The organism is Siccirubricoccus phaeus (assembly GCF_008360935.1).
Classification (GTDB): domain Bacteria; phylum Pseudomonadota; class Alphaproteobacteria; order Acetobacterales; family Acetobacteraceae; genus Siccirubricoccus; species Siccirubricoccus phaeus.
Window position 1 is genome coordinate 56753 of the sequence record NZ_SRXO01000023.1, and the last position, 46352, is coordinate 103104.

44 protein-coding genes are annotated in these 46352 nt (G+C 72.2%); 18 read left to right on the top strand and 26 right to left on the bottom strand.

Going from position 1 to position 46352, the window contains the following annotated elements:
• Positions 1-389: 389 nt before the first annotated feature.
• From E5N76_RS24205 to E5N76_RS24215, 3 genes are read right to left on the bottom strand one after another with little or no spacing between them, the layout of a single operon-like run.
• Positions 390-1142: a DUF4142 domain-containing protein gene (locus E5N76_RS24205; protein WP_149539980.1), complete on the bottom strand. Its 753-nt coding sequence runs from the start codon at positions 1140-1142 to the stop codon at positions 390-392.
• Between the two features lie 52 nt (positions 1143-1194).
• Positions 1195-1461, bottom strand: a complete 267-nt coding sequence (locus tag E5N76_RS24210; protein WP_149539982.1) for a PGPGW domain-containing protein — start codon at positions 1459-1461, stop codon at positions 1195-1197.
• Complete coding sequence (locus tag E5N76_RS24215) at positions 1461-2507, bottom strand: DNA adenine methylase (protein WP_149539984.1); 1047 nt, start codon at positions 2505-2507, stop codon at positions 1461-1463. The genes E5N76_RS24210 and E5N76_RS24215 overlap by 1 nt, the downstream gene beginning before the upstream one ends.
• A 241-nt stretch (positions 2508-2748) precedes the next feature.
• Between E5N76_RS24215 and E5N76_RS24220 the strand changes: the two genes are divergently transcribed.
• Complete coding sequence (locus E5N76_RS24220) at positions 2749-3006, top strand: DUF2798 domain-containing protein (RefSeq protein WP_149539986.1); 258 nt, start codon at positions 2749-2751, stop codon at positions 3004-3006.
• Positions 3007-3129: 123 nt separating this feature from the next.
• Here E5N76_RS24220 and lpdA read toward each other — a convergent pair whose 3' ends face one another.
• A complete protein-coding gene (gene lpdA, locus E5N76_RS24225; RefSeq protein ID WP_149539988.1) occupies positions 3130-4521 on the bottom strand; it encodes a dihydrolipoyl dehydrogenase in 1392 nt (463 codons plus the stop codon).
• A gap of 232 nt (positions 4522-4753) precedes the next feature.
• Here lpdA and E5N76_RS24230 point away from each other — a divergent pair, with 232 nt between their 5' ends.
• From E5N76_RS24230 to E5N76_RS24255, 6 genes are all read left to right on the top strand, one after another.
• Complete coding sequence (locus E5N76_RS24230) at positions 4754-5299, top strand: GNAT family N-acetyltransferase (RefSeq protein WP_149539990.1); 546 nt, start codon at positions 4754-4756, stop codon at positions 5297-5299.
• Between the two features lie 233 nt (positions 5300-5532).
• Positions 5533-8166, top strand: a complete 2634-nt coding sequence (locus tag E5N76_RS24235; RefSeq protein ID WP_149539992.1) for a hybrid sensor histidine kinase/response regulator — start codon at positions 5533-5535, stop codon at positions 8164-8166.
• A gap of 81 nt (positions 8167-8247) precedes the next feature.
• Positions 8248-8748, top strand: a complete 501-nt coding sequence (locus E5N76_RS24240; RefSeq protein ID WP_235907857.1) for a chemotaxis protein CheW — start codon at positions 8248-8250, stop codon at positions 8746-8748.
• A 10-nt stretch (positions 8749-8758) separates the two neighbouring features.
• Complete coding sequence (locus tag E5N76_RS24245; protein ID WP_149539994.1) at positions 8759-9160, top strand: response regulator; 402 nt, start codon at positions 8759-8761, stop codon at positions 9158-9160.
• Entirely contained in the window at positions 9157-10260 is a 1104-nt protein-coding gene (gene cheB / locus E5N76_RS24250; RefSeq protein ID WP_408021727.1) for a chemotaxis-specific protein-glutamate methyltransferase CheB, read from the top strand. Before E5N76_RS24245 ends, cheB begins: the two co-directional genes overlap by 4 nt.
• Positions 10257-11084 (top strand): CheR family methyltransferase, encoded by an 828-nt coding sequence (locus E5N76_RS24255; protein WP_149539996.1) that lies wholly within the window; start codon positions 10257-10259, stop codon positions 11082-11084. The genes cheB and E5N76_RS24255 overlap by 4 nt, the downstream gene beginning before the upstream one ends.
• A 276-nt stretch (positions 11085-11360) precedes the next feature.
• On the opposite strand, the gene ctrA is transcribed toward E5N76_RS24255, so the two are convergent.
• Positions 11361-12110, bottom strand: a complete 750-nt coding sequence (ctrA, locus tag E5N76_RS24260; RefSeq protein ID WP_149539998.1) for a response regulator transcription factor CtrA — start codon at positions 12108-12110, stop codon at positions 11361-11363.
• 221 nt (positions 12111-12331) lie between these two features.
• On the opposite strand from ctrA, the gene E5N76_RS24265 reads away from it, so the two are divergent.
• Positions 12332-13606 carry a FliI/YscN family ATPase gene (locus E5N76_RS24265; protein ID WP_149540000.1) on the top strand — a complete coding sequence of 425 codons (1275 nt, stop codon included), beginning with the start codon at positions 12332-12334 and terminating at the stop codon, positions 13604-13606.
• Positions 13596-13988: a hypothetical protein gene (locus E5N76_RS24270; RefSeq protein ID WP_149540002.1), complete on the top strand. Its 393-nt coding sequence runs from the start codon at positions 13596-13598 to the stop codon at positions 13986-13988. Before E5N76_RS24265 ends, E5N76_RS24270 begins: the two co-directional genes overlap by 11 nt.
• Before the next feature lie 231 nt (positions 13989-14219).
• Here E5N76_RS24270 and hppD read toward each other — a convergent pair whose 3' ends face one another.
• Positions 14220-15317 carry a 4-hydroxyphenylpyruvate dioxygenase gene (gene hppD, locus E5N76_RS24275; RefSeq protein ID WP_207792097.1) on the bottom strand — a complete coding sequence of 366 codons (1098 nt, stop codon included), beginning with the start codon at positions 15315-15317 and terminating at the stop codon, positions 14220-14222.
• Between the two features lie 11 nt (positions 15318-15328).
• The gene (gene phhA / locus E5N76_RS24280; protein ID WP_149540004.1) at positions 15329-16165 is read right to left on the bottom strand and encodes a phenylalanine 4-monooxygenase; all 837 of its coding nucleotides are present in this window, start codon (positions 16163-16165) and stop codon (positions 15329-15331) included.
• A 117-nt stretch (positions 16166-16282) separates the two neighbouring features.
• Between phhA and E5N76_RS24285 the strand changes: the two genes are divergently transcribed.
• The gene (locus E5N76_RS24285) at positions 16283-16756 is read left to right on the top strand and encodes an Lrp/AsnC family transcriptional regulator (protein ID WP_207792098.1); all 474 of its coding nucleotides are present in this window, start codon (positions 16283-16285) and stop codon (positions 16754-16756) included.
• Positions 16757-17041: 285 nt separating this feature from the next.
• On the opposite strand, the gene E5N76_RS24290 is transcribed toward E5N76_RS24285, so the two are convergent.
• A complete protein-coding gene (locus E5N76_RS24290) occupies positions 17042-18505 on the bottom strand; it encodes a catalase (protein WP_149540006.1) in 1464 nt (487 codons plus the stop codon).
• A 119-nt stretch (positions 18506-18624) separates the two neighbouring features.
• Here E5N76_RS24290 and E5N76_RS24295 point away from each other — a divergent pair, with 119 nt between their 5' ends.
• From E5N76_RS24295 to E5N76_RS24310, 4 genes are all read left to right on the top strand, one after another.
• Positions 18625-19524 carry a LysR substrate-binding domain-containing protein gene (locus E5N76_RS24295; protein WP_149540008.1) on the top strand — a complete coding sequence of 300 codons (900 nt, stop codon included), beginning with the start codon at positions 18625-18627 and terminating at the stop codon, positions 19522-19524.
• 203 nt (positions 19525-19727) lie between these two features.
• Positions 19728-20621 carry a 3-hydroxyisobutyrate dehydrogenase gene (mmsB, locus tag E5N76_RS24300; RefSeq protein WP_149540010.1) on the top strand — a complete coding sequence of 298 codons (894 nt, stop codon included), beginning with the start codon at positions 19728-19730 and terminating at the stop codon, positions 20619-20621.
• Positions 20622-20952: 331 nt separating this feature from the next.
• Positions 20953-22773 carry a sensor histidine kinase gene (locus E5N76_RS24305; RefSeq protein ID WP_149540012.1) on the top strand — a complete coding sequence of 607 codons (1821 nt, stop codon included), beginning with the start codon at positions 20953-20955 and terminating at the stop codon, positions 22771-22773.
• A gap of 189 nt (positions 22774-22962) precedes the next feature.
• Positions 22963-24792 carry a hypothetical protein gene (locus E5N76_RS24310; RefSeq protein WP_149540014.1) on the top strand — a complete coding sequence of 610 codons (1830 nt, stop codon included), beginning with the start codon at positions 22963-22965 and terminating at the stop codon, positions 24790-24792.
• A 24-nt stretch (positions 24793-24816) separates the two neighbouring features.
• Here E5N76_RS24310 and E5N76_RS24315 read toward each other — a convergent pair whose 3' ends face one another.
• The 10 genes from E5N76_RS24315 to E5N76_RS24360 all read right to left on the bottom strand — a co-directional run bounded on the left by E5N76_RS24315 (position 24817) and on the right by E5N76_RS24360 (position 34575).
• Entirely contained in the window at positions 24817-25770 is a 954-nt protein-coding gene (locus E5N76_RS24315) for a ketopantoate reductase family protein (protein WP_149540016.1), read from the bottom strand.
• A gap of 27 nt (positions 25771-25797) precedes the next feature.
• On the bottom strand, positions 25798-26685 hold the full coding sequence (locus E5N76_RS24320; RefSeq protein ID WP_149540018.1) for a lipid A biosynthesis lauroyl acyltransferase: 888 nt from the start codon (positions 26683-26685) through the stop codon (positions 25798-25800).
• 551 nt (positions 26686-27236) lie between these two features.
• Complete coding sequence (locus E5N76_RS24325) at positions 27237-28259, bottom strand: zinc-binding dehydrogenase (protein ID WP_149540020.1); 1023 nt, start codon at positions 28257-28259, stop codon at positions 27237-27239.
• A 157-nt stretch (positions 28260-28416) separates the two neighbouring features.
• Positions 28417-29694: a beta-ketoacyl-ACP synthase gene (locus E5N76_RS24330; RefSeq protein ID WP_149540022.1), complete on the bottom strand. Its 1278-nt coding sequence runs from the start codon at positions 29692-29694 to the stop codon at positions 28417-28419.
• On the bottom strand, positions 29694-30812 hold the full coding sequence (locus tag E5N76_RS24335) for a beta-ketoacyl-ACP synthase (RefSeq protein WP_149540024.1): 1119 nt from the start codon (positions 30810-30812) through the stop codon (positions 29694-29696). The genes E5N76_RS24330 and E5N76_RS24335 overlap by 1 nt, the downstream gene beginning before the upstream one ends.
• The gene (locus E5N76_RS24340; protein ID WP_149540026.1) at positions 30809-31273 is read right to left on the bottom strand and encodes a 3-hydroxyacyl-ACP dehydratase FabZ family protein; all 465 of its coding nucleotides are present in this window, start codon (positions 31271-31273) and stop codon (positions 30809-30811) included. Before E5N76_RS24340 ends, E5N76_RS24335 begins: the two co-directional genes overlap by 4 nt.
• A gap of 29 nt (positions 31274-31302) precedes the next feature.
• On the bottom strand, positions 31303-31584 hold the full coding sequence (locus tag E5N76_RS24345) for an acyl carrier protein (RefSeq protein ID WP_149540028.1): 282 nt from the start codon (positions 31582-31584) through the stop codon (positions 31303-31305).
• Positions 31585-31820: 236 nt separating this feature from the next.
• Positions 31821-33116: an MFS transporter gene (locus E5N76_RS24350; protein WP_207792099.1), complete on the bottom strand. Its 1296-nt coding sequence runs from the start codon at positions 33114-33116 to the stop codon at positions 31821-31823.
• 53 nt (positions 33117-33169) lie between these two features.
• The gene (locus E5N76_RS24355; RefSeq protein WP_207792100.1) at positions 33170-33592 is read right to left on the bottom strand and encodes a MarR family winged helix-turn-helix transcriptional regulator; all 423 of its coding nucleotides are present in this window, start codon (positions 33590-33592) and stop codon (positions 33170-33172) included.
• Between the two features lie 188 nt (positions 33593-33780).
• Entirely contained in the window at positions 33781-34575 is a 795-nt protein-coding gene (locus tag E5N76_RS24360) for an SDR family NAD(P)-dependent oxidoreductase (protein WP_149540030.1), read from the bottom strand.
• A 99-nt stretch (positions 34576-34674) separates the two neighbouring features.
• Between E5N76_RS24360 and E5N76_RS24365 the strand changes: the two genes are divergently transcribed.
• Positions 34675-35214, top strand: a complete 540-nt coding sequence (locus tag E5N76_RS24365; RefSeq protein ID WP_149540032.1) for a MarR family winged helix-turn-helix transcriptional regulator — start codon at positions 34675-34677, stop codon at positions 35212-35214.
• Positions 35215-35328: 114 nt separating this feature from the next.
• On the opposite strand, the gene E5N76_RS24370 is transcribed toward E5N76_RS24365, so the two are convergent.
• Positions 35329-36294: a LysR family transcriptional regulator gene (locus E5N76_RS24370; protein WP_149540034.1), complete on the bottom strand. Its 966-nt coding sequence runs from the start codon at positions 36292-36294 to the stop codon at positions 35329-35331.
• A 128-nt stretch (positions 36295-36422) separates the two neighbouring features.
• Here E5N76_RS24370 and E5N76_RS24375 point away from each other — a divergent pair, with 128 nt between their 5' ends.
• Together E5N76_RS24375 and E5N76_RS24380 are read left to right on the top strand one after the other, a co-directional pair.
• Positions 36423-37166: an SDR family oxidoreductase gene (locus E5N76_RS24375; RefSeq protein ID WP_149540036.1), complete on the top strand. Its 744-nt coding sequence runs from the start codon at positions 36423-36425 to the stop codon at positions 37164-37166.
• A gap of 27 nt (positions 37167-37193) precedes the next feature.
• Positions 37194-38087 carry an SDR family NAD(P)-dependent oxidoreductase gene (locus E5N76_RS24380; protein WP_149540038.1) on the top strand — a complete coding sequence of 298 codons (894 nt, stop codon included), beginning with the start codon at positions 37194-37196 and terminating at the stop codon, positions 38085-38087.
• Between the two features lie 208 nt (positions 38088-38295).
• On the opposite strand, the gene E5N76_RS24385 is transcribed toward E5N76_RS24380, so the two are convergent.
• From E5N76_RS24385 to E5N76_RS29800, 7 genes are all read right to left on the bottom strand, one after another.
• Positions 38296-39228, bottom strand: coding sequence for a helix-turn-helix domain-containing protein (locus E5N76_RS24385; RefSeq protein ID WP_187830365.1), 933 nt, complete (start codon positions 39226-39228; stop codon positions 38296-38298).
• Positions 39229-39292: 64 nt separating this feature from the next.
• A complete protein-coding gene (locus E5N76_RS24390) occupies positions 39293-39592 on the bottom strand; it encodes a hypothetical protein (protein WP_149540042.1) in 300 nt (99 codons plus the stop codon).
• 57 nt (positions 39593-39649) lie between these two features.
• Positions 39650-41374, bottom strand: a complete 1725-nt coding sequence (locus E5N76_RS24395) for a GMC family oxidoreductase (protein WP_207792101.1) — start codon at positions 41372-41374, stop codon at positions 39650-39652.
• A gap of 428 nt (positions 41375-41802) precedes the next feature.
• Entirely contained in the window at positions 41803-42339 is a 537-nt protein-coding gene (locus E5N76_RS24400; protein ID WP_149540044.1) for a hypothetical protein, read from the bottom strand.
• Positions 42340-42465: 126 nt separating this feature from the next.
• Positions 42466-43188, bottom strand: a complete 723-nt coding sequence (locus E5N76_RS24405) for a hypothetical protein (protein ID WP_149540046.1) — start codon at positions 43186-43188, stop codon at positions 42466-42468.
• A gap of 31 nt (positions 43189-43219) precedes the next feature.
• Positions 43220-43663 carry an OmpA family protein gene (locus E5N76_RS24410; RefSeq protein WP_149540048.1) on the bottom strand — a complete coding sequence of 148 codons (444 nt, stop codon included), beginning with the start codon at positions 43661-43663 and terminating at the stop codon, positions 43220-43222.
• Between the two features lie 80 nt (positions 43664-43743).
• Entirely contained in the window at positions 43744-44202 is a 459-nt protein-coding gene (locus E5N76_RS29800) for a hypothetical protein (protein WP_187830366.1), read from the bottom strand.
• A gap of 383 nt (positions 44203-44585) precedes the next feature.
• On the opposite strand from E5N76_RS29800, the gene E5N76_RS24420 reads away from it, so the two are divergent.
• The coding region (locus E5N76_RS24420; RefSeq protein WP_149540052.1) for a S1 family peptidase at positions 44586-46352 on the top strand (1767 nt) is incomplete at its 3' end.

A 46352-nucleotide genomic window follows, 5' to 3' on the forward strand; every position in this document is an offset into this window, starting at 1 on the left:
CCAGGACCTGGCCCCCAACCCCGGTCTGGGTTCCGGACCGGGGTCCGATCTGCTGGGGTGTTGGCCCGAGGCGTGACCGGTTGAGGTCGAATCGACCGAGCCGTGATTCACGCCGGCCGAACAATGACCTGGAGCATTTTCAAGTCCGGCGGAATCGCCGGACGACTCGGGAAATTTGACAGAACAAGGAGCTAAAGCGGGCTCGCCGAGCGCAGGCGTGGTGAAACCGCTCTGGAGGGCGACGGGTGAACGAAGCTCAACCGATTATGCTCCAGTGTCCCGATTCCGCAGTCCTGCGGATTTCGTTCTCGGGCCACTAGCTTTTGTTTTCAGTGGCCTGCTTGTCCGCTGCGTTCACTGGAAATCCAGCAAACTTCGCGGGCAGGACACTAGGTGCCGCGCTGCAATTGCTGGGCCATCCGCAGATGCTCCTCCAGGGCCGGCAGGGTCGCTGCGGCCCATTGCCGCAGATTGGCGTCCTCCCCGGCGGCGGCGTAGTTGCGGAACAGATCCACCGCCTGCTGATGCGCCATCACCTGCTGGCGGAGATAAAGCTGCTCGAACCGTGCCGCCGGCGCGCCCTGGAGCTGCTGCAGCAGCGCCTGGTGCTGCTGGTCCAGACCGGCGCCCTGGCCGCCCTGCCCGGCGCCCGGGCTCGGCGCCATGCCGGTGCTGGTGCCGGCGGCGCTGCTGCCTGCCGCCCCTGGCCCGGCGCCGCGCGGCGGGGCGACCGTCGCCGCCAGCTCCGGCCGCAGGCGCTGCAACTCCGCCGTCGTCTTCTCATGGTCGCGGACCATGCGTTGCGCGAAGTCGCGGATGCGCGGGTTCTGCGTCCGCTCCAGCGCCAGCCGGCTGCTGGCGATCTCATAGCGGTCGCCCATCGCGACGAGGCGGAGGAATTCCTCCGTCGTCGTCACCTCGGCGCGGCTGCCGGTGGCGCTGGGCGAGCCGCCGGGCGCCGTGGTGTCGTGGGCGCCGGGGACGCCGGATTGGGCATTCTGCTCCTGCGCGGCCTGGGCGCGCTGCTGCTGGGTCTGGGCGGCGGCGGGCAGGGCGGCCAGTGCCGCGGCGGCGGCGAGCAGGGCGAGGCGGGTCATGGCGGCCAGTGCCGCGGCGGCGGCGAGCAGGGCGAGGCGGGTCATGGCGGCCTTCCTTTCTCCATATCGCCCAGGAACGGCCCCCGCCGCGCCGGGTTCACGGCCGCAGGCGGCGCAGCCTTTCCCGCAGCCCTTCCCCTTGGCGCCGCCCCCAGGCGATCAGCCGCCCCTCCATCGCCTCCACCCGATGGACGGCGTTTGGCCAGCGCCGTTCCAGCGCCGCCATGGCCCGGCGCGCCCAGGCGAAGCGGTGGCGCAGGATGAAGAGGCCGAGGGCGATGAACAGCCCGCCCTGCAGCACCGGCAGCACCAGCCCCAGCACCCCCAGCACGAGCAGGCCGAGGCCCGACAGGGTGCGCAGCATCAGGCGGCTTGCGGGGCGGGCAGGGCGATGCGGCTCTCGCTGACCAGGAAGAGGTATTCGGTATTGGTCAGCTTCCCCACCGTGCCGACCTTCTCGCCCTGCGGGTTGTGGATGCCGATCTTGGCGCCGACATAGCGGCCATAGGGGATCTCGATCACCTGCAGATGCCCGCGGGGCGCCAGCATCGCCTCCAGCGCGGCGCGGGAGAGGTAGCCTTCATCGCTGAAGGAGATGACGAGACGCGGGCAGCGCAGCGCCGCAAGGGTGCGGGCCAGGGCCGGGCCGATGCCCGGCCGGCTGTTGAAGGCGGAGCGCCGGGTGCGGACATCCGTGCGCTTCATGGCTATGCCGTACACCTCCGGCCGGTCCCAGCGCACCAGCGTTTCCCAGACATGGTAGTTCCCCAGATAGCTGTGCTGGTTGTAGGGCGGGTCGAGATAGGCGAGTTCGCCCTCGAACGCCGCCGCGGCTGCCTCCGCCTCGGCGCAGCCCGCGGCGCAGGGGCCGGCGGCGGGGCGGGGCAGCAGCTTGGGCAGGCGGAGCTGGATGGGGTTCAGCGCCCGGGCGGCCCAGCGCTTCATATAGGCCATCTGCAGCCCGGCGGTGGAATCGACGCGGTCGGCGGCTTCCAGCAGCGCGGTCAGCAGCACCGCTTCCAGCTCCGGCTCGGCGCCGAGCGCGGCGATGCCGTCCCGCATCGCCTCGATCCGGGCGCCGTTCTCCGGATGGAAGTAGCGGGCGGCGACGCAATAGGTCTCGGTGAACCAGCCGTGGCGGGGCGGCAGGCGTTCGAGATCGGCCAGGATCAGCCGGGCCTTCTCCGCCCAGCGCTCGGCATCCGCCTGGACGTAGCAGCGGGCGAGGGTGTGGGCGAAGGCGTTGTGGTCATTGGCCAGCACCTGGTAGCCGGCGCGCTTCAGCGCATGGCCGACCCGGGCGGTGCCGGAGAACAGATCCGCCACCCGCGCCCCCGGCGGGGCGGCGGCCCCGATGGCCGAGAGGATGTGGGGGAGCAGGGCGCGCTTGCTGCCCAGGTATTTGATCATCTGGAATGGTGCAGGATAGGGCATTCCCCCTCGCGGCGGGAAGGCCGCGCTGGGGCTTGGCAGGTTCGGCCGGGCCGGGTTAGGAGAGATGCATCGGGCACAGGCCCCGGTGGTAAGCGTCTCACCTCAGGCAACGCATCCATGCCGGCCTTCGGGCCGTGGCGAGGGGATGCGCTTGCGGCATGGCCGTTGCTCCTTTGCTGTGGACCGGCGGCAAGGCCGGGCCTTACGGACCATGCCCATGACCTTTTTCCGCTTCCGCAAGCTGCCGGCGCGATATGCCACGGTGCTGCTGCCCTTCCTCCTCTCCATCATGATGACCTGCATCATCTCCGGCATTTCCACCCTGCTGGCGCTGGGGCCGGGGCTGGATTTCCTGCGCGCCTGGCCGGTTTCCTGGGCGATGTCCTGGCTGATCGGCTTCCCCACCCTGCTGGTGGTGCTGCCCCTGGTGCGCCGGCTGGTGGGCAAGCTGGTGGCGGCGCCGGAGGGGCGGTAGCGCGCCGGGCCCCGAGCGCCGCCCGTTGCCCTGCCGCGGCTTTGCCGCGGCAGGCCGTGCGAGGCGCTGATTGCCCGGCGACGCTGGCGCCCCCGCGGCGTCGCGCAGCGACGTCGTGGGGATCTAGATATGCAGCGCCCGGCCACCCACGGCCAGCGCGGCTTCCTTCACCGCCTCGTTGAGGCTGGGATGCGCATGGCTGGTGCGCGCCACATCCTCCGCGCTGGCGCCGAATTCGATGGCGATGGCCAGCTCCGCGATCAGCGTGCCGGCATCCGGCCCGACGATATGCGCGCCCAGCAGCCGGTCCGTCTTCGCCTCCGCGATCAGCTTCACGAAGCCGTCCGTGTCGCCCATCGCCCGGGCGCGGCCATTGGCGGTGAAGGGGAATTTGCCGGCCTTGTAGGCCACCCCCGCCGCCTTGAGCTGCTCCTCCGTCGCGCCGACGCTCGCCACCTCCGGCCAGGTGTAGACCACCGCCGGAATCGCTTCGTAATTCACATGCCCCGCCTGGCCGGCGATGATCTCGGCGACGGCGACGCCCTCCTCCTCCGCCTTGTGGGCCAGCATCGGCCCGGCGATGACATCGCCGATGGCGTAGATGCCGGGGACGTTGGTGGCGAAATGCGCATCCACCTTGATGCGCCCGCGCTCATCCAGCGCCACGCCGGCGGCCTCCAGGCCGAGGCCCTCGGTATAGGCGCGGCGGCCGATCGCCAGCAGGACGATATCCGCCTTCAGCTCCTCCGCCGCGCCGCCCGCGGCGGGCTCCACCGTCACCGTCACGCCGTCGGCGCCCGGCACCGCCGCCGTCACCTTGGACTTCAGCCTGAACTTGAAGCCCTGCTTCACCAGCACGCGCTCGAAGGCCTTGCAGGTCTCGGCATCCATGCCCGGCAGGATGCGGTCGAGGAATTCCACCACCGTCACCTCGGCACCCAGCCGGCGCCACACGCTGCCCAGCTCCAGCCCGATGACGCCGGCGCCGATGACGACCAGATGCTTCGGCACCGCCGCCAGCTCCAGCGCGCCGGTCGAGGTGACGATCTGCTTTTCGTCCACCTTCACGCCCTGCAGCGGCACGCTCTCGCTGCCGGAGGCGAGGATGACGTGCTTCGCCTCATACACCTCCTCGCCCACCGCGACCTTGCCGGGGGCGGCGAGGCGGCCGGCGCCCTTCAGCCAGGTGATCTTGTTCTTGCGGAAGAGGAACTCCACGCCCTTCACATTGGCCGACACCACCTCGCCCTTGCGGGCCTGCATGCGGGCGAGGTCGAGCTTCACCCCCTCCACCACCACGCCGTGATCGGCGAATTTATGGGCGGCCTCCTCGAAATTCTCGCTGGATTGCAGCAGCGCCTTGGAGGGGATGCAGCCGATATTGAGGCAGGTGCCGCCCAGCGTCTCCCGCTTCTCCACGCAGGCGGTCTTCAGCCCGAGCTGGGCGGCCCGGATGGCGGCGACATAGCCGCCGGGGCCAGCACCGATGACGATGACGTCGAAGCTCTCGGGCATGCGCAGTGATCCCTCAGGAAAGTCCGGAAAAAGCCGCGGGAAACTGACTTGGTTGGGGGCGGGAGGCAAGCCCGGCGGGCCTGCTTCCTCCCCCCCGGAGCTGGGCCGCGGCGGCCGGGCGCGCAACCGCGACGGATCCGGGCGCGGCCATGCGTCCGGCACAAGGCTTGCGGATATCCGCGCCCACGCCTCCGGCTGGACAGGCCCCGCGCCCCGCCGCACCATTCCGGCCATGTCCACGCCCGACCTCATCCTCCGCGACAGCACGGAGGCAGACCTTCCCGCCATCACCCGCATCTACGGCCATTGGGTGCGCCACGGCCTGGCAAGCTTCGAGCTCGACCCGCCGGGCCAGGCGGAGATGGCGAAGCGACGGGCGGCGGTGCTGGAGGGGGGCTACCCCTACATCGTCGCCACGGACCGGAGCGGGACGCTGCTGGGCTATGCCTATGCCAGCGCCTACCGCACCCGCCCGGCCTATCGCTTCACCTGCGAGGATTCCATCTATGTGGCGCCGGAGGCCGGACGGCGCGGCATCGGCCAGGCGCTGCTGCCGCTGCTGGTGGAGCGCTGCACGGCGGCGGGATTCCGGCTGATGGTCGCGGTCATCGGCGACAGCGGCAATGCCGGCTCCATCGGCCTGCATGCGCGCTGCGGCTTCGCCCGGGTGGGGACGCTGCCGGCCATCGGCTGGAAGCATGGGCAATGGGTGGACAGCGTGCTGATGGCCCGGCCGCTGGGGGCCGGGGCTGCGACGCCGCCACCGCCCGGGGCCTGAGCCGGGCAAGAACGGGGGCTCTGCCCCCGTACCCCCGCCGGGGACTGGACCAGTCCCCGGACCCCGGCGGGAGCTTTGGCCCCGACAGCTCAACCTGCCGACTCACGGCGGGGGTGCAGGGGGCAGCGCCCCCAGCACCGGTCCCCCGGCCCCCCCCGGCTCTATCGCCGCTTTACCGAATCTTCGGCGCTTTCCCGCGAGGATGGCCGGTGCAGCCATTGCGGGACCGGATTATGGACGATCTCCTCGCCGACTTCCTCACCGAGACTCATGAGGGTCTGGTCGCCCTGGATGCCGCGCTGGTGCGGCTGGAACGGTCGCCGGAGGATGCGGCCACCCTCTCCGAGGTCTTCCGCATCGTCCACACCATCAAGGGCACCTGCGGCTTCCTCGGCCTCTCCCGCATGGAAGCCGTGGCGCATGCCGGGGAGAATGTGCTGGGCCGCTACCGGGACGGCACCCTGCCGGTGACGGCGGGGGGCATTTCCCTCATCCTCAAGGCCTGCGACAGTATCCGCGCCATCGTCGCCGGGCTGGAGACCGGCGGGGCGGAGCCGGAGGGCGATGACGCCCCGCTGATCGCCGCGCTGAACGCGGTGGCGAATGGCGAGGCCGGCGCTGCGCCCGCCCCCGCCGCTCCTCCCTCGCCGCCGGAGCCGGCCGCGCCCGTCGCCGCCGCGCCCGTGGCCGCGCCGGCCGCCGCGCCGCCGGAGCCGCCCCGGGCCGAGCCCGCCGCCGCCAAACCCGCGCCCGCGAAAGCCGCCCCGCCGGCCGAGGCCGATCCCGCCCCCGGTGGCGGCGTCGCCGCCCAGACCATCCGCGTCTCCGTCGATGTGCTGGAGGGCCTGATGATGCTGGTGAGCGAGCTGGTGCTGACCCGCAACCAGCTCCTCCAGCTCGCCCGCACCCAGTCGGACAGCGCCTTCTCCGTGCCGCTGCAGCGCCTCTCCCACATCACCTCCGATTTGCAGGAGGGGGTGATGAAGACCCGCATGCAGCCCATCGGCAATGCCTGGGCCAAGCTGCCGCGCCTGGTGCGCGACCTCTCGGTCGAACTCGGCAAGAAGATCGGGCTGGAGATGCGCGGCGCCGAGACCGAGCTGGACCGCCAGGTGCTCGAACTCATCAAGGACCCGCTCACCCATATGGTCCGCAACAGCGGCGACCACGGGCTGGAAGGGCCGGAGGAGCGCCGCCGTGCCGGCAAGCCGGACACCGGCACCATCAAGCTGAACGCCTACCATGAAGGCGGCCATATCATCATCGAGATCGCCGATGACGGCCGCGGGCTGAACATCGAGAAGATCCGCGCCAAGGCGCTCTCCCAGGGTCTCGCCACGGAGACCGAGCTGGCGGCGATGTCGGAGCGGGAGATCCAGCGCTTCATCTTCCGCGCCGGCCTGTCCACCGCCGCCGCCATCACCGCCGTCTCCGGCCGCGGCGTCGGCATGGATGTGGTGAAGACCAACATCGAGAAGATCGGCGGCACCATCGAGGTGCATTCGAAGGAAGGCGCCGGCACCAAATTCCTCATCAAGATCCCGCTGACGCTGGCCATCGTCTCCGCCCTCATCGTCCAGGCGGGCAGCGAGCGCTTCGCCGTGCCGCAGATCGGCGTGGTCGAACTCGTCCGCGTCGGCGGCGAGGGCGCGGCGAAGCTGGAGCGGATCAAGGACGCGCCGGTGCTCCGCCTGCGCGACCGGCTGCTGCCCCTGGTCCGCCTCGCCTCCCTGCTGCAGCTCGACGACGCCCCGGCGCCGGAGGAGACCGGCTTCGTCATCGTCACCCAGGTCGGCGCGCATGTCTTCGGCATCATCGTGGACCGGGTCTTTGACACGGAGGAGATCGTGGTGAAGCCGGTGGCGCCGATCCTCCGCCACGTCACCATGTTCTCCGGCAACACCATCCTCGGCGATGGCAGCGTCATCATGATCCTCGACCCGAACGGCATCGCCCGCGCCACCGGCGTCGGCACCGAGGGCAGCGCCGGCGACGCCGAGCGCGATGCGGCGCGGCCCTCGCATCTGCTGCAATCCGACTCCAAGACCGCCATGCTGCTGTTCCGCGCCGGCGACACGACGCCGAAGGCGGTGCCGCTCGGCCTGGTCGCGCGGCTGGAGGATGTGGGGCGCGACAAGATCGAGCTCGCCGCCGGCAAGCCGCTGGTGCAGTACCGCGGCCAGCTCATGCCGCTGGTCCCGCTCTCCGGCTTCTGGGACATGGGCGCGGCGCCGGAGCGCCAGCCGGTGCTGGTCTTCTCCAATGGCGACCGCGCCATGGGGCTGATGGTCGAGGAGATCCTCGACGTGGTCGATGAGCGCCTGGTCATCGATGCCGCCGGCGAGCGGCCGGGTTATCTCGGCAGCGCCGTCATCTGCGGCAAGGTGACGGAGGTGATCGACACCGCCTGGTGGCTGCGCCAGGACGGCGGGGAGGATTGGTTCGGCGCCCAGGGTGCGGTGCAGAAGGGACGCGGCCAGCGCATCCTGATGGTGGAGGACAGCGCCTTCTTCCGCACCCTCGTCGTCCCCGCCCTCGGCGCCGCCGGCTATGCCGTGACCGCCGTCTCGGATGCCCAGGAAGCGCTGCGGCTGCGCGAGGCGGGGGCGGAATTCGAGGCCATCATCTCCGACATCCAAATGCCCGGCATGAACGGCAACGCCTTCGCCCGCGCGGTGCGGGAAGGCGGCGCCTGGCAGGATTTGCCGATGATCGCCCTGACCGGCCGCGCCGAGCCGGCGGATATCGCCCGCGGCCGGGAGGCCGGCTTCACCGACTACGTCGCCAAATTCGACCGCGCGGCGCTGCTGGAAAGCCTCCGGCAATGCCTTGCCATGACGGTCGAGGGCCAAGGTGCCATCGCCTGAGGATCCAGCCGCCGAACGCGTGAAACAAGGCCCAGGGCAGGCGGCGCACGCGCCCCGGCCCCGAAGGAAGGAAGGACCAGCATGCAGCAGGCCATGACGGGCGCCGCGGCCGGGACCGCCAAGCCCCCCGGCGCCGCTTCGCCGCTCGGCGATGCCACGGCGGAAAGCTACCTGACCCTCACCGTCGCCGACCAATTGTGCGGCGTGCCGGTGCTGGCGGTGCGGGATGTGCTCGGGGCGCAGACCATCACCCGTATCCCGCTGGCGCCGCCGGAAGTGGCGGGCAGCCTCAACCTCCGCGGCCGCATCGTCACCGCCATCGACCTCCGCCGCCGCCTCGGCCTGCCGCCGCGCAAGCCCGAGGACGGCCAGGCGATGAGCGTGGTGGTGGAGCGGGACAACGAGCTCTACTCCCTGCTCGCCGACCAGGTGGGCGACGTGCTGCCCCTGCCGCGCGCCGACCGCGCGCCCAACCCGCCGACCCTCGACCCGATGTGGCGGGAGGTTTCCGGCGGTGTCCACCGGATGGGGGAAAGGCTGCTCATCCTGCTGGACGTCGAACGCATCCTGGCGATCGGCTGAGGGTGGCGCCATGAGCCAGGGCGAAGCCGGCGCGACCTGCCTGGTGGTCGATGACAGCCGCGTGGTCCGCAAGGCGGCGCGGCGGATCCTGGAAAAGCACGGCTTCAGCGTGCGGGAGGCGGAGAACGGGCAGGAGGCGCTGGCCGCCTGCCGCGAGGCGCTGCCGGATTCCGTGCTGCTGGACTGGAACATGCCGGTGATGGACGGGCTGCAATTCCTCCAGGCGGCGCGAAGGGAATTCGGCCCGGACCGCCCGGTGGTGGTGTTCTGCACCACGGAAGGGGCGATGGACCGCATCGTGACCGCGCTGGAAAGCGGCGCCCAGGAATATGTCATGAAGCCCTTCGACGAGGAGATCCTGCGGGACAAATTCGTCCAGGCCGGGCTGCTGCAGCAGGATGACGCCGCGTGAGCCAGGCGATCGTGAGCCAGTCCTCGGGCCCCGTCCGGGTCATGCTGTGCGATGACAGCGCCACGGTCCGCGCCGCCCTGGCGCGGGTGCTGGAGGCAGATCCCGACATCAAGGTGGTGGCGCGGGCCGGCGATGGCCGGCAGGCGGTGGAGACGCTGGCCGGCATGTCCGTCGCGACGCGGCCGCAGGTGGTGCTGCTGGACCTCGAAATGCCGGTGATGGACGGCATGACGGCGCTGCCGCTGCTGCAGCAGCAGGTGCCGCGGCCCGCGGTCATCGTCGCCAGCGCGCTGACGCAGAAGGGGGCGGCCGTCACCATGGCGGCCTTGCGCGCCGGCGCGGCGGATTACATCCCGAAGCCCGGCGCGGCCGGCGGCGGGCTGCATGATGCCAGCTTCCGTGCCGAGCTGGTGGCCAAGGTGAAGGGCTGGGCCCGGATGGGCCGCGCCGCCGCGCCGCGTCCCGTGCCGGCGCCGCGCCCCAGCCCGGCGGCGCTGCTGCCGCGGCGCGGGGTGAAGGCCATCGGCATCGGCTGTTCCACCGGCGGGCCGCAGGCCCTGGCCGCGCTGGTGCGCGGGCTGAACCGCAAGCTCCCGGTGCCGGTCGTCGCCGTGCAGCACATGCCGGCCGGCTTCACCGCCATGCTGGCGGACCATCTCAACCGGCTCGGCACGCTGGGCTGTGCCGAGGCGCGGGACGGCGAGGTGATGCAGCCCGGCCGGCTCTATCTGGCGCCGGGGGACAAGCACCTGCTGGTGGAGGCGGCGAGCGGCAAGCTGGTGGCGCGGCTGAACGACGGCCCGCCGGAGAATTTCTGCCGCCCGGCGGTGGACCCCATGCTGCGCAGCCTGAACGCCGCCTGCGAGGGCGGAGTGCTGGCGGTGATCCTGACCGGCATGGGGCATGACGGGCTGGCGGGCTGCAAGGCGGTGGCCGCCGCCGGCGGCGCGGTGCTGGCGCAGGATGAGGCGAGCTCGGTGGTCTGGGGCATGCCGGGGGCGGTGGCCCGCGCCGGCCTCGCCCGCGCCCTCCTGCCGCCGGAGGGTTTGGCGGAACAGGTGCTGGCGCTGGTGGCCAGCCGAGCAGGAGCCTTCGCATGAGCCCGGACGGCTTCGCCTTCATCGCCGGGCTGGTGAAGTCCCGCTCCGGCTTGGTGCTGACGCCGGACAAGCAATACATGCTGGACACTCGCCTCGGTCCCATCCTGAAGAAGGAAGGGCTGGCCAGCCTGGATGCCCTGGCGCTGAAGCTTCGGGAGCCGCGCGCCGTGGCCCTGGCGGAGGCGGTGACCGAGGCACTGACGACCAACGAAAGCAGCTTCTTCCGCGACGGCAAGCCCTTCGAGCATCTGAAGCGGGTCCTGCCGCAGCTTGCCGCGGCGCGGCCGCCGGGCAGCACGCTGCGCGTCTGGTCCGCCGCCTGCTCCACCGGGCAGGAAGCCTATTCCATCGCCATGCTGGCGCAGGAGCTGGGGGCGGAGCTGGCCGGGCGGAAGCTGGAAATCTACGGCACCGACATCTCGCATGAGGTGCTGGCCCGGGCGCGGGAGGGCTACTACACCCAATTCGAGGTGCAGCGCGGCCTGCCCGCCCGGCTGATGGTGAAGTATTTCCAGCAGGAGGCAGGGCGCTGGCGGGTGAACCCGGCGCTGCGCGCCATGGCACGGTTCGAGCACCTGAACCTGCTGGCGGAGTTCCGCCATCTCGGCCGGTTCGACGTGATCTTCTGCCGCAACGTGCTGATCTATTTCGACAGCCCAACCAAGACGCGGGTGCTGCATGCGCTGGCGGACCGGCTGGCGCCGGATGGGGTGCTGTATCTCGGCGGCGCGGAGACGGTGCTGGGGCTGACCGACCAGCTCGTCGCCCTGCCGGCCGAGCGCGGCGCCTATGAGCACCGGCGGCCCGTCGCCAAGGCGGGCTGATACCGGCGGCCGGTTTCCTTGGCCGGCCGAAGCCCTGCAGGCGGCGCCAAAGGGGCGCCCGCAAGCGTCAAGGATCAAACCCGTTGGCATGGGCGGGCGCCTGCGCGGCACATGGAAGCGGCGCATCGGCGCGCCGCCGGGCCGGACAGCGGCCACAAGAAAGGCGGCTTCCGTCCCGGAAGCCGCCGGCCTGCAGCCCGAAACCCGATTGTCTGACGCGGGAGATCGCGGCCCGGTGCGCGGCCGGGGGAGGCGCCCCCCGGCAGGCCGCGCGCTTCAGGCGGCGACGGTGGAGGGTTTCAACGAAGCGGCGGGGCTGGCCACAGGGGCAGAGGGAAATCGCGTGCCGGCCTGCTGCGGATCGCGCAGCACATAGCCGCGGCCCCAGACCGTGCCGATCAGGTTGTCCGCGCCGGCCTGGGCCAGCTTCTTGCGCAGCTTGCAGATGAAGACGTCGATGATCTTCACCTCCGGCTCGTCCATGCCGCCGTAGAGGTGGTTCAGGAAGGCTTCCTTGGTGAGGACCAGGCCCTTGCGCAGGGTCAGCAGTTCGAGGATCGCGTATTCCTTGCCGGTCAGGTGCACCGGGGCGCCGGCCACCGAGACTTCCCGCGAGCCGAGATTGAGGGTGAGCGGCCCGACCGAGAGGCTGGGCTGGGCGAAGCCCTTGGTGCGGCGGACCACGGCCTGGATGCGGGCCACCAGCTCCTGCCCGTCGAAGGGCTTGGTGATGAAGTCGTCGGCGCCCATGCCGAAGCCCTTCACCTTGGCCTGCGGGCGCGCGAGGCCGGAGAGGATCATCACCGGGGTTTCCACCCGGGCGGCGCGCAGCCGCCGAACGACCTCGTATCCTTCCATATCCGGAAGAACAAGGTCGAGCAGAACCACATCGTAGTCGTAGAGCCGGACCAGCTCGAGCGCTTCCTCCCCGGTGTCGACGGCGTCGACCACCATGGCGTGGGCCTTGAGCATCGCGACCAGCCCGCGGGAGGCGGTGAGGTCGTCCTCAACCAATAATACGCGCATGTCTCGTTCTCCTGCACGCCAGACGCGTATGGAGATACCACTTATGCGTGCATTGTGAAGAGGAAATTCACGGTTTCCGGCGTACCAAGATACGAGACAAATCCTTGAAAGACGATGAACGCCTGATGCGCGAGATAAAACTCTTGCCTTATCAGTCGGCTGAAAGGTGGCGGCGGGCGCGAATCGCCTTGGGTCGGCGGGTGCCGGCCGAATTGCACGGTATGGTTGTGTCGGCCAAGGGCCTCTCAATTTCCGTCACAGGACTCTCTCCCTGGTTGCAGATCGGCACAAGGCTGCATCTCTCGCCCCCTGGCGCGGCGCCGGTGGCGGCGGAGGTGGTGGGCTTCGCCGAGGGCCAGGCCACCGCCCTCGCCTTCGGCCCGCTGGAGGGGGTTGGGGCGGGCACGCCCGCCAGCCTCGTGCCCCCGGCCGCCCTGGCGGTGGATGAAGCCTGGCTCGGGCGGGTGCTGGACCCCTTCGGCCGTCCGCTGGACGGCCGCCCGCCGCCGCCCCCCGGCCCCCTGCCACGGCCGGTGCGGGCGGCACCGCCCCAGGCCGGGCAGCGGGCGCGGCTCGGCCCGCGGCTCGACCTCGGCGTACGGGCGCTGGATGCCTTCGCCACCTGCCGGCAGGGGCAGCGCCTGGGCCTCTTCGCCGCTTCGGGCGTCGGCAAATCCACCCTGCTCGCCATGCTAGCGGGCGGGGCGGCCGCCGATGTGGTGGTGCTGGCCCTGGTGGGCGAGCGGGGGCGGGAGCTGCGGGAATTTCTGGAAGACGATCTGGGCCCGGCGGGGCTGGCCCGCAGCGTGGTGGTCTGCGCCACCTCCGACGCCCCGCCGCTGATGCGGCGGGAGGCCGCCTATGCCGCCGTGGCGATCGCCGAGCATTTCGCCGATGAGGGCCGGCAGGTGCTGCTGATGATGGACAGCGTCACCCGCTTCGCCATGGCGCTGCGCGAGATCGGCCTGGCGGCCGGGGAGCCGCCGACCACCCGCGGCTACACCCCCGGCGTCTTCGCCGAGCTGCCCCGTCTGCTGGAACGCGCGGGACCGCGGGAGGAAGGCTGCGCCGGCGCCATCACCGGCCTCTTCACCGTGCTGGTGGAGGGCGACGACCATGACGAGCCGGTGGCGGATGCGGTGCGCGGCATCCTGGACGGGCATGTGGTGATGGACCGCGCGATCGGGGAGCGCGGGAGGTATCCCGCCATCGACATCCTCCGAAGCCTCTCTCGCACCGTGCCCGGCTGCCTGCGGCCGGAGGAAGCGGCGCTGATGCGGCGGGCGCGGGCGGTGCTCGCCTTGCATGCGGAGATGGCGGATCTGGTGCGGCTGGGCGCCTACCGCCCCGGCGCCGACCCGGCGGTGGACGAGGCGATCCGCCTCGCCCCGCGCATCGAGGCCATGCTGGGCCAGGGCAAGGGCGAACGTGGCACGGTGGAAAGCGCCTTCGCCGCGCTGGCGGCGGCGCTGGAGGAGATGGCGGATGCCGCGTGACCCGCTGGCCGTGCTGGCCCGGCTGCGCAAGCTGGACACCGAGACGGCGCGGCGAAGGCTGGGCGAGGCCTATGGCCGCCTGGGCGCGGCGGAGACCCGGGCGGAGGCGGCGACCGCGGCGCTGACCACCCAGGCCGGGCATGGCATGCCCGCGGATTACGGCACCTGGCTGACACGCGGCCTGGCGGAGCGGGACCGGGCACAGCGGGCGGTGGGCGTGGCGGAACGAGTGGCCACCGCGGCGGCGGCGGCGCTGGGCGAGGCGCGCGCCGCCGAGCGGGGGTTGGAGAAATTGCGGGAGGCGCGGGCCGCGGCGAAGGCGAAGCGGGCAGTGCGCAAGGCGCAGGCGCTGCTGGATGAGGCGGGGGCGAGGGAAAGATAAGGCAGGGCTCCGCCCAAACCCGGCAGGAGGCCCGTCGCGGGCAGTGCCGGCGACCCTGCACCACCGCCGGGGACCGGACCGGTCCCCGGACCCTCGTCCGAGTTTTGGCTCGAGCGTAGAACCCGGCCCGCCCGATGACCTTCCGCGGCTTTGCCGCGCAAGGCCGTGCGAGGTCTCGGGCAAGGAGCGATCCCCGGCCCCCGCGAAGGCGCGAAGCGACTTCGTGGGGATCTACGCCAGTACCCCGCGCCGGATCTGGTCCAGCTCGATGCTCTCGAACAGCGCGCGGAAATTCCCTTCGCCGAAGCCCTGGTCGCCCTTGCGCTGGATCAGCTCGAAGAAGATCGGGCCGATGACCGTGCCGGTGAAGATCTGCAGCAGCCGCCCGCCTTCCGGCGTCGGCGCGCCATCCGTCAGGATGCGGTTCCTCGCCAGCCGGGCGATCTCTTCCTCGCTCAGGTCCGGCATGCGCTTCGGCAGCAGCTCGTAATAGGTGTCCGGCGTGTCCATGAACGCCACGCCCGCCCCGCGCATGCCCTCGACACTCGCAAAGATGTCCTCGGTGCCGAGCGCGATGTGCTGGATGCCCTCGCCCTTATAGGCGCGGAGATATTCCTCGATCTGGCTCTTGTCGTCGCTGCTCTCGTTGATCGGGATGCGGATCTGGCCGCAGGGGGAGGTGAGGGCGCGCGACTTCAGCCCGGTCAGCTTGCCCTCGATGTCGAAATAACGGATTTCGCGGAAATTGAAGAGCTTCTCGTAGAACTGCCACCACACATCCATCCGGCCGCGATGGACGTTGTGCGTCAGGTGGTCGATCACCGTGAGGCCCTGGCCCCGCGGCTTCGGCTCGGCGCCGTCATGCCAGCGGAAATCCACGTCGTAGATGCTGCCGCGCGGGCCGTAGCGGTCCACGAAATAGAGCAGCGAGCCGCCGATGCCTTCGATGGCCGGAATGTTCAGCTCCATCGGCCCCACCTTGCCCTGCACCGGCTTGGCGCCGAGGGCGATGGCGCGGCTGTAGGCCGCCGCCGCATCCGCCACGCGGAAGGCCATGGCGCAGGCGGAGGGGCCGTGCACCCGCTGGAAGGCTTGCGCAAAACTGTCCGGCTCGGCGTTCAGGATGAAGTTGACGTCGCCCTGGCGCCACAGCGTGACGCGCTTGCTGCGATGCGTCGCCACGGCGGCGAAGCCCAGCTGCGCGAACAGCGCCTCCAGCGCCGGCAAATCCGGCCCGGTGAACTCCACGAATTCGAAGCCATCCGTGCCCATCGGATTGGCCTCGGAAATGCGGCCGGCGAGCGCCGTGCGGTCGGGCGGGATGTCCATGGGGCGTCTCCTCAGCGTGCGGGTTGGTCTTCGGGCGCGGCGGCACCGGGCGGGATGGGCGTGGCATCGCGCGCCGCCTCCAGCAGCGCCGGCAGGCGGCGCATGGCGGCGAACAGCTCGGCGAAGCTCTCGATGACGAAGTAGGTCGGCTGCAGATCGTCGATGAAGTAGTCGCTGCGCAGCACGCGCCACAGGTCGAAGCGCAGCCGGCGGGGCGTGGCGCCCGTCACCGCATGCCGCGTCTCGGCACCAGAGGAGAGGATGCCGGCGCCATAGGCGCGCACCGCACCGCCCTCCCGGATCAGGCCGAATTCGATCATGTGCCAGTAGAAGCGCGCCAGCGGCTTCAGCGCCCCAAGCCGCGTGGCCTGCGCGCCGAGGCGGCCATAGGCTTCCAGCACATCGGCGAAATCGGGTTCGGTCAGCAGCGGTACATGGCCGAAGGCGTCGTGGAAGATGTCCGGCTCCACGATGTAGTCCAGCTCCTCCGGCCGGCGGATCCAGGCGGTGACGGGAAAGCGCCGCGCGGCGAGATGGGTGAAGAAGGGCGCATCCGGAATCAGCCCCGGCACCGGCACCAGCGAGAAGCCGGTGGCGTCGCGCAGCAGAGCGGAGGTGGCAGCCAGATCCGGCACGCCTTCGGCGAAGGGCAGGCGCGCCAGGGCGGTGCGGAAGGCGCTGGCGGCATGGCCCGGCAGCAGCGCCGCCTGACGTTGGTACAGGGTGCGCCAGGTGGCATGGTCCGCCGCACCGTAGCGCAGGCTGGCGGCAGGCAAGGTGCCGTCCGGCGCGGCGGCGGCATAATTGCCGCGAAGGAAGCTGGGCAATTCCTGGACGCTGGCGGACATCACGCGGCCTCCGGTTCCTTTTGCCGGAAGGATGCCGCATCCGCCCTGGCGATTTCCGGCGAATTGGGGCGCGAGAGCCGTTAGATTGAGCGGGAATCACTCGCCAGGAGGCAAAGTATGGCGAAATCCCCCCTGGAGCTGGATGCCATAGATCGCCGCATCCTGCGCGCCCTGCAGCGCGACGGCCGCCTGCCGGTGGTGGCGCTGGCCGAGCAGGTGGGGCTTTCCCCCACCCCCTGCCAGCGCCGGGTGAAGCGGCTGGAGGAGGCCGGCGCCATCGCCCGCTACGCCGCGGTGCTGGACCCGGTGCAGCTCGGCCTGCCCTTGCAGGCCTTCGTCATGGTGGCGCTGGAGAGCCATGCGGAGGAGGTGGTGGACCGCTTCCACAAGGCGCTGGCGGAGCGCCCGGAGGTGCTGGCCGCCTATGCCATGAGCGGCGAGATGGACTACCTGCTGCATGTCCTCGCCGCGGATTTCGAGGCCTATGCCGATTTCGCCCTGAAGGCGCTGCTGCGCATGCCGGGGGTGAAGGAGACGCGGAGTTCCTTCGTGCTCAGCACGCTGAAGCCGCCGGGGGAGGTGCCGGTATAGAGGCTGGGCGGGTTGCGGTGGCGCACCGGGGCGAAGGGAGCACGAATGCCATTGCCGATACCCTTGCCGCCGCGTTAGCTGGATGGCCGATGGAGGCAGCCATGGACCACCCGGCGCTCTATGAGGAGGACGTTTTCGCCTGATCGCAGCAGCAGGCTGCGGCGCTGCGCCGCCTGGCCAGCAGTGCGACGGCGCTGGCCGGGACCGGTCCGGTCCCGGCGGAGGTGCAGGGTCGCGGGCACTGCCCGCGACGGCCTCCTGCCGGAGCGTGGGGCGGAGCCCCACCTACTCCGTTGCGGCCTGTTGTGGCGCCTGCCGCGCCGCGACCGCCGCCCGCACCCCCGCGCCGTATTCCGGGTGCACCTGGTCGAACAGCCTGCATTGCCGCTCGATGATATGCTCCGGCACCCGGCCCATCGCCTCCGCGATGTTGCTGAACAGCCGCTGCCGCTGCCCCGCATCGAACAGCGCGAACAGCGCCCGCGGCTGGCTGAAATCGTCATTCCCAGCGCGGTGGTCGTAGCGCGCCGCGTCGCCGGAGATGCGCAGCGGCGGCTCCGCCACGCCCGGGTCCTGCACCGGGCCGCCCATGCTGTTCGGCTCGTAATAGGCGTCCGGCGTCTTCGTGTTGTTGTCGAAGAACCGCATGGCGCCGTCCTTGTGGTAGTGGTGCACCGGGCAGCGCGGCTGGTTCACCGGCAGCGCCTCGTAATGCGTGCCCAGGCGGTAGCGATGCGCATCCGCATAGCTGAAGATCCGCGCCTGCAGCATCTTGTCCGGGGAGGCGCCGATGCCCGGCACGAAGTTCGAGGGGCTGAACGCCACCTGCTCGATCTCGGCGAAGTAGTTCTCCGGGTTGCGGTTCAGCTCCAGCACGCCGAGGTCGATCGGCGGGTAGTCCTTGTGCGGCCAGACCTTGGTCAGGTCGAAGGGGTTGTAGGGCGTCCTCTCCGCCTCCAGCTCCGGCATGATCTGCACCTGCAGCGTCCAGCGCGGGAAGTCGCCGCGCTCGATCGCGCTGAACAGCGCCTCCTGGTAGCTCTCGCGGGACCGGCCGATGACCTCGACGGATTCCGCGTTGGTGTAGTGCTTGTGGCCCTGCCGGGTCTTGAAGTGGAACTTCACCCAGAAGCGCTCGCCGGCCTCGTTCCACAGCCCATAGGTGTGGCTGCCATAGCCGTTCATGAACATCGGCGCGACCGGCAGGCCGCGATCCGACATCAGGATCGTCACCTGGTGCAGGCTTTCCGGCGAGAGCGACCAGAAATCCCACATCGCCGTCGGGCTGCGCAGATTGGTCTTCGGGTGGCGCTTCTGGGTGTGGATGAAGTCCGGGAATTTCAGCGGATCGCGGACGAAGAAGACCGGGGTGTTGTTCCCCACCAGGTCCCAATTGCCCTCGGGCGTGTAGAATTTCATCGCGAAGCCGCGCACGTCGCGCTCCGCATCCGCCGCGCCCAGCTCGCCGGCGACGGTGGAGAAGCGCAGGATCATCGGCGTCGTCGCGCCCGGCTGCAGCACCTTGGCGCGGGTGTATTTCGAGATGTCGCCGGTGATGGTCAGCGTGCCATGGGCGCCCCAGCCCTTGGCATGCACCACCCGCTCCGGGACGCGCTCGCGGTTCTGGTGGGCCAGCTTCTCGATGAGCTGCCAATCCTGCAGCAGCATCGGGCCGCGCGGGCCGGCGGTGAGGCTGTTCTGGTTGTCGGCGACCGGCGCGCCGGCGGTGGTGGTCAGACGCTCGGGCATGCGTGGCTCCTCCTGCTGCATGGGCCAGGCTAGGCGCGGGCGATTGATAGATGGAAATCGATAGTTGCGATTGTGCCAAGAGGCCCCATCTATGAGCGACGCAGCTTCCCGCGAGTGACATGAACCTCCGAGACCTCCGCTACTTCCTCGCCGTGGCCGAGCACCGCCATTTCGGCCGGGCCGCCGAGGCTTGCCATGTCAGCCAGCCCACCCTCTCCGCCCAGCTCCGCAAGCTGGAGGAGGAGCTGGGCGTGACCTTCTTCGAGCGTGGGTCGCGTGCCGTCACCCTGACCCAGGCGGGCGAGGCGCTGCTGCCGCATGCCGAGGCGGCGGTGGCGGCGGCGGATGCGCTGGCGAGCGGTGCCCAGGCCCTGGCGGACCCGCTGGCCGGGCCGCTCCGCCTTGGCATCATCCCCACCCTGGCGCCCTTCCTGCTGCCGCCTTTGATGCCGCGGCTGCGGGCGGAGCTGCCGCTGCTGGCTCCCGAACCCTGGGAGGACCTGACCGAGGCGCTGCTGGACCGGCTGCGCCACCACGCGCTGGACGCGGCGGTGATCGCGACCGCGCCGCCGGGGGAGCTGGAGGCGATGTCGCTGGCGGTGGAGCCCTTCCTCGCCGCCCTGCCGCCCGGCCATGTGCTGGTGGGCAAGGGTCCGGTGGCGGAAGCCGCCTTGGGCCCGGATCTGCTGGTGCTGGCGGATGGGCATTGCCTCAGCGACCAGGCGATCGCCGCCTGCGGCCGCCAGGGGAGGAACCAGGGTTCGGGGCAGGGCTTCCGCGCCGTCAGCCTGGCGACGCTGATGAACCTGGTCGCCGCCGGCTTCGGCACCACCCTGCTGCCCGCCCTGGCGGCCGGGGCGGCACGGCAGCAGGGTTTGGTGCTGCGGCCGCTGGAAGGCGGGGCGGGGCGGGAGCTGCGCCTGGTGTTCCGCGCCGCGACGCCGCGCCGGGCGGCGCTGCTGGCCCTGGCCCAGGTGCTGCGGAAGGTGCTGGCGGAGGCGGGCCTGGCTCGGCGATAGGCGTCGCCCGGCTCCACCGGTCGGCCCCTCGGGTCGAAACTCACACCGGGGCCCGGGGGATCCATCCCCTGCCGGGGTCCAAGGAACGAAGCCCCCGTTCTCTCCCTTGATTTCCTGCGCCTTTCCTCGGGCAACCGCGTCCTGCTCTGGCCAAGCCGGCCGGTCGCGACGCAAGATGCGCGCCGGGACAAGGGAATGCTCCAATGGCACGCATCGGTTTCGTCGGGCTTGGCAAGATGGGGGCGCCGATGGCGCGCAACCTGCTGCAGGCAGGCCATGACGTCACCGGCTTCGACGTGGTGCCGGCGGCGCTCTCCGGCTTCGCCGCCGCCGGCGGCACCGTGGCCGCCAGCGCCGCCGCCGCCGCCTCGGGCGCGGAATTCGTCGTCACCATGCTCCCCGCCGGGCCTCAGGTCCGGGACGCCGTGCTGGGCCCGCAGGGCCTCGCCGCCGCCAGCCCGGCGGGGGCGGTGCTGATCGACTGCTCCACCATCGACGTGGCGACGGCGCGGGAGGTGGCGGCGCAATGCGGCCGGGCGGCGCTGGATGCGCCGGTCTCTGGCGGCACCATGGGGGCGGAGGCGGCGACCCTCACCTTCATGGTCGGCGGGCCGGAGGAGGTCTATGCCCGCGCCCACCCTATCCTTTCCGCCATGGGCCGCACCCTGGTGCATTGCGGCGGGGCCGGCGCCGGCCAAGCGGCCAAGGCGTGCAACAACATGATGCTGGCCGCCAACATGATCATCACCGCGGAAGCCATGGTGCTGGCGGAGAAGCTCGGCCTGACCCACCAGGCGCTGTTCGAGGTGGCGAGCCGCTCCTCCGGCCAGTCCTGGGCGCTGACCAGCTACTGCCCGGTGCCCGGGCCGGTGCCGGCCAGCCCGGCGAATCGCGGCTACGCCCCGGGCTTCTCCACGGCGCTGATGGCGAAGGATCTCGGCCTCGCCCAGGCGGCGGCGGCAAGCGTCGGCCTGGCGACGCCGCTCGGCGCCCTGGCGCAAAGCCTCTACGCCCGCTTCCTGGAGGAAGGGCATGGCGGGCTGGACTTCTCCGCCATCATCCAATTGCTGCGGGGCGGCGCTTCCGCCCCCGGCTAGAGCAGATCGCCGGAGGGCGGCATCGCCCGGAGGCGTGAATCTGCTTTACAAGCCATAAGCTAGAGCGGCTTCGCGCTGCACAGTCAGCGTGAAACAGCTCTAGACCCATGGGCCTGAGCCGGCGCTTCGCGGCCTGAGCGTGCCCATCCCGGCAGGCACGCTCGGGCCGATCGCAGGCCAGGGCTGAACAGTGATATTCCGCCGTTCGCTTTCGGGGAATATTCAGGCATGCGAGACTGGGTAGCCGCCGCCGGGCGGCGATGGGCGTAGTCGCAGAACGGGCCGGCCGGCGGAACGGCCCAGGGGGTGGAGGCTGAGCACGCTTCCTGCCATGGCCGCAGCCGCGAGCCTGCCAGCCGAGCTCGCCGGCCTGCTCGAGATGCTGCCGCTGCCGGCCCTGGTGCTGGAGCCGGCGAGCCTGCGGCCGCGCCTCTGCAATGCCGAGGCGCTGGCGCTGCTCGCCCCGGCCGCGTCCGCCACGCCGGAAGCCGTGCCGCCCGCCCTGGCCGCGGCATGGGACGCAGCGCTGGAGACGCCGCCGCATGGTCCGGCGCTGCGCCGCCGGCTCGGCCGGCTGAAGGGGCGGGAGGTGCCGGAGAGCTTCGAGACCGGCTTCGCCCCGCCCGGCCGCCCGCCCCTGCACCTGCTGCTGCGCGCCCGACTGGTCCGCGCCGGGGGGCAGGACTGGATCAGCCTCGGCCTCGTCGATCTGACGACGCATCACCAGACGGAACAGGCCCTCAGCCTCGCCCACCGCCAGGCGGAGGTGGCGCTGGCCGGCGCCGATCTCGGCGCCTGGCACTGGGACCGGCGGCTGGACGTGCTCCGGGTGTCCGAGCGCTGGTGCAGCATGCTGGGGCTGCCGCCGCTCTCCCGCACCATCTCCGTGCCGGACTGGTTTTCCCTGCTGCACCCGGACGACCTGCCCTGGACCCGCGCCCTGCTGGACCGCTACCTGGCCGGCACCTCCGCCCGCTACGAAGCGGAGTTCCGCATGCGCCACCGCTCCGGCCGCTGGGTCTGGATCCTGGCGCGGGGGGAGGCGCTGGAGCGCGGGCCGGATGGCCACGCCCTGGTGCTGACCGGCACGCATCTCGACCTCACCGCCCAGCGCCGCGCCATGGCGGCGCAGGTGGAGAGCGAGCGGGAGGCGCGGCGGCGCCTGGCCGACCTGGAAATGCTCTACCAGGCCGCGCCGCTCGGCCTGGCGCAGCTCGACCGGGAGATGCGCTTCGTCCGCATCAACCCGGCCCTGGCGGAGATGAACGGCCTGCCGCCGGATGCGCATCTCGGCCGCGCGCTGTGGGAGCTGCTGCCGGATCTGCGCGCCTCCTCCGAGCCCATGCTGCGGCGGGTGCTGGAGGCGGGGGAGACGCTGACCGGCGTCGAGGTGCGCGGCGAGACGCCCCGGGCGCCCGGCGTGCTGCGCGACTGGGTGGAGCAATTCTACCCGGTGCGGGACCCGGAAAGCGGCGAGGTGACCGGCGTCGGCATCGTCTGCGAGGAGGTGACGGAGCGGAAGCATGGCGAGCGGGCGCGCGACCTGCTGGTGCGGGAGCTGGACCACCGGGTGAAGAATCTCTTCGCCATCATCGGCGGGCTGGTCAGCTTCACCGCCCGCACGGCGGTGACGCCGGAGGCGATGCGCCGCACCCTGCTCGGCCGGATCGAGGCGCTGGCCCGGGCGCATGACCTGGTGCGGCCGGCCATGGCCGGGGGCGCCGGGATGCCTTCCGGCGGCGGGACGACGCTCGAGCAATTGCTGGCCTCGCTGCTGGCCCCCTTCCGCGCCCCGCCCGGCCAGCCGGAGCGGCTGGCGCTGGCCGGCCCGCCGCTCCGCCTCGGCCATACCGCGGCGCCGCCGATCGCGCTGGCGGTGCATGAGCTGGCGACGAATGCGGCGAAATACGGCGCGCTTTCGGCCAGCGGCGGCGCGGTGCGGGTGGCCTGGACGGCGGGGCCGGGGGAGCCGGTGGTGCTGAGCTGGGAGGAGCGCGGCGGGCCCTCGGCGACGGCGCCGGATGGCGTGGGCTTCGGCCATCGGCTGGTGCGGCAGAGCTGCGCCCAATTGGGCGGCGAGGCAGCCTTCGATTGGTCGGTGGAAGGGCTGACGGTGCGGCTGCGCCTGCCCGTGGACCGGCTGGGGGCATAGGGGTGATCGGCTGAGGCGGGCTGGCCGTTGCGAGGGGCGGCAGGACTCGGATGCGTTCGCCTCGGCGCCTGCGGCTGGCCCCGTGCGGATGGCGGTGGGGCTGGCCAGGAGGGCGGGGCGCGATTTCTTAACCTTCTTCCCGTATCCGATGCCCTGACCCTGGAAATCCGATCGGGGGCCCTTCGGGCGATGACGACGATAAGCCCAGCCAGCCTGCCCTTCCTGGTCGGTCTGCCGGTGGGCGCGGCCGGGGCCGGCGGCACGGGCGGCAGCGGCGGGAGCAGCGCCCCCCAGGACGTGGTCGATGTGCGGACGCCGCTGCCGGGCGGCACCTTCACGGTCGCCGCGGGGGACTCGCTTTCGGTGCGGGAGCTATTCGACGCGGGCCCCGACGCCTGGGACAAGGTGGCACTGTACCGGGTGGGGCTGCGGGACGACCCCTCGACGCCGGGCGGCGGCCGGCTGCTGCTGCGCGGGGAGGACGTGACCGGCCGCACGGATTTCACGCCCGCCGAGTTCAACGAGCTGCAATTCATCGCCGGGCCGGATGGTGCGAAGACCGACCTGGTGGTGGTGGCGCGCAGCGGGACGCCGGACGGCAAGGGCGGGTTGCGCAGCATCGTGGATAGCCCGGCGGTGCAGATCACGGCGAGCACGACCGGCACGCGCTCGATCAACGCCGCGGCGGCGCTGCGCAGCCTGCCGGGGGAGGATGAGGCGGCGTTCCTGCGCATCGCCCAGGATGCGGCGCTGTTCTCGGGTGTCGGCACGCAGGCCCGGCTGGCACTGACCACGGTGGGGAATTTCACCGCGGAGGCCGACGATTCTCTCTCTGTGCGGGAGCTGTTCGACGCGGGGCCGGATGCCTGGGACAAGGTGGCACTGTACCGGGTGGGGCTGCGGGACGACCCCTCGACGCCGGGCGGCGGCCGGCTGCTGCTGCGCGGGGAGGACGTGACCGGTCGCACGGATTTCACGCCCGCCGAGTTCAACGAGCTGCAATTCATCGCCGGCCCCGATGGTGCGAAGACCGACCTGGTGGTGGTGGCGCGCAGCGGGACGCCGGATGGCAAGGGCGGGTTGCGCAGCATCGTGGATAGCCCGGCGGTGCAGATCACGGCGAGCACGACCGGCACGCGCTCGATCAACGCTGCGGCGGCGCTGCGCAGCCTGCCGGGGGAGGATGAGGCGGCGTTTCTCCGCATCGCCCAGGATGCGGCGCTGTTTTCGGGTGTTGGCACGCAGACCCGGCCGGGTCTGACCACGGTGGGGAATTTCACCGCGGAGGCCGACGATTCTCTCTCGGTGCGGGAGCTGTTCGACGCGGGGGCGGGTGCCTGGGACAAGGTGGCGCTGTATCGGGTGGGGCTGCGGGACGACCCCTCGACGCCGGGCGGCGGCCGGCTGCTGCTGCGCGGGGAGGACGTGACCGGCCGCACGGATTTCACGCCCGCCGAGTTCAACGAGCTGCAATTCATCGCCGGGCCGGATGGTGCGAAGACCGACCTGGTGGTGGTGGCGCGCAGCGGGACGCCGGACGGCAAGGGCGGGTTGCGCAGCATCGTGGATAGCCCGGCGGTGCAGATCACCGCCAGCACGACCGGCACGCGCTCGATCAACGCCGCGGCGGCGCTGCGCAGCCTGCCGGGGGAGGATGAGGCGGCGTTCCTGCGCATCGCCCAGGATGCGGCGCTGTTCTCCGGCCTCGGCAGCCAGACCCGGCCGGCGCTGACCACCGCCATTCCCGCCGGCGGCCCGGATCTGCCGCTGGCAAGCCTGGCGGCGGCGGCGGGCATGTTCCAGGCGCTGGGCCTGGCGGCCACCGCCACCCAGGCCCCGGCCCAGCTCTATGCCGATGCGCCCGGCGCTTTCCGGACGACGGCGCCGGCCGATGCCGGCAGCCGCACCGCCCTCGCCCTGCTGCTGGCGAACCAGGTGGGCGGCTACGCCATGGCCGGAGATACGCGGCAGCGCAGCCTGCTGGCGATCCTCGCCTATCAGCGGCTGGCGCAGGGGTAGCGCCCGGCGCTGCACGCTCGCATGTCAGCCCTGGCCAGCGCCGCCGGGCAGCCGCCCCGCATCCCGCCGCTGCTCATAGGCCTTGGCGTGCAGCAGGGCCGCCTCGTGGATCTCGCTCGGCACGCCGGTGCGCTGCGCCGCCTGCAGCAGGAAGCCGAGGATGTGGTCCGCCTCGATCCGCCCGCCGGCTTCCAGGTCCCGCAGCATGGAGGTGGTGTAGCCGCCCTCAGGGTCGGCGAAGACGCGGCCGATATCCTCGAGGAAGCTCTGCCGCACGGGCTGGCCCTCGGCGGCGGCGATGGCGGCGTTGCGGGCCAGCACCCTGGCCATGAATTCCACCCCGCCCGGCGCCCGGGCGATTTCCCCGGTGCTGGCGCGCAGCAGCACCGTGCCGATGACGCTGGTGCCGAGATGCACCAGCTTCTCCCACATGCGCAGCAGGATGTCCGGCACCGCCTCCGCGACCAGGCCCGGCGCCTTGGCGGCCAGCGCCGCCAGGGCTTCCACGCGCGGCGAGAGGCGGCCGTCGCGTTCGCCGAAGGTCAGCCAGCGCCAGTCGTTCAACTGCCGCACCGTGCCGTCCGGCGCCAGGGTCGCCTGGATCTTGGCGAGGCCGCCCAGCACCGCCTGCCTGCCGAAGGCGGCATCCAGCGCTTCCAGATGCGAGAGGCCGTTGAGCACCGGCAGCACCGCGGTCCCCGGCCCGATTGCCGGGCGGATCGCCTCGATCGCTGCCGTCAGGTCATAGGCCTTGCAGGTGAGGAGGATGAAATCGTAGCCGCGGCCCGGCGCCTCGGCCGGGACGGTGGCAACCGGCAGCGTCGCGTTGCCGAAGGGGCTTTCGATGGCGAGGCCGCGTTCCGCAAGCTGCGCCGCGCGGCGCGGGCGGACCAGGAAGCGGATATCGGCCCCCGCCTGTTGCAGCCTGCCGCCGAAATAGCCGCCGAGCGCGCCGGCGCCGAGCACCAGAATCCGCATGCCGTTCCCTCCCGTGACTCACGCAAGCTACCGCCAGCGGCGATGCATCCACAGCCATTGCCCAGGATAGTCGCGGATCCAGCTCTCGACGATCCGGGTGATGGCGTCCGTCGCGGCGTTGATGTCCACCTCGCCCTTGGCGTCGCGGGGCAGGGCGACGGGCTCCGTCAGCTCCAGCCGGAAGCGGGCGCCGCCGAGGCGGATCGCATGCACGCCATGCACCGGGCAGTCGAAGCGCCGGGCCAGGCGGGCGAGCAGCGGGTTGGTCGGCGTCTCCCGCCCGAAGAAGGCGATGCGCGGGCCGCGGCTGAAGCGCTGATCCACCAGCATGCCGACATGCAGCCCCTCGTCCAGCGCTTCCAGCATGCGCACCGGCGCGCTGATATTGGTGGGAATCAGCCGCCCCATGCTGCCGGCGCGCAATTTGACGATGAGCCGGCCGATCGCCGCGTTGTTGGGCATGCGGTAGAGCACGGCGGAGTCGAGCCCATGCGCCGCGGCGGCGATCGCCGGCAGCTCCCAATTCGCCAGATGGGCGGCGAAGAAGAGGCCGGGCTGGTTGTCCTCGCGCAAGGCGATGAAGCGGGCGACGGTCTCCGGCGAGAGCTGGATCCGGCCGGTATTCGGGTTGGCTTCGTCGAAATCCCAGATGCGGTCCATATGGACGTATTCGCAGGCGGTGCGGCCGAGATTGTCCCACGCTTCCAGCGCGATGCGGCGGTGTTCCGCGGCCGGCAGCTCCGGGAAGGCGCGGGCGATGTTGTCCAGGGTGGTGCGCTGCACCGGCAGCAGCGGGCCGAGATTGCGCGCGAGGAAGCCGCCAAGCGCCGAGGCGCGATCCGGGCCGAGGGCGCGCAGCAGGGCGAAGAGCGCGCGGACCAGGAGGGCGAGGAGGGAATCGAGGAAGCGCTGCATGGGGGCGTTATGCGGGAACCGTGCTCCCACCCCAACCCTCTTCCGCCTCGCGGAGGGGTGGCGGCATGCTGCCCACGGGGCCTGTGCCGCCAGACGCGGGAGGGCGTGGACGTGGCGTGCGGCGCATATCCGCCGGAGCCGTGGCTCGCCTCTGGTTCAAACGAAGGCGCAACCCTGCGCCTTCGGCATCAACGGGGTCCCCGCGAAGCTTGCTTCGCAGGGTCTCGGCGAAGGCGGCCATTGCCCAGGGCCAAGTGGCCTGAGACCTGTCACGGCTGCGGCTTCGCCGCACCGCGCGTCGTGCGAGCAGCACGCCTCCGGCGTGACGTGCGAGCAGCACGCCTCCGGCGTGACGTGCGAGCAGCACGCCTCCGGCGTGACGTGCGAGCAGCACGCCTCCGGCGTGACGCGCGAGCAGCACGCCTCCGGCGTGACGCGCGGCTCCGGCCCTGGCAGGTCTCAGGCCACATGGCGGGTGCTTGAGGTGCGCCCGACGGGGTCGAGCGCGCGAATTGCGCGCCAAGCCGGAAGGGCCGCGCCAGGGCTCCGCGCTACAGCGTGACAACGATCTTGCCGAAGACCTGCCGCGTCTCCAGCCGCGCCAGCGCCGCCTCGAACTGGTCGAGCGGCGCGACCGTATCCAGCACCGGCGTGATGCCCCGCGCCATCTTGCCGAGACCATCGGCGATGTTGCGCATCGAAGCGCCGAAGCTGCCGAAGATCTTCAGCTGCCGCTGGAAGACCATCATCAGGTTGGTCTCGGCCGAAACGCCGGAGGTGCTGCCGCAGGTCACCAGCCGCCCGCCCATCCGCAGGCTCAGCAGCGAGCCGGCCCAGGTGGTGGCGCCGACATGTTCGAACACCACATCGACGCCGCGCTTCTGCGTCACCTTGCGCGCCACGCTCTCGAACCGGTCCGTGGTGTAATTCACCACATGGTCGGCGCCGAGCGCCTTCGCCTTCGCGCATTTCTCGTCGGAGCCGGCGGTGGCGATGACGGTGCAGCCCAGCGCCTTGGCCAGCTTCACCGCCACGGTGCCGATGCCGGAGCCCGCGGCCTGCACCAGCACCACCTCGCCCGGCTCCAGCCTGGCATTGTCGAACAGCATGTGCTCGACGGTGGAGAAGGTGATGGCGGCGCAGGCGGCCTGCTCCGCCGGGATGCCTTCCGGCACCGGCACCAGCAGGCGGGACTCCTGGTTCACCTTCTCCTGCGCGAAGCCATCGACATGGAAGCCCTTCACCCCGCGCACATTTTCGCAGAGGTTGTCGCGGCCTTCCCGGCAGGCGCGGCAAATGCCGCAGGTGAGCGCGCCATAGGGCACGGCGAGCTGGCCAAGGCGCCAGCCGGCGACGCCCTCGCCCAGCGCGATCACCTCGCCCACCGCTTCCGCGCCCACGGTCAGAGGCAGCTTCCGCTTGGCGAAGGCCATGCCGCGCCAGCCCCAGACATCGATGTGGTTGAGGCCGACGGCGCACATGCGGAGCTGCACCTCGCCCGGGCCCGGCGGCGGCGGGTCCGGGACGTCCACCAGCCGCGTGTCGCGGTCGCCGAAGAGCTGCAGGGCGCGCATCAGCAGGCCGCTCCGGTGCGAAACCTCGTTCCTCCCCCCGCTAGCGGGGGGAGGTCAGGAGGGGGGTGGTCGGTTGCCGTGGCCCGCAGGCCTGGCGCGGCACACCCCCACCCCAACCCTCCCCCGCCTTGCGGGGGAGGGAGAAACGCCACGCCCCTCAAGGCGCCGCCCCCAGCACCAGGCAGACATTCTGCCCGCCAAAGCCGAAGCTGTTGGACAACACCCGTTCCACCTTCGCGTCCCGCGCCACGTTCGGCACCACATCCAGCGGAATCGCCGGGTCCGGCACCTCGTGGTTGATGGTCGGCGGCAGGCGCTGGTCGCGGATGGTCAGCAGGCTGAACGCCGCCTCCACCGCGCCGGCGGCGGAGAGCGTATGGCCGATCATCGATTTGTTGGAGGAGATCGGCGGCCCAAGGGGATTGGGATGCTCGCCGAAGACGGCGCGCATGCCGAAGGTCTCCATCTTGTCGTTCTCCGGCGTGCCGGTGCCGTGGGCGTTCACGTAGTCGATCTGCCCCGGCTCCAGCCCCGCATCGGCGATCGCGGCGCGCATGGCGCCGATGATGGCGCCGCCATCCGGGTTGGACCGGGTGCGGTGGAAGCTGTCCGCCTTCTCCCCCGCGCCGAGGATCAGCCCCAGCACCTTGGCGCCGCGCGCCCGGGCGCTCTCCAGGCTTTCCAGCACCAGCGCCGCCGCGCCCTCGCTCATCACGAAGCCGTCGCGCGCCTTCTCGAAGGGGCGGGAGGCCTTGGTGGGGTCGTCATTGCGCGCGGACAGGGCGGAGAGCAGGGAGAAGCGGATCAGCGCCTCCGGCTGCACGCTGCCCTCGGCGCCGATGCAGAGCGCCGCTTCCGCCTCGCCGCGCTGGATCGCCTCCACCCCGAGCTGGATGGAGGAGGCGCCGGTGGCGCAGGCGGTGGTCAGCGAGATCGGCGCGCCGCGCGTGCCGAAGCGCTCCGCCAGCCTTTCGCCGACGCCGCCGAACAGGCAGCTCTCGAACAGCGCCTGCTGGCCGGTGGCGGCGGCGATCAGGGCCTTGTAGCTGCCCGGCGCCTCGCCGTTGCCCTGGCGGGCGAAGGCGATGCGGTGCGGCCATTCCACCTCCACCGGCGGCATGCCGAGGAAGAGCGGCCCGGGGAAATTCGCCTTGGCGCCGATCCCGGAAGCCGCCACCGCTTCCTCTGCCGCCAGCGCCGCCATGCGCTCGACCCGGTCGGGGGAGGTGAGGGGGTCCCGCCCCACCTCCTCCGGCAGGGTCACCTGGCCGGCGATGGTGGTGCGCAGATGCTCGGTGGGGAAGCGGGTGATGCGGCTGATGCCGGAGCGGCCGGCGAGCAGCCCGGCCCAGCTCTCCGCCACGCCGAAGCCGAGCGGGGTGACGAGGCCGATGCCGGTGACGGCGACGATGGGGCGGCCGAGATGATCGCGCATCAGATGGGCTCCACCAGGGCCAGCGCCTCGCCGCGCCAGACGCCGAAGCCGGTGACCAGCGCCTGCGGCGCGCCGGCCTGCACGGAGGCGGCGGCCAGAGCGAGGTTGGTCGGGAAGGCGGCTTCCACGCTGTGGCCGAGCGTCTCGGCGGTGTGCACCACCGGGCCGTGGCCGGGCAGGCCGGCGAGGAATTCCTCCTCCGCCGCCCGGGCCGCGCCGGCGCCGCTCATGCCGGAGATCACCGCCGCGCCGGGGCGCAGGGGCAGCCGCGCGGCAAGGGCGGCGGCAGAGGCGGCGGCACTGTCCGCGCCGTGCCGGCGGGACGCGTTGGTGACGATGCCGGCCAGCTTCGCCAGCCCGGTGGCGCCGCGCGCCCGGGCATGCGCCTCGGTCTCCAGCACCAGGAAGCAGGCGGCGCCGCCCATCACCAGCCCGGCCTCGCCGCGTTCCGCCAGCCGCGCCCAGGGGCCGCGATGCAGCACGCCGGAGGCGGCGTAGAGCAGCAGCATGTCCCAGCGCCCGGCGACATAGGCGCCGCCCGCCAGCGCGATGCCGCCCCGTCCCTCGGCCAGCCGCGCCGCGGCGATGCGCACCGCATCCGCCGCCGCGCTCTCCTCCCCCATGAAGGTGCGGGAGGAGCCGGTGACGCCATGGACGATGGAGATGTTGCCCGCCAGCAAATTGGAAAGCTGCGCGAGGAAGAGCGTCGGCCGCAGCCCGCTGGCCAGGCGTTCGTTCAGCTTCGGCCCGGCCTCTTCCGGCGGCAGCCGGGCCAGCTCGGCGGCGATCGCCTCATCCAGGCCGATGTCGCGCTCCCCGCCCCCGGCCGCGACCACCAGATGCATGTCGGCGACGAGGCCGCGCGCCGCGGCGGATTCGATGGCAAGGCCGGCAGCATAGGTGCCGAGGCGCTGCCAGGGCTCCATCTGCCGCTGGTCGCCCTTCTTCGGGATCTGCGTATCGAGGTTCAGCGGCGGCAGGGGATGCACGGGGAAGGGGGCGAAACCCGCTTCCTCCAGCACCGGGGCGCCGCCGGCGAGGACCGGGCGGTTCGCCTCCAGCCCCTCGCCGAGCGAGGTGACGAGGCCGATGCCGGTGATCCAGACGGGCTGGCTCATGAATCCTGGTCCTTCAGCAGCCCGATCTCCCGGGCGCGGACGCGCATCGCCTCGGCCAGCTCCGGCGCCGGGAAGTCCCGGATGCTGAACTTCATCTCCTTCACCTCCGCCACGCGGCGGCCGGCGGCGGTGATGGCGGCATCCGTCACGGCGAAGCCCGACCCCTCATGCACCAGCTTCGCGGTGACGGTCAGGCGGGTTTCCGGCCCGACGAAGCTGCGCAATTTCACTTCCCTGGTGCCGATCAGGAAGGCCATGCGGGAAAGGTTCAGCCGGGAGAGCAGCAGGTAGCCGCCGGCCTGGGCCATGGTCTCCACCAGCAGCACGCCGGGCACCAGCGGGTGGCCGGGAAAATGGCCTTCGAAGACCGGGCTCGCCGGCGGCACCAGCGCCTCGGCGGTGATGCTCTCGGGCGCCAGCTCCAGCACCCGGTCGATCATCTGGAAGTATTCGAGGCGCATGGCGAAAGGGCGGCGCGCGGGGTGGGGCCTCAGCCGCCCTTGGCCGCCACCAGCTCCTCGATCCGGGCCGCCAGGTTCTGCATGACGAAATACTGCTCGGCCGGGGCGGCGCCGGAATTCACTTCCTGGGTCCAGGCCTCGACCGGGACCTTGATGCCGAATTCCTTGTCGATCGCGAAGACGATGTCGAGGAAGTCCAGGCTGTCGATGCCGAGATCCTCGATGACATGGCTCTCGGGCTTGATGTTCTCCAGCGGGACATCGCTCGTATTGGCGATGATCTCGGCGATGCGGTCGAACGCCGATGCCATGGGCGATTCTCCGGAAAGGGCAGGGGCCAGGGAGGGGGGTCTTTGGCGCGTTCCTGCCGGAATGTCCAGCGTGGCGAGGGGGTCCGCCCATGGCAGGCGGCGCTGCCCCCTACACCCCCGCCGGGGGGTGGACCACCCCTCGACCCCCGGTCCGAGTTTGCCGGTTCAACCTGCCGACTCACACGGGCACTGGCGGCACTGCCGCCAACGGGCGGGGCACGGGGGCGAAGCCCCGTTCACGCCACCGCCGCCACCCGCGCCGGCCTTGCCCTCGCCCCGAAGATGGCGGCCGCCGCCAGCAGGCACAGCACCCCGGAGAAGAAGAAAAAGGGCAGGTAGCTGTCATATTCCGTCCGGGTGAGGCCGGCGCCATAGGCGGCGAAGGCAGCGCCCAATTGATGCCCGGCGAAGACCCAGCCGAAGACCATGTTCGCCCGTTCCCCGAACCGGTCCACCGCCAGCTTCACCGTCGGCGGCACCGTCGCCACCCAGTCGAGCCCGTAGAAGACGGCGAAGATCGAAAGCCCGTAGAGGCTGAAATCGGAGAAGGGCAGGTAGATCAGCGACAGGCCGCGCAGCCCGTAATACCAGAAGAGCAGCCAGCGGCTGTCATACCGGTCCGAGAGCCAGCCGGAGCCGATGGTGCCCGCCACGTCGAACAGGCCGATCATCGCCAGCACGCCGGCCGCCGCCACCGGGGCGATGCCGAAATCGCCGCAGAGCGGGATGAAATGCGTCTGGATCAGGCCGTTGGTGCTGGCGCCGCAGACGAAGAAGGTGCCGAAGAGCAGCCAGAACACCCTGGTCTTCGCCGCATCCCGCAGGGTGACCAGGGGGGAGGCGAGCATGGCGCCGAAGGAGAGCAGCGGCGGCGGCGCAGCCACGGGGCCGGTGGCGCCAAAGGGGGCGAGGCCGATATCGGAGGGCCGGTCCCGCATCAGCGCCAGCACCGCCAGCGCCGTGGCCAGCAGCAGGGCGAGCATGAGGGAGAGGGCGCCGCGCCAGCCGATGCTCTCGGTGAGGGAGGCGAGCAGGGGCAGGAAGACGAGCTGGCCGGTGGCGCTGCTGGCGGTCAGCAGCCCCATCACCAGGCCGCGGCGCTGGGCGAACCAGCGCTGCGCCACCGTCGCGCCCAGCACCATGGCGGTGAGGCCGGTGCCGAACCCCACCACCACGCCCCAGAGCGCCAGCAGGTGCCAGAGCCGCGTCATGAAGAAGGAGCCGAAGATGCCGGCGGCGACCAGGGTCAGGGCGAAGCTCGCCACCCGGCGTGGGCCGAAGCGGTTCAGCAGCGCGGCGGAGAAGGGAGCGAGCAGGCCGAAGAGGATCAGGCGGAGGGCGAAGCCGGCGGAGATATCCGCGGTGTCCCAGCCGAATTCCTGCTGCAGCGGGGCGATGAGCACGCCCGGCGTGCCGACCGCGCCGGCGGTGACCAGCATGGTGAGGAAGGTGACCGCTGCCACCACCCAGCCATAGTGCAGGCGGCCAGGGGTAGGTGTCTGGGCGGGCGAGCGGGCGTGGTCTGGCGGCATGGGGCGGTCCTTGAGGTTGGGGTATATACCCGCGCTTCCCGGCGAAAAGGTCGTTAAACGGCGTCCAGAACCTCCTCGAAGGCGCGGAGGCGGTCCGGGCCCAGCCGGGCTTCCAGGGTTTTCTGGCACTCGTCCCAGACCGGGATGGAGGCTTCGAGGACCGTCCGCCCGGCGGCGGAGAGGGTGACCATGGATTCCCGCTGGTCCTCCTCGCCCGGGCCGAGGGCGGCAAGGCCCTGCTTTTCCAGCACCCGGACGTTGCGCCCGATGGTGGAGCGGTCGAGCTCCGCCAGCCGGCCCAGTTCGGTCAGGCTGACGGGCTGGTGCCGCTCGATCATCCGCAGCAGGGAATATTGCGCGATGGTGATGCCGAGCGGGGCCAGGGCCTGGTCGTAGAAGGCGTTGAGCCGGCGCGTGGCCTGGCGCAGGCGGATGCAGTAGCAGTGGGGCGACATGATGCGGGTATATGCGCGCATCTGCCGGGATGTCCAGCTCAGGGTTGCGGGCTCCGCTCCCCAACCCCGGCCCCCCTGTGAGCGGCAGGTTCCGACCCTCGGGTCTGAAAACCCGGCCGGGGTCCGGGGCCAGATCCTGGCCCCGGCTGGCGTTGGCGGCGCTGCCGCCAATGGGCAGAGCCCCTGGCGGGTCCGGGGGGAGCGCCGCCCTACTTCACCCCGTATCGCGGCGCCGGCTGCCCGGTACGGGTTGCGGCGAAGAGGGCGAGGCGTGCCGCCTCCGCCTGTTCCCACAGCCCGATATCGGCCAGCGGCGGGATCGTCACCGCCTCGCCCTGGTCCAGCCCGGCCAGCGCCGCGTCCACCATGTCCTCCGTCGTCATCACGGTCTTTGCGTCCAGGTGTGCGAGCGGCAGACCCGACTTGTCCCAGATCTCCGTCGCCGTCGCCGCCGGCAGCACCGCCTGCACCGTCACCCCGGTGCCCGCCAGCTCCTTCTGCAGGCCGCGGCTGAAATTCAGCACGAAGCCCTTGGTGCCGCTGTAGACGGCGCTGCCCGGCAGCACCTCCAGCCCCAGCACCGAGGCGATGTTGACGATCAGCCCCCGGTTTCGCGCCAGGAAGCCCGGCAGCAGCGCCTGGGTGAGCTGGGTCAGGCTGGCGATGTTCAGCGCGATCTGGCTCAGCGAATCCGCCAGCGGCGCGGTGGCGAAGGGCGCCAGCCTGGCCAGGCCGGCATTGTTCACCAGCACCTCGATCCGCGGGTTGGCCGCCAGCGTCCTGGCGATGCGGGCCAGGTCGGCGGGGTCGGCCAGGTCGGCCACCAGGATTTCGGCCTTGCGGCCATGGGTCTCGGCGAGCCGCGCCGCCAGGGCCTGCAGCCGTTCCGCCCGGCGGGCGACCAGGATCAGGTCATGGCCGCGCGCCGCTAGGCGGTCCGCATAGACGGCGCCGATGCCGGAGGAGGCGCCGGTGACGACGGCGAGGGAGGGTTCGGTGGGCATGGGAAGGCTCCGGATTTATTGAGTACTCAAGGAATGGCCGACATTTTGGAACGGCGCCGCCTCTGGTCAATGCTAGAGGACACAACTAAATTCCGACGCATGCCCCACCGCCCGGAGACCCAGCCCGATAGCGCGGAGGCGGCCTGCCCCCTCCTCCCTGGGGAGCTGGCCTGCCTGAATTCGGCGCTGCGCCGCACCACCCGCCAGCTCGGCGCCCTGTATGACGAGGCGCTGGCGCCGACCGGCCTCAAGGCCACGCAATTCGGCCTGCTGGCGCAGATCCAGCAGGCGGGGGGCGGGGAGGGCGCGCCGCTGCATGTCCTGGCGGAGCGCCTGGCGCTGCATGTCTCCGCCCTGACCCATGCCCTGCGCCCGCTGCTGCGGGACGGGCTGGTGGCGCTGCGCCCGGGGGCGGCGGACAGGCGGGTGAAGCAGGCCAGCCTGACCGCTGCCGGCCGCCGGAAGCTGGCGGAGGGGCTGCGCCTCTGGGCCATGGTGAATGGCCGGGTGGAGGCGGTCCTTGGCGGCGCCATGGCGGCGCAGCTTCGCGCCCTGGCCCGGCAGGTGGAGTCGCCGGAATTCCTCGCCGCCTACCGGGCCGCCCCGGCCCCGGAGCCGGGCTCAGCCGCCCGCGGCTGACCTCGGGGCATGATCCGCGCCCAGCAGAAGCGCGTATCGTGCTCCAGACTGTCGTTCCGGTGCGCGATCCGCGCCTCCGGGCGTTCCGCTCCCCGGCCGTCACGCTCCAGCCCGTCATCTGGTCGCATCGTCCGGCGCGCCCGGCGATTCCGCCGGGCCTGAGGCTGCTCCAGCCCTCGGCGGCTTCGGGTTGCGCGCGGCGAATTCCCGCGCCGCCCAATCGAGGAAGACCCGCAGCCGCGGCGAGAGCTGCCGGCTGCGCGGATAGAGCAGCGAAACCTGCGCTGGCGGCGGCGGCGTCTCCGCCAGCACCTCCACCAGCCGCCCCGCCGCCAGATCCGCCGCCGCGTGGAACCAGGGCACCTGCGCCAGCCCGAGGCCCAGGTGCAGCGCCGCCAGGTAGCTCTCCGTCCCGGTCACCGAGACCCGCGCCGGCACCGCCACCTGCCGCTCCACCCCTGCCACCAGGAAGCTGGTCGGCCGCAGCGCCCCGGTGGTGAGGGAGCGGAGGCCGATGATCCGGTGTCCCGCCGCCAGCGCCGCCGGCGTCTTCGGCACCCCGAACTCCGCCAGATAGGCGGGGGCGGCGCAGGTCAGCCGGTGCAGCAGGCCGAGCCGCCGCGCCACCAGCTCGCTGTCCGGCGGCTGGCCGAAGCGCAGCACGCAATCCACCCCCTCCTGCACCGGGTCGATCCAGCGCTCCCCTTCGCTCATCGCCAGCTCGATGCCCGGATAGCGGGCGAGGAATGCCGGCAGGCCCGGCAGCAGGAAATGCCGCGCCAGGGTCCCCTGCACGTCGATGCGCAGCAGCCCGCGCGGCTCCGCGCCGCTGAGGGCGCCCTCCGCCTCCTCCAGATCCTGCAGGATGCCGAGGCAGCGGCGGTACCAGGCCTCGCCGTCCAGGGTCGGCCGCACGCTGCGGGTGGTGCGCTGGAGCAGGCGCACGCCGAGCCGTTCCTCCATCTGCCGCAGCACCGTGGTGGCGGTGGAGCGCGGCAGGCCGAGATCCTGCGCCGCCAGGGTGAAGCTCCGCCGCTCCACGATGCGGGTGAAGAGTCGCATGGCGTCGAGCCGGTCCAAGCGGCGCCCCTCCATTGTTCGCCTGAGCTGAACAGTCCTGGCAAATTTAGGCCGATTATCCCGTGCCTGCCAAAGCCCAATCTCCCCCGCATCGCCCTCGCGGCGACAGCAAGCGGAGGACAGAGACCATGAGCAGCAGCGAGCAGAACCGGGTCGCCATCGTCACCGGCGCCTCCCGCGGCATCGGCGCCGCCATTGCGGAGCGGCTGGCGCGGGACGGCTTCACCACCGTCATCAACTACGCCGGCCGGGCCGCCGAGGCCGAGGCGCTGGCGGCGAAGATCGAAGCGGCCGGCGGCCACGCCCTCACCCACCGGGCGGATGTCAGCGACCCCGCCGCCGTGGCGCGGATGTTCGCGGCGGCGGAGGCCGCCTTCGGCGGCGTCGACGTGGTGGTGAACAATGCCGGCATCATGCGCCTCGCCCCGATCGCCGAGGCGGAGGACGCGCTGGTCGACAGCCAGCTCGCCATCAACCTGAAGGGCAGCCTGAACATGATGCGGGAGGCCGCCCGGCGGCTGCGGGAGGGCGGGCGGATCGTCAACCTCTCCTCCTCCGTCGTCGGCCTCACCCCGCCCGGCTACGGCCCCTATGCCGCGACCAAGGCGGCGGTGGAAGCGCTGACCCATGTGCTGGCGAAGGAGCTGCGCGGCCGCCGCATCACGGTGAACGCCGTCGCCCCCGGCCCCACCGCCACGGCGCTGTTCCTGGACGGCAAGCCGCAGGCGGTCATCGACCAGCTCGCCAAGGCCGCCCCGCTGGAGCGGCTGGGGCAGCCGGAGGACATCGCCGCGGCCGTCGCCTTCCTCGCCGGGCCGGACGGCGCCTGGGTGAACGGCCAGGTGCTGCGCGCCAATGGCGGCATCGTCTGAACCCCGCACGCGGAAAGGAGCACAGCCATGAGCAGGCAGACCATCCTCGTCACTGGCGCCTCCTCCGGCTTCGGCCGGCTGGCCGCCGAGGCCCTGGCCCGCGCCGGACATACCGTCTTCGCCTCGATGCGCGACCTCGGCGGGCGCAACGCCGGCAATGCCGCGGCGCTACGAGAGCTGGCGGCGGCAGGGCTCTCGCTGCACCCGCTGGAGCTGGACGTGCAATCCCAGCCCTCGGTGGATGCCGCCCTCGCCCGGCTGCTGGCGGAGGCCGGCAGGCTGGACGTGGTGGTGCACAATGCCGGCCACATGGTCTTCGGCCCGGCCGAGGCCTTCACGCCCGAACAATATGCCGAGCTCTACGACGTCAACGTGCTCGGCACCCAGCGGGTGAACCGCGCCGCGCTGCCGCATCTGCGGCGGCAGGGGAGGGGGCTGCTGGTCTGGGTCTCCTCCTCCAGCTCGGCCGGCGGCACCCCGCCCTACCTGGCGCCCTATTTCGGCGCCAAGGCGGCGATGGACGCCATCGCCGTGCAATATGCGCGGGAGCTGGCGCGGTGGGGGATCGAGACCTCCATCATCGTCCCCGGCGCCTTCACCCAGGGCACCAACCACTTCGCCCATGCCGGCGCGCCGGCGGATGCCGCCGTGGCGGCGGAATACGAGGCCGGGCCCTATGCCGGCTTCGGCGAGCAGGTGCAGCGGGCCTTCGCCGCCATCGTGCCGAAGGCGGCGGATGCCGGGGCGGTGGCGGAGGCCATCGTGCAGGTGGTGGACGCGCCCTGCGGCCAGCGCCCCTTCCGGGTGCATATCGACCCGACCCAGGACGGCGCCGATGTGGGCTTCGCCGTGCTCGACCGGCTGCGGGCGGAAATGCTGCACCGGGTGGGGCTGGGGGATCTGCTGGTGCCGAAGGGGTGAAATTGGGGGCTTCGCCCGCAGACCTTCACCACGCGCGCTGCCGCCGGCGGCAGTGCCGCCAACCCCCGCCGGAGGGTGGACCACCCGGACCCCGGCGCGAGTCTTACGGTTCAACCTGCCGACTCGGACCGGGGTCCGGGGCCAGGTCCTGGCCCCGGCGGGGGTGCAGGGGGCAGCGCCCCCTGCCAGGGGAGGCGAAGCCCCCGCCTCACGGCCCCCGCCCCGCCCGATGCTCCCGCCGCCACGCCGCCGGACTCACCCCGCAAAGCCGGGTGAAGACCCGCGTCAGATGGCTCTGATCGGCGAAGCCGCAGGCCAGCGCCACCCCGGCGATGCTCTCCTCGCCTTCCAGCATCATCGCCTTCGCCCGGTCCACCCGGTAGCGCAGCAGCCATTGGTGCGGCGAGATCCCGGCGCTCTGGCGGAAGGCCCGGGCGAAATGCGCGCGGGAGAGGCCGCAATGCTCCGCCAGCTCCCCCAGGCTGATATCCGCGGCGTAATGCGCCGCCAGGAAGGCCTCGGCCCGCGCCCGCTGGCGCGGCGAGAGCCCGCCCTTCACCGCCAGCAACTGCCGGCCGCCATCGCCATAGCGGGCCAGCACATGCAGCAGCATGGCATTGATCACATGGTCGATGAAAAGCTGGTTCACCTCCTGCGGCCGGGCGAAGGCCGGTTCCAGCGCCGCCGCCAGATGCGTCAGCGTCGGGTCCAGCAGACCGGGCGGGCAGGCGAGATGCGCCACCCGCCGCATGCCGGCCGTATCCGCCATCTCGTCCAGCGCCTGGCGGGGGATGTAGATGGACAGCGCCTCATGCGCGGCGGTGACGCGCGCGGCATGTTCCCCCAGCAGGTTGACGATGCGGATGGACCCGGCCCGGTAGCCCTGGCGGAGGAAGCTGCGCCCCCGGCTGTACAGCTCATGCTCCGGCACGGTGGTGAGGTAGAGGGCGAGGATGAAGGTGTCCTCGGCCGGGACGCGCGGGGAGAGGCCGAATTGCGCCGGGCCGATGCGCAGCCGGCTGAGGGCGACCTGGGCGCTCCTCAGGCTGCGGGTGACGAAATGCGGCATATGCCGGAGGTGGAAGCTCCGGGCGATGGCATCGCCGTAATTCCGCCGTTCGGTGCTCGGAGCCGCGTTCATCCCTGCCCTGTCGTGGCCGGCCCTGCCGCCCCCGGAGGGTGCCCGGGCCCGCATGGCGCGCCCTTCAGATAGGCGGCCGCGGCGCCGCGTGAAGCCGCCCGGCCATGGGCCGCATGGCGGGGGCGACCGCCGCGCCGCGCCGCCGCAGCGGCCGGGCGCCGAGGGCGGCGGCGGTGACCTGGCTGTGGTCGTTCCTGCCTGCTGCCGGGCCCCGGCCGCTGCCGCCCTCGGCAGGGAGATGGCGCTGCAGGCGGCCCGTCAGGGCGCGCCGATGGGCGGGGCGGCGATCGTCACCTGCGACCGGGCGGTTGCGCTGCCCGGGCGAGGGCGCAGCCATGGCGATCATCGCGCTGCTGCCGGCCATTGCCTCCCTGCTGGCCGCCCCGGTGCCGGTGCTGTCGATAAGGGTGAGGGTGCCCCCTCACACCATCACCCGGCTCTCCGCCAGGATCGCGTCCGCGATCTTCTCCGCCGTCATCAGCACCGGGAAATTGGTGTTGGCGCAGGGCACCACCGGGAAGACGGAGGCATCCACCACCCGCAGCCCGCCCACGCCCTTCACCCGGCCGGAGGTATCGACGACGCTCATCGGATCCTCCTCCCGCCCCATGCGGCAGGAGCAGGAGGCGTGCCAGACGCCGATCGTCGCCTTGCGGATGAAGGCCTCCAGCGCCTCGTCATCCTGCATCACCTGCTGGAAGGTGAAGCCCTCCACCACATAGCGCTCGATCAGCCAGCGGCGCAGCGCCGCCGGCCCGTCCAGCAGCGTCGCGATGCCGCGGGTCAGCCAGCGATTGGTCTCGTTCACCACGCCGATCTGGCGCACCTTGTCGCTGTAGCTGGCGGGGAAGGGGTCGCTGGTCACCGCCGCCAGCGGGGCGCTCAACTGCATCGCCGCCAGCATCTTGAAGCAGGCCATCAGCCGCTCGAGGTCGCGGCGGTCGGAGAGCAGGTTGAACTCCACCACCGGCTCCTCCCGCCAATCGGTGGAGGCGAGGCGGACCTGGCCGCTTTCCGAATAGGTCTTGTTCACGAAGGCCAACATGGAGGCGATCTGCACGCCGACCGCATGCCAGGCGGATTTGCTCGCCACCGCCACGAACATGTCGCCCGGTGGCGCCCCGCCGATCTGCGAGGAGTAGCGCAGCCCGACCAGGATATGCCGCCGCGTCGGGTCGCTGTCCCGCAGCCTGGCCCGCTTGCGGATGAAGGAGGAGAGCGAGATGGAGGGGTGGTCCATCAGCCGCTGCCCCACCCCGGGCAGGGCCGAGAGCACGGGAATGCCGAGATCCCGCAACTGCCCCACCGGGCCGATGCCGGCCCGCAGCAGATGCGCCGGGCTGTGGATGGCGCCGCAGGAGAGGATGGTCTCGTGGCCGCGGAATTCCTGTTCCTGCCCCTTCACCACCGCCGTCACGCCGACGCAGCGCGTGCCCTCGAAGAGCAGGGCCTTGGCCTGGGTATTGGTGGAGATGGTCAGGTTGCTCCGCCCCCGCACCGCCATGTCCAGATAGCCGATGGCGGCGGAGACGCGCTTCTCCTCGGCATTGGAGATGGTGATGGGGAAGTAGCCATCGGTGAATTCGCCATTCTGGTCCGGCAGGTATTTGAAGCCGGCCAGCTTGAACGCCTCCGCCGCCGCCTTGGCGTGCGGGTTCCAATGCTCCTGCGGGATGCGGCGGACGGGGATGCGGCCTTCCTGGCCATGCCATTCATTGTCGAAGTCGAGGTCGCGCTCGACCTTCTTGAAATAGGGCAGGACCTTGTCCCAGGACCAGCCCTCGGCGCCGCGCGCCGCCCATTCGTCGTAATCGGTGGGGGCGCCGCGATTGGCCATCTGGCCGTTGATGGAGGAGCCGCCGCCCAGCACCCGCGCCTGCTCGTATTTCCGCAGCGGCGGGCGTTCGGCGTTGGGGTTGTTGTGGGAGACGATCTGGGTGTGGACCTTCAGCTCGGTCCAGTGGAAGCGCGGGTCGAAATAGACGGTGCCGGGATAGGTGTCCTCGATCTCCTTCGGCACCTGGCCGGGCGGCGTGTCCTGCCCCGCTTCCAGCAGCAGCACGCGGTTGGCGGAGCGCGCGGAGAGGCGGTTGGCGAGGACGGAGCCGGCGGAACCGCCGCCGATGATGATGTAGTCGTAGATCACGGTTCTTTCCCCCCAGGGGCCGCTTGCGGCCTTGGGGCGAGGCTAGAGCAATATCCGCGCCGGTGGAATCACCCGGGGCGGATTTCCATGGCGATGGAGCGGCGGCGATGGAGCGGCGGCTGCGCCGGCGCCATTGGCGGAAGGGGCCTGCCGCGGCCGCGGTGGAGCGCGCCCCGAGGCAGCTCGGCACCATCGGAGGCGGCCAATCGCGCGGGCCGGCCCGGTGGTCGTGGCCAGGATGACGGCGCCGCACCACGCTTCGCGCGGCCCTGGCCCTGGCGCGAGAACCCGCGGCTCGGGATGCGCCCCACGGGGCCGGGCGCGCATGGCGCGCCGGGGACGGAACGCCGCGCTTTTGCCGCCCCCGGATGACGGTATCCTCCGCCGCAGCCGGCCTGGCAGCGCCCTTCGCCCGGATGCGGCGGCGCTCAGAAGCCGATCAGCTCGTCGATGTTCTGCCGCGCCCGGCGCATCGCCTGCTCGCGGCGCTCCGCCTCGGCCGGGTCGGTGGCGGCGGCGGCACGGCGGCGCTCCGCCTCGCGCAGATCGGCCTCGGCCTGGCGCATGCGGTCGCGCTGCGCCGCATCCATCGCCGTGCCGCGCTGGGCGCGCAGCTCCTGCAACTGCCGGCGCATGCGGGCGAGCTCCGCATCCTGCTGCCGCACCCGCTGCTCCGCCGCGCGGGCGCCGGCGCGCATCGCCTCCGCCTGGCGCTCCGCCGCCGCCGCATCCTGCTGCGCCTGGGCGGCGCGGCCGCGGGCGATGGCGCCCTCGTTGGAAAGCTGCTCCTGCCGCTGCTGGTAGCCGCCGCCGGCGGAGCAGGCGATGCCGCTGATGAAGGTGGTCTGGGTGGGATCGCAATTGCCCATGGGTGCGCAGCCCCCCAGCGCCAGCAGCGCCGCCACGCCGCACCCCGTCCCCAACCGCATCGCCTGGCGCATCATCGTCTCCCTCTGGTCCCTCATCACGCCCGCCAGCAACCGGCGCTGCCCGGTGCCCGTCGCGGCTTTGCCGCGGCAGGCCGTGCGAGGCCCGGAGAAAGCCGCCATCCCGGGGCCCCCTGCCGCCGCGCAGCGGTGTCGCGGGGAGTATCAGATGCTGCTGCCCGGCACGGCGGCCAGGGAGCGGGCGAGATCCGCCGCCGCCCGGTCCATCTCCGCCACCGAGCCGCCGACCGCCCGGGCCGGCGGGACGAAGCCGCCGCTCTCCCCCGTCGCCGCGCCCATGCCGCCCTGCACCCGGCCGCCATCCGAGATGAGCTCCCGCATCGCCGCGAGGTCGCGCTGATAGACCGAGGTCTCCTCCCGGAATTGCGCCGCGGTGATCTGGCCGGCGCGGTAGCGCGCATTCAGCGCCGCGATGCGCTGCCGCGCCTCCGCCGCCACCTGGTTGGCGGCATAGGCGTAGCCCTGGAATTTCCGCGCGTCGGCATTGGCACGGTCGATCTGGGCGCGCAGCGCCGCCTCCCGGTTCGCCTGGGTCTGCGCGTTCTGCGCCACCAGATAGCCGCCGCCCGCCCCCACCGCCGCGCCGGCGCCGGCGCCGATCGCGGCACCGCGCCCGCCACCCGCCAGTGCGCCCAGCCCGGCGCCGAGCAGCGCGCCGAGCACGCCGCCTTCCAGCATCGTCTCCCCAGTGCGGACGCGCGGCGTGTAGTCCACATCCTGCTGCTGGCCGACGCCCTGGCGCAGCGCCGTCTGCTGCAGCGAGAGGCCGGGCTCCATCGTCCCGGTCTGCGCACAGGCGGAGACCAGCAGCAGCAGCGCGGCGAGCAGCGCCGCGCGGCCCCGCCCCCAGCAACGCATCAGGCCCATCCCATCCCCCTTCCCGTCATCCCGCGCGCCCTCACATCGGGTGCGCCACCACTTCCACCCGGCGGTTCGCGCCGCTGCGCGGATCATTGGCATCCAGCAATTGCAGCGGCCCGAAGCCCTGCGGCCTGAGCCGCGCGGCAGGGACGCCGCGGGCGATCAGCGCATCCACCACCGCCCCGGCCCGCAGCATGGAAAGGCCCATATTGTAGCCGAGACGACCGGTCACGTCGGTATGGCCGTTGATCTCGAATTGCGCGGATTGCAGCCTTGGGTCGGTGGTCATCGCCTGGGCCAGCGCATCCAGCTCCGCCGCCGCGCCCGGCGGCAGGCGGTAGGAGTTGAAGCCGAAATTGGTGCGTAGCACCACGCTGGTCTCGGCGCTGGGCAGCGGCGGGGCGGGCACCGGCTGCACCTGGCGCTGGCAGCCGGCCAGCAGGAGGGCGGCCAGCAGCAGGAAGCGTCGCGGAAGCGTCATCGTCTCGGTCGGTCCGTCTCGGTCAGCCCCTCTGGTCAACCCCTCCGGGCGGAGGGTGGGGGCGGAAGGTGAAGGGGGCTTCAACGCGGCGCCAGCAATTCGCCGAATTCCGCCGCGGAGGGCGGCCTGCCGGTGCCGCGCAGATCCACCGGCTGGCCGCGCCGCAGCCGCAGCCCGGCCTGGCGCGCGATCAGCTCCGGATTCGGCGGCTGGGCGTCGCGGATATCCCGCAGGGCGGGCGGCAGCATGGCATCGCCCGCGGCGGCGGCGGCCGGGTCCTCGCCCGCCGTGGTGGCCGGGGCCAGCGGGGGGCGCGGCGTGGCCTGGGGCGAGGCGGCCTGCGGCGCCGCGGCCGGCCGGCGCGGCGCCGGCCCCAGCGGGCGCGGCGCGGGCATCTGCAGGTCGCTCGGCTTCGGCCCATCCGCCTGCGGCTGCGCTCGCGCCGCCGCCAGGGTGGCGAGGAGCGCCAGCAGCCCGGCGGCGATGCCGGCCATCGCCCTGCCCGCCACGCCGCCTCCGGTCACGGTCCGTGCCTGCATGCCGCTCTCTCCTTCTCCGGCGGCAGGCTGCTCGACATCGGCGGCCGGCGCCAGATCGGCCCCGCCCGCCATGGCTGATTTCGCCGCAGACATGTTTCGCATCTGCGTGAACGGCGCCGCCGCCGCATCGATCATCGCGCGATGCCTCTGCCGACACAAATATGACGGCAGCAAGGCCATGACGGCAGCAAGGCGCGCGCCTGCCGCGGCCGGGGCTTCGCCGGCGTCGTCATCATCGTATCGCCATCTCGCCTTATTTCGGAGGCAGACTGCACGGCCCCGGAGAAGGAGGCTACACTCGCGCAAGCGGGGCGCGGGGGGTTTCCCCTGGCGTTGCCTCGCATTTTCGTGAGTGCCCTCGCTGCCAGGAGCCGCGCCGAGAAATGGCTGACCGTCGCCTTGCCCGCACCGGGCTCAACGGCCGCGTTCCTTTCCGCCTCGGCCGCGGCAGCGTGCATGACGAGCATGCGCGCATCGCGGCGCAGCTCGCCAACCTTGCCGGCGCGGAGGCCGCGTCGCTCTTCGCCACCCCCGTCGTCACGCTCGGCAATGGCAGCGCCGATGGCAGCGTGGAATGGCTGACGCCGCTGCCCGGCGAGATCGTGCCGCTGGCCAGCCTCGATGCCGCGGCGCGCCAGGCGGCGGAGGAGCGGCTGCGCCGGCTGCTCGCCCGGCTGCAGCCGCTGCTGGCCGATGCCGAGGTGGGGAACTGGCTGCGGCGCGCGCTGGTGGGGCCGGAGCCGGGCTCGGTCTATGTCGTCGGCGGCCAGCCGGTGCTGACGGAATGGGGCCTCGGCCGGCCGGGCCTGGCGGAGACGCCGCAGGCGCTGGAACAGGCCATGCGGGCCGGCCTCGGCAGTTTTCTACCGGCCCCGCCGGCGGCCGCCGCCCCGCCGCCTTCGCCCGAGGCTGCCGCGCCGCCCGCCCCGGTGGCGGCCCCGGCACCCGCCGCTGCTGCCGCCAGCACCGCCGCCGCCCCGCCGCCGCGCCCGGTGCCGCCTGCGCCGGGCAATCCCGGCAACCGCTTCCTGCTGCCCGCCGGCATCGCCATCGCCGCCATCTTCCTCGCCCTCGGCATCTGGATCGGCGCCCGCATCGTGCAGGAGCAGTTGGCGGCACGGAACAACGTCGCCCGGGTGGTGCAGGACGAGGCCGAGCTGCGCCGCGCCATCGACCTGCAGCGCCAGCAGAACGAGGCGCTGGAGCGCCGCATCGCCGATGCCCGCGGCGCGCTGGAAGGCAATATGTGCCTGGCGACGCCGGGCGAGCCGCGGCTCGGCCCCGACCGCGCCGCGCCGGTGCCGCCCGCCGCCCTGCCGCCGCCGGCGCCGAACGCGCCGCGCTTCGAGGGGCGGCTGGCCGACCTGCTGGACCAGGCGGTGGTGCTCGTCATGGTCCGCAGCGAGCAATCCCGCGGCACCGGCTCCGGCTTCTTCGTCACGCCGGAGCTGATCGTCACCAACCGGCATGTGGTGGAATCCGGCGGCGAGATCACCGTCGCCAACCGTGCCCTTGGCCGGGTGGTGCCGGCCCAGCTCCAGGCCTCCACGCCGGATTCGGAAGTGGGCAACCCGGATTTCGCCGTGCTGCGGGTGCCGGCGCAGCAGGTGCAGCCGCTCGCCCTCACCAGCGTCGCCGCCCGGCTGGACGAGGTGATCGCCGCCGGCTTCCCGGCGCTCGTCTCCTCGGCCGACGTGGCCTATCAGGGCATCATGCGCGGCGACGCCTCGGCGCTGGCCAACCTGCAGCCCATTCTTTCGGATGGCCGGATCAACGCGGTGCAGCCCTTCCCCTCCGGGCTGCAGGCGCTGCCGCATTCGGCGCAGATTTCGCCGGGGTCCTCCGGCGGGCCGCTGGTGGATGGCTGCGGCCGGGTGGTCGGGGTGAACACCTTCGGCCGCTCCTCGGAGCGCATGCCGGTGACCATCAGCTACGCCCAGAAAGCGGACAGCCTGGCGGAATTCCTGCGCGGCAACAGCCTGCCGGTGACCTTGCTGACGGATGCCTGCCGGCCGCAGCCGGCGGCGGCGCCGGGCGGTGGGGGCCAGGGGGGCCAAGGGGGCGGCACGCCGCCGGCACCTGGGGCGGCACCTGCGCCGGGCGCCGCGCCCGCACCAGGGGCGGCCGCGCCGGGGGCCGGGGCGCCGCCG

Coding starts and splice junctions, on each gene's coding strand:
- E5N76_RS24205 (WP_149539980.1), bottom strand. CDS start 1,142: ATGACCCGCCTCGCCCTGCTCGCCGCCGCCGCGGCACTGGCCGCCATG.
- E5N76_RS24210 (WP_149539982.1), bottom strand. CDS start 1,461: ATGCTGCGCACCCTGTCGGGCCTCGGCCTGCTCGTGCTGGGGGTGCTG.
- E5N76_RS24215 (WP_149539984.1), bottom strand. CDS start 2,507: ATGATCAAATACCTGGGCAGCAAGCGCGCCCTGCTCCCCCACATCCTC.
- E5N76_RS24220 (WP_149539986.1), top strand. CDS start 2,749: ATGACCTTTTTCCGCTTCCGCAAGCTGCCGGCGCGATATGCCACGGTG.
- lpdA (WP_149539988.1), bottom strand. CDS start 4,521: ATGCCCGAGAGCTTCGACGTCATCGTCATCGGTGCTGGCCCCGGCGGC.
- E5N76_RS24230 (WP_149539990.1), top strand. CDS start 4,754: ATGTCCACGCCCGACCTCATCCTCCGCGACAGCACGGAGGCAGACCTT.
- E5N76_RS24235 (WP_149539992.1), top strand. CDS start 5,533: ATGGACGATCTCCTCGCCGACTTCCTCACCGAGACTCATGAGGGTCTG.
- E5N76_RS24240 (WP_235907857.1), top strand. CDS start 8,248: ATGCAGCAGGCCATGACGGGCGCCGCGGCCGGGACCGCCAAGCCCCCC.
- E5N76_RS24245 (WP_149539994.1), top strand. CDS start 8,759: ATGAGCCAGGGCGAAGCCGGCGCGACCTGCCTGGTGGTCGATGACAGC.
- E5N76_RS24255 (WP_149539996.1), top strand. CDS start 10,257: ATGAGCCCGGACGGCTTCGCCTTCATCGCCGGGCTGGTGAAGTCCCGC.
- ctrA (WP_149539998.1), bottom strand. CDS start 12,110: ATGCGCGTATTATTGGTTGAGGACGACCTCACCGCCTCCCGCGGGCTG.
- E5N76_RS24265 (WP_149540000.1), top strand. CDS start 12,332: ATGGTTGTGTCGGCCAAGGGCCTCTCAATTTCCGTCACAGGACTCTCT.
- E5N76_RS24270 (WP_149540002.1), top strand. CDS start 13,596: ATGCCGCGTGACCCGCTGGCCGTGCTGGCCCGGCTGCGCAAGCTGGAC.
- hppD (WP_207792097.1), bottom strand. CDS start 15,317: ATGGACATCCCGCCCGACCGCACGGCGCTCGCCGGCCGCATTTCCGAG.
- phhA (WP_149540004.1), bottom strand. CDS start 16,165: ATGTCCGCCAGCGTCCAGGAATTGCCCAGCTTCCTTCGCGGCAATTAT.
- E5N76_RS24285 (WP_207792098.1), top strand. CDS start 16,283: ATGGCGAAATCCCCCCTGGAGCTGGATGCCATAGATCGCCGCATCCTG.
- E5N76_RS24290 (WP_149540006.1), bottom strand. CDS start 18,505: ATGCCCGAGCGTCTGACCACCACCGCCGGCGCGCCGGTCGCCGACAAC.
- E5N76_RS24295 (WP_149540008.1), top strand. CDS start 18,625: ATGAACCTCCGAGACCTCCGCTACTTCCTCGCCGTGGCCGAGCACCGC.
- mmsB (WP_149540010.1), top strand. CDS start 19,728: ATGGCACGCATCGGTTTCGTCGGGCTTGGCAAGATGGGGGCGCCGATG.
- E5N76_RS24305 (WP_149540012.1), top strand. CDS start 20,953: ATGGCCGCAGCCGCGAGCCTGCCAGCCGAGCTCGCCGGCCTGCTCGAG.
- E5N76_RS24310 (WP_149540014.1), top strand. CDS start 22,963: ATGACGACGATAAGCCCAGCCAGCCTGCCCTTCCTGGTCGGTCTGCCG.
- E5N76_RS24315 (WP_149540016.1), bottom strand. CDS start 25,770: ATGCGGATTCTGGTGCTCGGCGCCGGCGCGCTCGGCGGCTATTTCGGC.
- E5N76_RS24320 (WP_149540018.1), bottom strand. CDS start 26,685: ATGCAGCGCTTCCTCGATTCCCTCCTCGCCCTCCTGGTCCGCGCGCTC.
- E5N76_RS24325 (WP_149540020.1), bottom strand. CDS start 28,259: ATGCGCGCCCTGCAGCTCTTCGGCGACCGCGACACGCGGCTGGTGGAC.
- E5N76_RS24330 (WP_149540022.1), bottom strand. CDS start 29,694: ATGCGCGATCATCTCGGCCGCCCCATCGTCGCCGTCACCGGCATCGGC.
- E5N76_RS24335 (WP_149540024.1), bottom strand. CDS start 30,812: ATGAGCCAGCCCGTCTGGATCACCGGCATCGGCCTCGTCACCTCGCTC.
- E5N76_RS24340 (WP_149540026.1), bottom strand. CDS start 31,273: ATGCGCCTCGAATACTTCCAGATGATCGACCGGGTGCTGGAGCTGGCG.
- E5N76_RS24345 (WP_149540028.1), bottom strand. CDS start 31,584: ATGGCATCGGCGTTCGACCGCATCGCCGAGATCATCGCCAATACGAGC.
- E5N76_RS24350 (WP_207792099.1), bottom strand. CDS start 33,116: ATGCCGCCAGACCACGCCCGCTCGCCCGCCCAGACACCTACCCCTGGC.
- E5N76_RS24355 (WP_207792100.1), bottom strand. CDS start 33,592: ATGCGCGCATATACCCGCATCATGTCGCCCCACTGCTACTGCATCCGC.
- E5N76_RS24360 (WP_149540030.1), bottom strand. CDS start 34,575: ATGCCCACCGAACCCTCCCTCGCCGTCGTCACCGGCGCCTCCTCCGGC.
- E5N76_RS24365 (WP_149540032.1), top strand. CDS start 34,675: ATGCCCCACCGCCCGGAGACCCAGCCCGATAGCGCGGAGGCGGCCTGC.
- E5N76_RS24375 (WP_149540036.1), top strand. CDS start 36,423: ATGAGCAGCAGCGAGCAGAACCGGGTCGCCATCGTCACCGGCGCCTCC.
- E5N76_RS24380 (WP_149540038.1), top strand. CDS start 37,194: ATGAGCAGGCAGACCATCCTCGTCACTGGCGCCTCCTCCGGCTTCGGC.
- E5N76_RS24385 (WP_187830365.1), bottom strand. CDS start 39,228: ATGAACGCGGCTCCGAGCACCGAACGGCGGAATTACGGCGATGCCATC.
- E5N76_RS24390 (WP_149540042.1), bottom strand. CDS start 39,592: ATGGCCGGCAGCAGCGCGATGATCGCCATGGCTGCGCCCTCGCCCGGG.
- E5N76_RS24400 (WP_149540044.1), bottom strand. CDS start 42,339: ATGAGGGACCAGAGGGAGACGATGATGCGCCAGGCGATGCGGTTGGGG.
- E5N76_RS24405 (WP_149540046.1), bottom strand. CDS start 43,188: ATGGGCCTGATGCGTTGCTGGGGGCGGGGCCGCGCGGCGCTGCTCGCC.
- E5N76_RS24410 (WP_149540048.1), bottom strand. CDS start 43,663: ATGACGCTTCCGCGACGCTTCCTGCTGCTGGCCGCCCTCCTGCTGGCC.
- E5N76_RS29800 (WP_187830366.1), bottom strand. CDS start 44,202: ATGCAGGCACGGACCGTGACCGGAGGCGGCGTGGCGGGCAGGGCGATG.